Consider the following 42,762-nt stretch of genomic DNA (forward strand, 5'->3'; position numbering starts at 1 on the left):
CTCCCTAACCCGGCGGTAGACACCTACACTTTCGCCATGTCGTACCCACGCCAGAAGCTGCCCCAGCGGGCCGGTATCTACTGTCGCCTGTCCTACGCCCCGGACGGGTCTCTCGAGAAGGTCGAGCGCCAGGAGGCGGACTGCCGCGCCCTCGCCGAGCGCCTCGGCTGGACCATCTCCGAAGCGCACATCTTCCCCGACAACTCTCGCAGCGCCTGGCAGAGAAACCGCCGGCGGCCGCAGTGGGACCGGATGCTGCAGTGCGTCGACAACCGGGAGATCGACGGGCTGCTGGTCTACCACGGCGACCGGCTCATTCGGCAGCCGTACGACCTCGAGAAGCTGATCAGCATCTCGGACCAGCAGGGCATGCGCGTGGCCAGCCCGTCCGGAACGCGCGACCTGGACAGCCCGGACGACCGCTTCATCCTCCGCATCGAGGCCGCACAGGCCTGCCGCGAGTCCGACAACACGAGCAGGCGAGTCCGCCGCGCCCTGACGGCCCGGCGCGAACGTGGCCTCACCCAGTCCGGCGGCCGCCGCCCGTTCGGATACGGCGTCCAGGTGGGCACGCGCTCCCGCCCGGGGCCGGACGGCGAGTGGCTCGAGGTGCCGCGGTACGACACCACACAGCAAGTTCGCGAGGAGGCCGAGCTGGCGGCCGACGCCGCGGACCGGCTTCTGGCCGGCCAAGGGCAGTCCGGCGTGGTCCGGTGGCTCAACACCCGGTGCACCACGACCGAGGGCAACCCATGGACGGAGAAGGCTCTGCGGAACGTGCTGACGGCACCCCGCGCGGCCGGGCTCATCGACCACGAGGGTGACTTGTACGAGGCGGCATGGGACGGCTTCCTCTCCCGGGAAACGTGGGAGAGCGTGCGCGCCCTGTACGAGGCGAGCGCCGAGCAGTCGCCTTATCCCGGCCGGGAGCGGCGCTACCTGCTCTCGGGGGTGGGCGGTGCTCAGTGCTACAACTGTGGCGGCTACGTACGGGCCAAGCCGGTCGGCGGGAAGAACCGAAAGACCTCCCGGGTGTACTACTGCCACACCTGCCGCAAGGTGGGCCGCAACGTTGAGCACCTCGACGCGTACGTGAGTGGCCAGGCGGTGGCGCTGCTCAACGACTCCCGCTTCCTCGCCGAGCTCACGGCCACCGCCGAGAACCCCGCTCTGGCCGACGAGGTCGCCACGCTGGAGCGGCGCCGCTCCGAGGTGCGCCGGCAACTGGAGACGCTGGCCGATCACCCAGAGGTCGACGCCGGCATGGCCCTACTGGCCCTGGCCTCGTTCGACGAGAAAATCAGGTCGACGCGTGACCGGCTCGCCGCGTCAGCCTCGCAGCGCCTCATCGGACGCATGGCTGGGATCACCCCGACGCAGTGGCTCGCCACATCCATAGACGTGCGCTCAGCGACCGTACGGGCCCTCTACGGCGTCGTCCTGCTCCCGACGACACTCAGAGGCCCGGGGTTCGATACGAACGCTGTACGCGTCGTACGGAGCCGCACTGACCGCGCGTCGGAAGCAGGTACACCGAAGGGCGGCTGACTCAGGCAACAGGCCAGTGCTGCCGCCAGAGCCCGTCACCTGCGATGCGGCGGGCGTAGGCGGATATCTCAGCGCAGAGCTGTTCGGATGCGTGGTCCTCATGAAGCAGCCAGACGAGAACGCCGTCTCTCTCCACGGGGGCAGCCAGCGTCCCCTTGGGCAGGGTCTCACCGGTGACTCGCTCCCAGGAGACGTAAGCCAACCCGAGGCCCTCACTGGGCTGGTCGAGACGAGCGGGATTCGAACAGGGTGACGTCTGCTCCCATCGGCCCTGCTCCATGAGGACCCGGTGCATGTACGCGAGGTCCTCGCACAGCTCGGCCGTGCCGTGCGCCAGCCCTATGCGCGCCACGATCCGGCCGTCCTCCTCGTCCAGGTCGCAAGCCCGGCCGACGGGCAACTGCCCCATCGGCACGATGTGAAATTCGATCTGTGCGGTCCCCGCACTGTTGCCGCTCATGCGTTGCCTACCTCCCCGTACCCGACCCCGGTCACCCACTGCACAATACGCACGTTAGTTCGAATAGCAGGTCTGATCCGGAGCCATCTGTTCCGCCCCCAGGCAGGTGACCCATCATGCATCGCCGATCACATTCGGACCAGCAGTTACATCAAACTAACTCAAAGTTACGATAATCCGCTCACCTGGGCTTACCCCAGGCCTCCGCGATGGAGCGCAAGCGCTCGCGGTCCTCGGGGCTCAGTGACTGATAGTGCCGAACCATCAGGCGGGTATCAGCGTCCTCCGCCCAGACGGTGTCGAGGTCGAAGAACTGGCCGGCGGCGGCATCCTGCACGAGTCGCAGAGGGAGCTGCAGCGCAACCGCCAGGGCGCGCAATTCGCCAGCACCTGGCGCCTTGATCACCTTGCGCTTGGCCAGGTTCTCAAGCGTGCCCCGCGTCCAAAGCGATCCAAGCTCCGGCTGCTCCGGATCGATGGCGAGCTCAGCCACCCTGCGATAGGAGAGCCCGAGCTCGTCCATCCGCATCCGTACCAAGTCAGCCAGGTCGGTTCTGGGGGCCGTCTCGTCAGCCATGACCATCCTCTTCGTCCGGGGGTGCGTGGGGCGTCCGGGGTGCCCAAGTGATCAACGATGCACGGCAGCATCTTTGCAGCTCATGACGCAGGAGCCCGCAGCCCCCTGGTCACAGTGTCCAGGTTTCTGGGCGCCCTGCGCCACTGGTCCAACGAATCCTGGCCGAATACGGATGCGGCGCATGCCCAAGAAACTGGACACATTGCCCAAGGCGTGCAACTGTGGGGCTGCCCAAGTTTTTAGGCACACCGCCCAAGAGGTTGCACATGGATCCTGCAAAACAGCGATACAAGCTGGTCAGCCCCGAACTGCTGGGTCAGCTCATGCAGCGCACAGGGGCAGGGACCAGCATCAGCAGGCGCGCACTGGCGGCAGCCGCTGGCATCCCGCACGGCACGATCGACCACCTGCTGAACAGCGTCGTCCGGACACAACCCGATCACGTCGCCTACTCCATCGCCCGGACCATCGGCGTAGACCTCCTGGTCCTCTGGGCACCGACCGGCCGCACGGTCCCCGTCGACGGCCCTCCGGCCGAGCACATGGCGAGCGCGCCGTGATCTGCCGGAGCCCCGCCGAGGCGTTCCAGGCCGGTCTGGACGAGCACTGCGTCCATGACCAGACCCCGTCACTGTGCCCCGCCTGCCAGCTCACGCATGCCGAGATCAGCGTCCTGGCCGTCCTGCACCGCACCAGTTCCCCCGCGATCACGGGCAAACACTCGGCACCGCAGGCCGCCTGATCGCAAATCAGGGGCCACCCGGACCGGGCCTGGTCCGTGGCAGCCCCTCAACCGGCACACCTCAACCCTTCAGAAATCGAGGTCACCGTGACCACCGAGACTACCCAGTCCGTCCCGCAGACCACCACCGAGCTCCCCCCGAAGTGGCGGGCACACCTGCAGCAGGCCTACAACGCGACCTGGCAGGCCGCGGGCCGCGTCGACACCGGCCCCTTCTGCGTCACCCAGAACCAGATCCAGGCCGCTGCCGGCGCGTACAGCGGGAACCTGCACTACCTCGACGTCGCCGCCGTCACCGAGTTCGCGGCCGCGTACGACGTCGAGGTGACGGCCACGTCCGGGCCGGGCGGCACGCACTACCAGGCCACCGCCGTCGTCAAGGGCGTTCCGGTCACGGCCTGGGCCGTCGACAGCAGCGAGTCCGGTGACCTCGCATGACGAACCCTCTCGCCGCTGTCAGCGCCCGCCTCCTGGCCGTCGCCGAGGAGCGGGACCTGGCCATCACCACAGCCGACGTTCACGCTCTGGCCGTGGCGGCCGCCGACGCCGCCACCGCTGCGGTCGTCCTGCCGGCGCCCAGCGTCGGCCGGGTGCGGCTGACGAACCAGCAGACCTGTGTGCTGATCGGCATGGCCGTCGGTGACTCGCTCGACGAGATCGCGCGCCGGATGTGCCTGAGCTCGGACACCGCGCGCAGCCACCGCCAGACCCTGTACCGCAGGCTCGGCGTCCACTCCGGCCCCCACGCCGTGGCCGTCGGCATGTCGCTGGGCCTGCTCCGGCCCGCCACCCTGCTCCCCTTGCCCGGCGCTCAGGACCGGAGCGCGGTATGAGCGACACACAATTCACCGCGATCGGCGAGGCCCTCATGGCGCTGATCCCCGGCGCCAGGCCCGAAACCACCCGCGTCACCGTCGAGTACGCCTACGCCCAGCTCGGCCACACGGGCCGAGACACGTGGAGTGGCTCGCTCGACGGCCTGGCGAACCGGATCGCTGACGCCCTGGAGAAGACCACCCCCGCGGGGGCTGCGGTCACTCCGTCGCACGAGGCCCGGTCCACCGTCCTGGTCGCCCTGGCCCGGGCGCTGCGTGAACAGCCGACGGGCGCCCAGATCCTCGGCGGCCTGGACGAGCTCGGCGAGGCCTCGGTCTGCGACGAGGAACCGTCCGTCATCGCCTCTTGGGTCGATGCGCTCTGCCACCTCGCCCGCCTCGATGCCGCGGCGGCCGTTGCTCCGGTGGTGTACCGGGCCGGGCACGACTCGATCAGCTGCGGGCTGTACACCACGCCCGAGGCCGCACAGCAGCACTGCGAGGCGCTCGTCTCCCGCGAGTACCCGGCCGACGTCACGGTGATTTTCGAGTGGTGCGTCGAGGACGAGGACGAGGCGCTGCCCGGCCTCGAGCTCGACGTGCAGGTGGACGGCAAGCACGTCTCCACCGGCTACACCGTCACCCCGCTCGAGGTCGCGACCGCGTACGACCCGGACGCCGACGAGTGACCAGCGAGGAGGCATTACTCCTCGCGGTCCTCGCCCTCGGCCTCCTGGACGTGGCCGCCATCGTCATCGGCTGGCTCGCCGACCGCCACATCACCCGCACCGCTCACCACCGCAAGGAGGGCTGACATGGCCCCCGGTTTCAACTCCCCGCCGTCGCTCAAGACCAGGTCCCCGCGCAAGAAGGCCGACCCCAACGCCGACCCGATGGAGAACCTGCCCCGTCTCGGCAGGCCCCCGGTGGCCCCCGGCACGTGCACCACCCCGCTCTGCGGCGACGTCGCCGACCTCACCAACGAGGCCGACCTGCAGGACGGATGGGTGCGCGCCGGTGTCTACGGCTCCACCGACCCCGACCGCGTCTGGTGCTCCGGCCTCTGCGCCACGTACGGAATCGCGCTCGCCGAGCTCCGCGTGACGTCGCCGAAGCGGGAGACCGCCAGTGCCTGACGCGATCGCCGCCTGGGCGCTCGTCCTCGCCGTCGGCGTGGCCCTGGTCCTGGTGAGCACTTACACCCGCGGTCACCGGGCCCCGACTGCCGGCCCCGACGGCGACCCGACCGGCGCGCCGCCGGAGAGCGGCCTGTACCAGGCCTGCCACTCCCTGACGTGCGCTCACAACTCGAGGCTGCACGACTTCACCGCGGCCGGTCTGGTCTGCAGGCGCTGCGGCCGGATCTACACCGACCGGTGAGCGGGTCCGTACGCCCCTGCGCCGACGCCGACCCCCGCCACGGCCTCGTCTACGCCCGCCGGTACGTCACCGGCTGGCGCTGCGACCGCCACACCCCATCCGCCTGGGCGGGCCGACCGGAGTCCCCGCCCGGACCCGGCTGGCCCGCCGGGTCCTACCTCAACCAGAACACCGAACCGCCGGCAGAACAGGAACCGTCATGACGACCGCTGCAGCGCCGCACCGCCCGAGCCCCGCCGACCTCGCCGTGAAATCGCCCGCGCACCAGCGCGCCGAGGAGCGCCAGGCCGCGCTCCTCGCCCCCGTTCACCTCCCGCACAGCTCGCGGTTCCGGGTCGAGTTCGGAAGGGCGATCTTCGCCTCCGGCATGACGCCCCACTCCCGCCTCGTCGCCCTCGCCCTGGCCGCGCGCGGCAACTACCGCACCGGCCACATCCCGGACCACCGCCAGCCCCGCCTCCACGGCCTGGCCCAAGCGACCGGCCTGTCTGCCGGTCAGGTCGTCGTCGCGCTGCGAGTCCTCGAGTCCCGCGGCTGGATCGCCTGCACCGGGTCGCGCAACTACGACCAGGGCACGCTGCGCGCCCACATCCCGCAGCACGCCGCCGCCTCGCTCATCCAGCACGACTGACCCATCCCGCCCCTATCCCTGGAGTTCCGTTGACCGCCGCCGTCGCGTACGCAGCAGCCCCCGCTGCTGCTGCGCCGTGCCTGCAGCCGCCCCGCGCGGCTGCAGCGGCACGGCCGCGCACCGGCGGTGGTTTCCGGGTCCGTACACCCCTGCGCCTGGTCGTAGGTGCTCAGTACGCCGATGCGGCCCTGAGCACCTACGTCAAGATCGCAGCACTCGCGATGCGTCCCGAGAACTGCCGGGCCGAGGTCGCGACGATCGCCACCTACCTCGGCCTGTCCAAATCCGCAGTTGAGCGCGCGCTGACGCAGCTCAACACCGCCGGCACGGACGGCATCGCCGAGGTCATCACCGTCCGGCACACCTCCCGCGACGGAGAGGGCGAGTCCGCGGAACGCTGGGTGCGCACCATGGACGAGGACGAACTGTTCGTGTGGCTGCCCGCCCGGGCCGCCACCTCGCTCCCGCCGCGCCAGCTGCGCCTGTACGCCGTCATCGCCTACGCCCAGGTACGCCGCATGCCGCTGACCCTGGCCGAGCTGCGCGACGTCGTCCGCCACCAGTACGGCGACAGCGCCGGTACGCCGCTCGGCGAGCGACAGGTGATGCGCCTCCTGGACGAGCTCGAGGACTCCGGCTGGATCACCATCCACCGCCGCCAGGGCCCGCGCGGCCGGCACATCTACGAGGCGCACCACCGCCCGCTCCACCCCGTCCTCGACGACGTCGACGAGGAGCCGGACGCGCCCGCGGCCGCCGCCGCTTCGGCCACCGCGACCCCTGACATACATGACGGATCGGCTCCCCGCACAGCTGACGGTTCCCCGTCTAGGGAAGACCACAGGACTGACCGACTCGGACGAAAGAGCGAGCTGGGTGGTGGGATCCGCCGCAGGCGAGACACCGGTAGTAAGGGCGCCCGCCCTGTGGAAAACCCGGCTGGGCCGACGTTCCGCGCCGCAGGTCACGACGAAAAGCGCAGCAACACCAGCGGGGCCACGAACTCGGCTTACACCGGCCCCGGGCTGCAGCTCTCGCCCCGCCTCTGGTCCGTCCTCGAGCCCGTCCGTCTCGAACTCCCCGGCATCCGGCCGTACGTGCTGCGCCGCATCGGTCACGAGATCGGCCGCCAGCTGGCCGCCGGGGCCGGTGCCGAGCGCCTCACGGCCCGGCTGGCCCGCCGCTGGGTAACCACCGACGCCCCGCGCCGCGGCGACGTCGGGCGCTGGATTCTCGGCTCTGGGCTGGTCCGCCGCGGCTGCGGCCTCGAGTCCTGCGAGGACGGCATCACCTGGCACACCGGCGACCTCTGCCCCGTCTGCCACGACAACGCCATGCACGCACTGCAGGCCGCCGGGGCGCAGCAGCAGGGCGTGGTCCAGGAGCAGCCGCCCGAACCACCGCCGCCGCCCCGGGCCCCGGTGGCGTGGGTGGCGGTGCCCGCCCCGGCGGTGAGCAGCGGTCCGCCCGTCCTGGACCGGGCCGAGCGGGCCGCCCTGCGCGCGGCCGCGACCCCGGCCGTAGTCCGCCAGGCCATCGCCGAACACGGACGGGCCGCTGCCACCTACCTCTACGGCCACTCCCTGGTCCTGCCCCACCTCGCCGAGATCGACCCCGGAAGGAACCCAGCATGAAACCGAGCACCTCCCACATCACCATCTGCCGCCGCTGCAACGCCCGGATCTGCTGGGCGCTCACCACCGCGAACGGGAAGCGCCAGCCCGTTGACGCCGAGCCCACCGCCGAGGGCAACTTGGCCGTGATGCAGGGCGCCGACGGCGTGCTGTACGTCCGGTCCGTCACCGTGGCCCGGCCGGAGATCCGCCCGGGCGAGTGGCAGGCCATGCCCCATCACGCCACCTGCAGCAGCCCGCCCCCGAGGCGCAGCAGCGGGACCGGGCAGCGGCAGCGGACCGGTGTCCGGCCGGTGCCGTGGCAGGGACGGCAGTCGTGATCAGCGAGGACAGCGACACGCTCGCCCGGGCGGTCGCCGCCCGCGAGGAGTTTCCGGACGGCAGCTACGGCGGCCGCCGCAGGACGAACCCGGACCCGCAGGCAGCCGAGCACGTTCAGGAGCTCCTCGAAGGCCTGGACGGATGGCGCCTCGGTGACCGGGCCAAGCACCCGTGGCCGCCGCCGGCATGACGATCGCCGCGCTGCAGCAGCTGCTGGCCGAGGAGCAGCCCGACGTCCCCCGTCACCCGGCACCCCGCATCCCGCAGATCATCGCCAGAAAGAGGAAGTCCATGAGCGCTCAGCCGCCCGTCCCCGGGCCGCGCACCCCGCAGGCGGCACCGTCTGCCGGCCTGACCGTCGCCACGACCGGCGCACTCATCACCTGGGCCGAGAAACACCCCACCAAGTCCATCGCCCGCAAGGGGCAGCAGGCCCGCGAACTCCTGCAGGAGCTGCGGGAGCTGCAGGCCGCCGACGAGCAGCTGGCACAGGCCGAGGCCGACGAGCAGCGCCTGCTGAGGGAGCTCGAGGCCGTACGCGCCCGCCGGGAGCAGCTGCGCCCGAAGCGCAAGGCCGTCAGGCGGGACTACGACCAGGGCGAGGTGCGGGCCTGGGCGACGTCTCAGGGCCTCGCCGTGCCAAGCCGGGGCCAGATCCCCAAGGCCGTCCTGCAGGCCTGGCGTGAGCAGAACGGTGGTGCGCGATGACGCCTGAACACGTGGACCGGGTCCGCGAGATGGCTGCGGCCGGCCAGTCGGACCGTGCGATCGCCGAGGAGCTCGGGATGTCGTGGCGCACCGTGCTGCGGGCCCGGAACCGCCACGGCATCCCGAGCACCTGGGCGCCGGCGCTGAGGGGGTGCGGGACGTGGGGCGCGTACAGGCGCGGCTGCCGATGCGAGAAGTGCCGTACGCATCACGCCGCGGGCCTGGCTGCCAGCAAGGCCGACCGGTACGCCCGACGGGCCGCCGGCACCGCCGTCTTCACCCACGGCGCCAACGCGTACAAGAACTGGGGCTGTAGGTGCGACGTCTGCAGCAAGGACGCCAGCGCGGTCAACAAAGCCCAGCACAAGGCCAGGCGCGCCCAGTGATCCCCGTCATCGCGGCCGCTGCGGTCGTCTTCGTCGCGGCCGCGCTCGCCCTCGGCCACATTGCCCACCCCCGCCGCGTCAACGCGACCACGCCCGGCACCCCCGAGCAGGACCGGGCCGCCATCGAGGAGTTCTGTATGCCCGACACCACACCCGCCGCGAAAGCCATTCCGGCGCCCGCCCTGGACCTCCCGGCTATCGCCGTGCCGTGCCCCTCCTGCAAGTCCCGTGCCCGGGAGCTCTGCAGCAGCCACGGCGGCACCCGCTCCCGCCGCAACGACGTACACCAGGCCCGTACCGCCCAGGCCCGTGCCGCTGGGCTGCTGCAGTGAGCGCGTCCGTCGTCATCCTCTGCGAGAGGTCCGGGCGGTACGGGACCTGCGCCGCACAGCACCACGCCGGCACGGCCGACGAGGACCAGGCCCGCAAGTCCGCCGAGGCAGCCGGCTGGAGCACCCGCGGACCCGATCTCTGCCCTGCCCACGCCCCACGCCGCCGGGGCGGACCGCCGTGCGGCAACAACCCGAACACGCGGCTCACCCCCGGGGACCAGGCCGCCGTCGCCGAATTCCTGGCCTACCTCAAGCGGCGTGCCGAACGCACGCCCTGACCCACCGCACGACCAGGAGCACGCCATGGACAACACCTGCGAGATCTGCCACCAGCACGCCCCCGCCGACTGCTACCTGTGCGACGGCTGCACCTACCGGATCCACACCTGGCTGCGGGAGATCCCCCGCCACCTGCCACTCCTGCAGGACAGCCTGCAGCCCGACACCGGACCGGCGCAGCGCGGCGGCAGCGGCCGCGCGCACTCCCCGCTGCCCGTCCGCCTCGAGGTCCTCGACCTCCTCGGCCCCGGGCACGTCGTCCCCCTCGCCGACCCGCACGGCGACCAGGCCGCCGGCATCCCCATCACGGCCCTGCTCGTCGGCTGGGCCCGCTACCTCGCCGCCGACGTCCCGTACGTTCGGCGCGACGAGCACGGCACCATCCACATCGAGCGCGGCGCCGCCCCGGTCGCCCGGGCCGGGAACAGCATCACCGCCTGGTGCTCCTGGCTGGACGCCTACCTGCCGTACGCCGCGACCCGGCCGTGGGCAGCCGACATGTACGAGCAGCTCGAGGCGCTCCTGCAGCGGATCCGCCGCATCACCCACACCACGCCGCGCCGCCGCCCCATGGACGCGCCCTGCCCCGGCTGCCAGGGATGGGCGCTGGTCGCCGTCGACGACGAGTGGCACATCTCCTGCCAGTCGTGCACCGTACGGCTCACCCCCGACGAGTACGCCGCCCACCGCGCCCAGGTCATGCCCGTCCTGGCCGCCATCGCGCTGCGCCTCGGTGCGCACCAGGCCACGGCGGCCTGACGCTCAGTACGCTCCGGACACGACTGCGCCCCGCCCGACTGTCACGGGCGGGGCGCAGCTGCTACTGCTCGGGCGGGGCCTTGAGGTCTGTTCGCTCCCCGGGCCGCAGCTCACGAGCCTTGTAGTAGGCCCGGGCCTCGGCGAGGTCCCAGAGTTCCCGGGTGCTGCCCGGGCGCCGGCGCGAGGCCGGGAAGCTCGGGTCCTTGGTGCGCAGCGCGTGCAGCCACTGACGTGTGACGCCGAGCTCCGCAGCCAGTTGCGACAGGTTCACCAGCTCCCCCTCGTCCGACGTTTCCGGCTCCCTTTTCTCCGGCATAGGCGTCATCCTGCCCTAACCTTGTTGACACTGTAAAGCAGGTTCCCTACGGTGGGGCCTGCAACGGAACGGCCCCGGTCGGCGCTCGCAACGCCATATGACCGGGGCCAGTCATCCACCTGCATCACCAGGAGGACAACCATGCGCGATCGTATCCGCGCCACCGTGGCCTGCGCCTCGGCCCCCGACATGAACCTGGCACTGGCCCAGGCCCGCACCACCCCCGACCAGGCCACCCGCGCGCTCATGGCCGACATCGGCACGGCGCTCTGCGGCGTGGAACCGACGCTGATCATGCGGGAGGTCACCCGCCTCGCGTACGCCGGACGGGCCGCCGCCGACGTCCACGGCCTCGGCACCCCGCACGCCGTCGCCGCCACCGGCCGTCTGCTCCGCCACATGCCCCGCGTCGACTGGCCGGCCACCGAGGCCCCCATCACCCGCGCCGAGTACGGCATGCGCCTGCTCAAGAAGGCCGGCGCCTGATGGCCGCCGCCGAGCAGCCCTCGGTGAGCGCCACCGAGGCCGCGGCCGCGTACCAGCGCGGCCAGGACCTGATGCGCGCCGAGGCCGAGCGCCGCCGCGCCGCTGCGGACGCCCGCGCGGCCGCCGTCAACGCCGCCCGCTGAGACCACCCCTTCCTGCCGGGCCGCACCCCCATTGCGGCCCGGCCACCCCTCGCCCCGGAGGACCAGGCGTGACCACCGAACCGCCGACCGAGCAGCAGCTGCTCCCCGGCATCCGCTACCGCACCGAGACCCGCCAGCGCCTCGTCACCCACACAGTGAACGGCGACCCGGAGCAGGTCGAGGAGGACTACGACGTCCTCGTGCCCGTTCCGCCCCGCGACTGGGACCACATCGTCATGACCGCGGTCACCGTCGTGGCCGCCGGCCTTCTCGCCATCGCGATCATCTGGTCCGTGGCCAGCATCGGCGACCTCCTCGCCCGCGCAGTCCTCGCCCCGATCGCCTACCTGGCCGCCTCGGCATTCGCCCTGGTCTGGATCAGCTGCATGGCACTGGAATGGCTCGCCCGCTACAACGCCGACCGCGCCAAGGGCCCCCGTACCGCCGGAACCGTCGCCCTGATCGCTGACATGGCCGCCGTGGCCGCGCACGGGCACCTCGAGGACTCCCTGTACGTCGGGATCGCCGGGGCTGCCGTATCCGCGATCGCGAAGTACATGTGGTCCACGGTGATGCGCCACCAGGCGCGGCCGCTTCCCGAGCTGACCCGCCGCTGGCTCGCCAAACGGGAAGCCGACATCACCGCCCGCCTCGCCCTCGCGGGACAGCTGCGCACCCTCGCCCGGGTCGAGGGCCAGGCCGCGGTCTACGCCGCCCCGCCCGCCGCACGGGCCCTGCAGGACAACGGCCAGGACACGCCAGGACAGCTGTCCCCCACTGTCCTGTCCGCTGTCCGGGCCATCCGGACAACCGTCCCCGACCTGTCCCACGATGACGTCCTGGCACACCTCGACACCCTCGGCCTGGACTACGACACCGACACCGTCCTGACCGTCCTGGACAACGAGGACAGCAGGTCACCGGGCCCACGGCCCGTCATCACCCCAACCGGGCAGACCGTGACGGACAGCATCAGGACAGCGATGTCCTCCGGCGTCCAGGACAAGGACAAGGTCGTGTCCTACGTCCACCAGATCCACGGGACAGGTGTCCCGCGCTCCACCATCGTCCGCGTCTTCAACCGCGAGCTGGGCCGTACGGCATGAACGACAATCACGGCACCCGCGACGCAGCCGAACGGCAGATCCGGGCACTGCTGCGCCGCGCCATCGACGGCCCGCCGGCCGACGAGCAGCCGAAGCCCGTCCCGCTCGTCGAGGTCCACGTCATCCCTGAACCCGACACCGCGGACCAGGACGACAAGGACGACGACGACCAGGAGCAGCCCGAGCCGCCCCGGCCCTGGTGGCACGTACGGCCCACCCCGTTCGGCACCCGGCAGCGCGCCCCCGAACCCCAGCCCACGCCGCAGGAGATCACCGCGGCCGCGCCCGGCATCCACGTCACCGTCAACCAGCCCACCCCCGAGCCCCAGGCCGCGCTGTCGGTCGAGGACGAGTGGGCCCGCGAGCGCCGCCACCGCCGCCGCCTGTGGCTCGTCTACCACGGCAGCGCCGCCGCCGTCGGCTGGTGGCTCGGCCTCGCCGGACAGATGGCCGACCTGCTCGCATCCGCCGGCAACGGCGCACCCGCCGCAGGCATCGCCATGGCCGCAGTGACGTACATCGTCGCGTCCTACCTCCCCGGCCTGCCGTACATGCCCCCCGCGCTGCGCCCGGTCACCGTCTGGGCCGCCCGAATCCCCGTGTGCACCGCCGTCCTCGCCCTGGCGCTCTACGCGCCCGGCACGTTCTAGGAGACGCCCCGTCATGTACCTCGCAGCCCCCAACAGCGGGAGCTCCGTTCTCGGATTCATGGGGTCGGGCGGCCTGGCGCTCTGCCTCACCGTCCTGCTCGTCTTCGGCGTCATCGGCAAGGGATCACGCAAGCTCGACATCGTCTGGGCCGGTGTCGTCGCGTTCGCTGCCGGCTCCGCCTACATCGCCGCCGGGAAGATCTGGGCAAGCCCTCAGCAGGTCGTTGAGCAGGGCTGGACCGGCCTCGGCGTCGGAGGTGCCGGCGGGCCGTTCGGAGAGTTCGGCATCGGCGCGGCCTGCACCCTGCTCGTGATCCTGATGGTGGTCGCCCCGCTGAACCCGACCCGGGCCGCAGTCCTCTGCCTGATCGCTGCGTTCACCTGGCCCGCAGCAGGGGACGGATCCATCTGGGCCGTCCCCGGGCAGTTCGTCGCAGCCGCATTCATGATGTTCGGCGGTGGCGCCTGATGGAGCACTGGATCGCGTTCTGGACCGCCCTCTGGGTCGGCTCCGAAAAGGTCACCCGCTGGACCGTGGACTGGCTCTGCAACGCCCACCCCAAGCCCGCCGAGCCCCCGGCCAAGCCCGCCGCCGACAACACGGAGGCGACCGACCAGGCAGAGGAGGCCGGCCCGGGGGAGGAGCAGGCGAAGCCCTCGAAGAAGGCGCCCAAGAAGACTGCCCCGGACACCGAAGGGTCGGCGCTGCTGCGCTGGTTCGGCGTCCTGGCCGTCGCCTTCCTCACCAAGACCCTGCCGTACACCACGATCATCACGGCCACCCTCGCGGGCGCCTGGGTGCTCACCGCGCTCTTCCTCGGCTACGCCGCCGCTCTCCCCGAGGAGCCCACCGAGGCCCTGGACGAGGAACCGGCTGAGAAGCCCGCCGCCGACGACCGCCACCCCCGCGACATCCTGACCCGCGAGCACGTCGCGCTGCTCCTTACCGACGTCTACACCGAGGGCTCCGGCGTCCACCTCGCAGCCCTCGCCAAGCACCTCTCCCGGGCCCCGCTTGTGGGCCTCCCCGCGACCCCATGGGCCACCGCAGATGTGCGCGCCCTCCTGGCCCGCCACGAGGTGCGTATCCGCCCCGGGGTGAGGGTGCCCCCGACGGGCGGCCGCGAGGGGGTCCATAAAGAGGACTTCCCCCCACTCCCCCCACCTCCTTCTGACCCCCCTGTTGTTGGCGTTGTTGTCCCAGGTCAGAGCAACAACAACAACGCGGGCAACGACTACCCGTTCACCGTCACCGACGACCCGAAGAACCCAGCTGCAGCACGCGTACAGCACCACACCCGCTGACGGCTGCCCGATCCGCCCGTCACGTACGGGCGGCGAGGGGAGCCGTACAGACCGGCTCAACCCCCGAGACCGGCCGCCATCCGCCAAGACGTTCGGCCGGCCCCGGGCCCATCCCCATCACAGAGACAGGACACGATCATGGCATTCGGTCGACGCAAGAACGAGACCCCCGCGACCGCACCGGCGCCCGCCAAGCGGCTGCCCGCGAGCATGCCGACCCGCCTCCCCAAGGACCCGCGTGGCAAGGGCTATGAGACGGACTACCAGGCCTCCCGCGGCGGCTGGCTCAAGAAGGGATGATGGAGCACATGGACGACCTGGTGCAGTTCCTCCGCGACCGCCTCGACGAAGACGAGCAGATCGCGCGGGCCGTCGGCGCCCAGCGCATCGAGACGGGCGAGTACCTCTGGGGATCGAAGTACCTGCTGCTGCAGGACGGCCCGAACGGCGAGTCCAGGGCGACAAACGAACTCGACGGCGATCTGGCCGACCACGTCGCCCGCCGCGTACCGTCCAGACCCATCATTGGCGCTCCATGGCTGCGGCGCTGATGCTCGAACGAGGCCCCGCCCTGCTCCCTGCAGGACGGGGCCTCGGCGCGTCCGGACCGATCGCGCTGGACATGATCACCATTTGGCGTCACACTGCTGCCAGCACCACACGTGTGCCCAGCAAGCCCCTGACCGGCGGTCAGGGGCTTTCGTACGCCCGGACGGAGGCCCATGAGCACGACATGGCTCACCACCGCCGAGGCTGCCACCCACGCCGACCGCGCCCGCCAGGCCCTCACCGCTGGCACCGCCCACATCCGGCCCGCCACCATCCGCCAGTGGGCACGCCGCGGCCACCTGCAGCCGACCGGCCTCACCGACCGCGGCCACCCCATGTACACGCTCGCCGACGTCACCAGAGCCGAAGTCGCAACCCGGGGCCGCGCGCTGAGACTCCTCGGCATCCCCGAGGCCCTCACCGCTCCCACGCATCCGTGACACGATTCCCCTTCACCGCGATCCCTGGGGGGGACCATGTTCGGCTCCAAGAAGACAACCGAGGAGAAGGCCGCATCCAAGGCACTCCTTGAGCTACGCCTCGCATCCGGAGCAGTCGGCCAGATGATGGTCCGAAAGGACCCGCTGCGCTTCACGACACCCGGCCAGATGGATGTCCTCGTGGCCGGCGCCACCATCACCATCGACCGCGGCGAGGCCGCGAAGCGCATCACAGCCACCCGCGTCCTCGCCACCGGCATCTTCGCCCTGGCGCTCAAGAAGGACGCCACCAAGCTGTTCGTCACCATCGAAGGCGCAGACGGCAAGTCCGCCATGCTCCTTGAGTGCGCAGCGAAACGTGAGGCAGACGCCCGCAAGTTCGCCATCCTCGTGCACACCAAGCACGCCGCCGAGCCCACCGACGAAGGTTGAAAGACTGATGGCTGGCCGCCCAGGCGACGGGTGTGACGACCCGCGCCCGACTCACCCGCACTGGTGCGGTTCCTGTGGTGCGAATCGCCTATTCAGCGCCGAGGAATGCAGGCTGCTGATGGTCGTACCGCCGTGCCTCCGCTGCCAGGGCACGGACTGGAAGAGCGAAGTCGACGAGCTCACCGCACGGGACTACCGGGACGAGTGGCGCCAGTAGTACCCCTGCCCCACCGAGGCCCCGTCCCCACGGATGGGGCCTCGGTGGGGCACCCCCCGACCCCCCGGGAGCCCCCCCATGCCCACCCGACCCCCTACCCGGTGCGCTGAGCCCGGCTGCTCCACCCTCGTGCCCAAGGGGCGCTGTGAAGACCACCAGCGCATCCCGTGGGCAGGCAGGGATGACAAGGCAGCACGCTACGGCGTGAGCTCTGGCAGATGGCGCACGCTGAAGCGCCGAACCACCGACCGCGACAACGGATGCTGCTACCGATGCGGCATCGAGCAGCCCGACCGAGACGACGATCCGGACGCCGAGCATCAGCACCAGCTCGACCACATCACGCCGATCGCCGAGGGCGGAGCAGCCGAGGACCTCGACAACCTCGGGCTCATCTGCGAGCCATGCCACCTCATCAAGTCCAAGGCCGAGGCCGCGCGTGCCAACAGGGCCCGTCGCAAAACCCGCTGACCGAACGGAGGCACACCCCATGGCCGCTGAGATCACCGGCTCCGTCCACATGGATGTTGAGATCGGTACCGAACACGTCTGCACCGACATCGGAGAGATCACCGTCCCCGTCCACAACGGCTCGGTTGAGATGCCCGAGGTCCGCCTGCAGCTGGCTGCGCTGTTCACCGAGCTGGGCGCCTGGCTGCGGGACGATCCCACTGCGTTCGGCCTCGCCGCCCCTCCCGTCTCCCCGGGGGTAGGGGAGTCCAGATCTCCAGGATGATCGCCAGGGGGCCCGGCGCCGTCAGCTCGGCACATACACGCTCAGAATTGTGAACTCAAAACTGGGGAAATGACGCAGCGTCACCAGTGATTGCGCAGGTCAGGAGGTAGGCATGGGGCGCACCGCACAGCCCGCAGCGCTTAAGTTGCTGACCGGTAGAGGGGACGGCCGCGACTCCGGCGGCCGCACGGTCAAGCCTCCGCCGGCCTTCCGACGGCTCCCCCCGAAGCCCCCGACGTGGCTGTCCAGGGAGGCGGCCGCCGAGTGGCGCCGTGTCGTCCCCGGCCTGCAGCGCCTGGACCTCCTGAAGGAGGAGGACCGAGCGATGCTCGCCGCCTACTGCGAGACCTGGTCCGTGTTCGTCACCGCGACGCGCGACGTGACCCTGACCGGCCTGACCGTCCAACAGATCACCAACCGGCCGGACGGATCGTCCACCGAGAAGACCGTGCCCAACCCGTCCGTGGCCATCGCGCGGAACGCCGGCCGCGAGCTCCGCGGGTTCGCCGCCCAGTTCGGCCTGTCCCCCTCGTCAGAGCAGGCCCTGGCGAGAGGGGCCGACGATGGCAGCGAGGACGACAACCCGTTCGCGTAGGAAGGCCGCCGAGCCTGAGCAGGCCGCCCCGGTCCCCGGCGCGTTCCTGGATGATGCCGAGCTCGAGCGGCTCAAGCTGTCACCCGAGGTTGGCTGGTACCTCGTCTCCCGGGGTATCGCTCTCCCGGACTGCCCGCCCCTGATCAAGACGCCCGAGCCCCGGGACGTCCCTGGCGCCCGGTTCGACCCCGAGCGCGTCGACAAGGTCATCAAGTCGTTCTCTCTGCTGCGCCACACCCAAGGGCAGTGGGCAGGCCGCCCGCTGATCCCGGACCCGTGGCAGGTCGCATGGATCCTGGCCCCGGTGTTCGGGTGGGTCCACTGGGACGACGACGCCGACATGTACGTGCGGATCATTTCCGAGCTGTACGTAGACGTGCCCCGCAAGAACGGCAAGAGCACCCTGTCCGGCGGTATCGCCGTCTACATGACGTGCGCGGACGGCGAGCCCGGCGCGCAGGTCGTCGCCGCGGCGACGACCAAGGCGCAGGCCGGGTTCGTGTTCACGCCGATCAAGCAGCTCGCCGAGCGCGCCCCGGCGCTTAAGGGCCACGTCAAGGCGTACCAGGGCAAGATCGTCCACCCGAAGAGCGGCAGCTACTTCGAGGTGATCGCGAACGCGGCAGACGCCCAGCACGGGGCGAACCTGCACGCCGGCATCATCGACGAACTGCACGTCTACAAGAGCCCGGACCTGGTGGAGGTCATCGAGTCCGGTACCGGCTCGAGGCGGCAGCCCCTGATCGTCATGATCACCACGGCGGACTCCGGCAAGCCCGAGACGATCTACGCCCGCAAGCGCACGCGCATCGAGCAGCTGGCGCGCGGCGTTCTCGAGGACCCGTCGGTGTACGGCGTGATCTTCGCTGTACCGAAGGACGCAGACCCGTTCGTCGAGGAGACGTGGCGGGCGGCCAACCCCGGTTTCGGGATCAGTCCGACCCGGGCGTACCTCGCTCGCAAGGCGCGCGGCGCCCAGCAGTCGCCGGCAGACCTGGCCGCGTTCCAGCGCCTGCACCTGGGGATCCGAACCAAGCAGGTCACCAAGTTCCTGGACCTGGACGCCTGGCGCGCCAATCAGGCCCTGGTCGACGAGGTCAAGTTGCGCGGCCGCGAGGCGTACGGCGGCCTGGACCTCGGGAGCGTCTCCGACCTGAACGCGCTTGCGTGGCTGTTCCCCGACGACACCGACGGCGGCCTGGACCTGCTGCTGCGGTTCTGGACACCGGAGGACAACCTGCCGTCCCTGGACAAGCGCACGGCGGACGCGGCCTCCCGGTGGGTCAAGGAGGGTTGGCTGCGCACCACGCCAGGCAACGTCACCGACTACCACGCGATCGGCGCGCAGATCCGCAAGGACCTCGACTCGTTCGACGTGAAGGCGCTCGGGTTCGACCGGTGGGGCAGTACGTCGCTCACCAACGACCTCGAGGGCGAGCGCGCCCCGATGGTCGGCGTAGGCCAGGGCTTCAAGACCATGTCGCCCGCCCTGAAAGCCGTTAAGCGGCTGCTGCTCCTCGGAGCGAAAGGCCGGCCGATGCTGCGCCACGGCGGCAACCCGGTCATGACGTGGATGGTCGACAACCTCGCCGTGGCCATGGACACCGCAGGCAACGTCAAGCCGGACAAGGCCAACTCCGGCGACAAGATCGACGGCATATCAGCGCTGTGCGACGCGATCTCCGAGATCCTCGTCCGGCCGCCCCGGCGCGTGTCCGCCTACGAGGACAGCGACTTCGAAGCGATCTGAGAGGGGGCGTCCTATGGCGTTCTGGCACCGCTGGACCAAGCACCACCCGCCGGCCCGGGTCATCGACCAGGACGGCGTGCCCGTCCTCGCCAAGGCCGCCGAGCAGTTCGGCGACCTGGCCGACCTCGGCCGGTACGTCACCCAGCACGGGATCAGGGTCGTTGACCCCGGCGTCCCGCTGTCCAACTACGCCGGCACCGCGGCCGCGCTGAACGTCTGGGAGACCCAGCCGTCGGTCCGCAAAGTGGTCGACTACATCGCCCGGGCCCTGTCGACGATCCCCTGGAACGTCTACGAGCGGGTCTCCGACACCGACCGGCGCAGGGTCACAGATCACCCGCTGGCGCAGCTGCTCGCGCACCCGGCCCCGGCGGTCCCACCATCGCGGCTGTGGCACTCGGTCATCGTCGACTGGCTCATCCACGACCGGTGGTGCATGCAGGTCCTCCCCAACGCCGACACACCGTCTGGGTGGGAGCTGCGCCGGAAGCCGGCCCGCAGGATGCACGTCCTGGCGGACGACGACGACCAGCCCGCCGCCCTGTACCTGATCAGCTCGCGCGGCCCCGCCGAGGTGGTGCCGCTGCCCGCCCCGTACCTGTTCGACCACGGGTATGCCACGGTCGGCGCGGACGGCACCTCGCCCATGGAGACCATGCAGCAGATCCTCGCCGAGCAGGCCGAGGCGGTGGAGTGGCGCCGATCGGTGTGGAAGAACGGCGCGCGAGTGCCGGTCGTCCTTGAACGGCCGGCGGATGCACCGAGCTGGTCGAAGACGGCACGGGACCGTTTCCTGGCCGGTTTCAACGCGTTCATCGGACGCGGCCCGACCGTGGGCGGGACGCCGCTCCTCGAGGACGGCATGAAGCTGGTCACCGTCAACGCGTTCAACCCGCGCGAGACCCAGGACATCGAGGGCCGACGGCTCACGGACGCCGAGGTGGCGTCCTTCTACCACATCCCGCCCGAGCTGGTGGGTGCGCGCGAGGGGACGTTCTCCAACCTGGACGCGTTCCGGCAGATGCTCTACACCCACTCGGTAGGCCCGGACATCACGATGCTGCAGGACGTCATCAACACCATGCTCGTCCCGCTCATCGCCCCCGGGTCGAACCTCTACGTAGAGGCGAACGTAGAGGCGAAGCTGCGCGGCTCGTTCACAGAGCAGGCGAGCATCCTGCAGACCGCGACCGGCGCCCCGTACATGCTGAGGTCCGAGGCGCGCAGCAAGCTGAACCTGCCGCACGTGGACGGCACCGACGAACTGGTCACCCCGCTCAACGTCCTGGTCGGCGGCCTCGCCTCGCCGACGGACACGGCCTCGCCGCCCGCCCTCCCAAAAGGTCAGGGCCGCCCGGCTTGAAAGCCGCGCGGCCTGAGGACCTGGGGACGTTCGCCGCCGAGCGGGACGCCTACACCGCGGCGCTCACCGGATGGGCGCAGCAGCAGGCCGACATCCTGCTGTCCGCGGCCGACGCGAAGGCGGACGGCCCGCCCGACTTCTACGACCTGTGGGCCGCGCAGTCCCCGGAGCGCCAGGCGCAGCTCGCCGCCCTCATGCAGGGGTACGGGTTCCGCCTCGCGCAGATCGGCGCGTGGGACGTCCTCGGGGTGTGGAACCCGGAGGCGGACGGCTGGGACGCGGCCGTCATGGAGGCCTGGTTGGCGAAGGCCGCCGAGTCTCACGCCACGGAGTACGAGCAGGCGGCGTACACCGCGGCGACGTCGGCCGTGGCGGACGAGGGCGACTGGCGCGCCAACCTCCGTGCAGGCCTCGGCTCCTGGGTGACGGCGGCCGGCGTGCGCGCGGTCACCGCGTCCACCGAGGCCCGGTCCTTCGGAGGCCACGACGCTGCCGGGGCGTCCGGCCTGACCCACAAGGTGTGGCGCACCGGGGGCAAGAACCCGCGCGCCTCGCACGTGCGCATGGGCGGCGACTCCGTCCCGCTCGGGACGACGTTCGACAACGGGCTGCGCTGGCCCGGGGACGCGAACGGTGACGCGGCCGAGACCGCGAACTGCAACTGCCGACTCGACTACACCCGAGAGGGGTCCTGACCATGGCCAAGCCCAGCGTCGGCCGCATCGTCCACTACGTCAGCTACGGCACCCCCGGCGGCGAGTACACCTCGCAGTGCCGGGCCGCCATCGTGACCGGCGTGCCCGAAGGAGCGCTGCCGGTCGCGGACGCCGAGCACGCCGAGGAATGGGACAGCGACGCCGTTGTGCTGGACCTGGCCGTGTTCAACCCGGGCGGCATCTTCTTCAACCGCTGCCCGCAGTCCGAGCCGATCCAGCGTGGCGGCACGTGGCATTGGCCCGAGCGCGAGGGGGTCTGACGTGCCCCGTACGAAGGAATGCACGGCGAAGATCAAGGCCGTCGGGCCCGCCGACGGGCTGCAGGAGGGCCAGTTCCGTGCGCTCGTCTCAGTGTTCGGGAACGAGGACAGCATGGGCGACGTCATCGCCCCGGGCGCGTTCGCTCAGGTCCTCGCCGAGTGGAAGGCGTCCGGCGACCCCATCCCGGTGGTCTGGGCCCACAAATGGAGCGACCCGTTCGCGCACATCGGCGTGGTCCTGGAAGCCACGGAAACGGCTGCCGGCCTCGAGGTCCTCGCCCAGATCGAGGACATGGACACCAACGCCACCGCGAAGCACGTGCACGGCCTACTCAAGGGCCGGCGCATCAAGCAGTTCAGCTTCGCGTACGACGTCGGCGAGGGCGGCTGGGTGGAGACCGATGACCTGGCCGCGCACCCGTGGGGCGAGTTCTACGAAATCAAGCGTTTCAGCTCGCTGTTCGAGGTCGGCCCGTGCCTGGTCGGCGCGAACCAGCAGACCGACCTGATCGCGGCCAAGGCCGCCGACCTCGCCCACACCGCGAAGGCCGGCCGCGTCCTGTCCCAGTCGAACTACGACGCGTTGGCGAGCGCGCACGCCTCGATCGGTGACGTCCTCGCCGCCGCGACCCCGGAGAAGAACCGGGCCCAGAAGACTTCCCCGCCCGCGCCCGCGGACGGGGCCACACCCGAGCAGGAGACCGGCCAGCAACCGCCCGAGGAGACCGCCGCCGCCGATGAGGCCGCCGCGAAGGCTCCCGCGCTCACGCCCGCCCAGGTATCCGCATGGGTCACCACGCAGGAACTGATGACCATGAGGAGCACAGGATGACGCTGCGCGAGAAGCTGCAGGCGCTGCTGAAGGAAGCGGCGGACATCGTCGCCAAGGCGGCGGCCGAGGACGGCCGGGACTTCACCGAGGACGAGGTGGCCCGGATCAACACGATCAAGGCTGAGTCCGAGGATCTTCAGGTGAAGGTCAAGGCGGCCGACGACGCGCAGGCCGCGGCCGCCGAGATGGCGGGCAAGGCCGCCGACCGGCCAGCCCCGAAGCTGTCCGGGGTGAAGGACCGGGAGGAGGACGGCGACGCTGCCACGCTCGGCGGCCGGTTCACCAAGAGCGCCCTGTACGCGGAGTTCCGCAAGGACAACCCGACTGGGCTCGGCGAGGGGTCGGCGGTCAGCATCGGCCGGACTCGCGTCGGGTCGCTCAAGGAGTGGATGGCCAACCGCAAGGCGACGTCCGCGCCGCTGCAGGTCGCCCTCGGCCACATCGCCCCGACGCGTATGCCGATGGTGGACCAGGTCGACCGCGACAGCCTGACCATCCTGGACCTGATCAGCCGCGGTGAGTCGGACGGACCGTTCGAGTACCTGCAGGTGACCGGGGTGACCCGCAACGCCGCCGTCGTTCAGGACGAGATCCTGCCCGGCGACCCGGACACCGCGCTCAAGCCCACGTCGACCATTCAAACGGAGCTCGCCGACGCCAAGCCCTACACGTACGCGGACGGCTACGACGTCACCAACTCCCTGCTGTCCAACGCGCCGGCGCTCGCCTCGTACATGGACCAGGAGCTGGAGTACTCGCTGGACTCCGTCGTCGAGGACATGCTGCTGAACGGCCCCGGCACGAGCGGGAAGCCGAAGGGCATCCTGCACACCACCGGTGTGCAGGAGCTGACTTACACCCCGGGCACCGACGCCATGGAGCAGGTCAAGGCGATCCGCAAGGCGATCACGAAGATCACCACCCTGCCCGGCGGGAACGTCACCGCGGCCCTGATGTCGCCCGAGGACGACGAGGCGTGGGACCTCATGCAGGACGCCAACGACCGGTTCTTCGGGCAGGGCCCGTTCGGCCAGGGCCCGAACACCAGCTGGGGCCGCGCCCGGGCGCTGTCGCAGCGCCTGGCCCCGGGCACGGTCATCCTCGGCGACTGGCGGCAGGTCGCCCTCCTGGACGTCGAGGGCCTGTCCGTCCTGGCGTTCAACCAGCACAAGGACTACGCCCAGCGAAACCTCGTCTACGTCCGTGCAGAGCTGCGCGCGATGCAGGTCATCTGGAAGCCCAACCGGCTCATCGTCATCAAGCCGACCCCGTAAGGAGACAGCATGCCCGAGCACAAGATGATCGTGATCGACGGGATCCGGGTGCGCGCGGACGAGGCGGCCCGCTACCGGGCGCGCACGGCACCGCCCGCGGGCGGGCAGGCGCCCCCGCTCACGCAGGCGCAGGCGGACCCGCGCACGCAGGAGACGGACCAGGAGCCCGGGGCCGGCGGGTTCGACCCGGCGGAGCACACCGTGCTGCAGGTCATCGCGCACCTGGCCGAGGCCGACGAGCAGGAGACCGCCCGGGTCCTGGACGCCGAGAGCAAGGGCGAGCAGCGCAAGGGCCTCATGGAGCGCCAGGACGAGTTCCTGGCCGAGGCCCGGCAGCGTGCGGCAGGCGGTCCCGGTGGCGGGGCCTGAGCCCTACCTCGCCGACCCGGCCGAGCTCGCCGTGTTCCTGGGTATCCCTGCTGACGATCTGCGGTTGCTGGCCGCACTGCGGGCCGCCACAAGGCGCTTCCGCGGTGCGGTCCGCCACCCCGTCAGTCTGGTCACCGAGGACACCGTGAGCCTGGACGGCACGGGGCGGGCGGCGCTGCAGCTGCCGGCCGCCCCGGTCGTCCGCCTCGGCGACGTCCTGGTGGACGAGCAGCTGCTCACCGGGGTACGGGTCAAGCGCCGGGCGGGGGTGCTGCTGCATCCGTCCGGGTGCTGGCCGGACTGGTCCGAGGTCACAGTGACGTACGACCACGGCCACACCGTCACGCCGGAGGAGGTCACGGAGGCGGTCATCGACCAGGCCCGGGCGATCTACCGGCTGGACCCGGCGATCCAGCAGATCACCACCGGCACCGAGTCCGTCAGTTTCGCGGCGACGGCGGCGGTGGGGATCACCTCGCAGTGGCAGGCCGCTGTCGAGGCGCACCGCCTGAACCGGGGGGATGACGCATGACAGTGATCGACAACCCGCTGCGGCGCGACACCGTCACCGTCATCACCCGGGTCCTGGTCGGTGAGGACGAGCGCGGGCAGGACGTCTACGAGGACCAGGAGCGCGACGTCGACCGCTGCAACATGCAGCCCGTCAGTTCCACGGAGGCGACCGACGACCGGGTCCAGGTCGTCACCCGGTGGCGGCTGGCCGGGCCCCCGCACATGGGCCTGACCAACACGTCCCGGGTCCGACACCGGGGGGTGCTGTACGAGGTCGACGGCGAGCCCGGCGAGCACGGCTCCTTCGGCGGACTGCTCGACCACACCGAGGCATTCCTAAAGGTGGTGACTGGCTGATGTCCGGTATCCGTTTCGAGTTCGATGCGAACTGCCTGCCCGAGGTCATGCGCTCCCAGCCCGTCCGCGCCGCGCTCAAGGCCGAGGCCGACCGCATCGCACCAGTGGCCCGGGCCATCGCCCGGTCCGAGGTCAGCGAAGAGTTCGCCGCCTCGATCGAGGTGGTCGAGGAGATCCGCCCCCGGGGCCGGCCGACGGCCGCAGTTGTCGCCGACAGCGCGGACGCCGCCGACCATGAACACGGCACGTCCTCGACACCGCGGCGGCGGGTGCTGGGCCGGGCCGCGCACACCCGCATCGACGGGGTGACGTGATGTGGGCGGACATCGAGCTGGCCGTGATGACCGGCCTGCGCCCACACCTGCCTGGCGTACGCGTCGCGGACGAGCTCCCCGACCAGCTGGAAACCCGGCTCCCGCTGGACTGGGTGCAGGTCGCGGGCGGCGCCGACGACCAGGTCACCGACACCGCCACCGTCGACGTGCATAGCTTCGCGGCGACCAGGGCCGCGGCATGGGACCTGGCGGAGCGGACCCGCACGGCGATGCACGCCCTGGCCGCCACTCACAACCCCGGACAGAAGGTCGTCATCGACGACGTGACGACCGAACAGCGCCCCGCCCTCGTCCCGTACGGCAACCCCGCTCTACGGCGCGCAGTGGCCACCTACACGGTCTCTACCCGCGAGCGCGCGCCGTCCTGAGCTCACCTCCACTCCTGGCCCCTGGCACTCGCCCGGGGCCATCGTCATGAAAGGGGCCCATTGTGGCTGCCGGCGATTTCACCACCATGGCGGATCTGCGCACGTCGCTGATCCGCAAGGCACTCCGTTACGCGATCTTCGCGGCGGACACCACGGCGGACGCCGTGGCGGACCCGTTCGACACGGCCGGGATCCTGCAGGTCCTCCCCGCCGGTTACGTCCCGGTCGGATACACCACCACCGACGGTGTGACGTTCTCCGGCGACCTGTCGATGAACGACGTCGAGTCCGGGCAGTCGGCGTCCCCGACCCGCTCCGACGTGGAAACGGACATTCAGACGGCGCAGTGGGTACCGCAGGAGACGAACGCCGCGGCCCTTGCCCTGTACGAGAACCTGCCGCTGTCCGGGGCCGATGCACTCCCGGCGATCGGCACGGAGGCATGGACCTGGACCAGGCCGCTGGTCCCGCCCACCCTCTACCGGCGACTCGTGTTCATCGCCGAGGACCTCAACAAGGAAACCGGCAAGCCGCTGTACATCGTCCGCCACTTCCCCAGCGCCCTGCGCTCGGGCCGTGAGGACGAGCAGTGGACCCGCACCGCCGAGATCTCCCGCGGCGTCACCTACCAGGCCTACGTCGACGAGACGGTCCAGACCGACTCGATCACGTGGATCGACGGCCCGGGCTGGCGCGACTTCGCAACGCCGGTAGGCCCCTGATGGCCGATCCGGCCCGCACACCGGCACCGAGGCGGCGGCCCAGGGTGAGCCCTGCCGCCTCGGTGCCTCCACCGGCTCACCCACCGGCCACCCAGAACAGAGAGATCACCACCATGAGCAAGCCCAACCGCAAGCGCTACAAGCTGTCCGAAGTCAAGGCCCAGTACACCGAGGCAGTCGGCGGCAACACCGTGGAGTTCGAGACCGACAAGGGCGACGTCCTGACGTTCCCGCACCCGCTGTTCGCCGAGGACGACTGGACCGAGGCAGTCGACGCCGCCGAGACCTCGAGGGACAAGGCCCTCGCGATCCTCGGCCCGGAGCAGTACGAGACGTACGCGGCCGCCGGCCACAGTGACGGCGACATCGGGCTGCTGTTCCTCGCCGTGCAGCAGGACATGCAGGGCCAGATCAAGCGCCGCCCTACACGGTCCTAGACGTCCTCGGGCACCATCCCGAGGCCGTCGAGGCGGACCTGATGCACCACTACGCGCCGCGTGATCCGGTCGCCGAGTTCTGGCAGGGCCGCATCACGCTGCGCAAACTCCGCGTGATGGTCGAGGGTCTGCCCCCAGGCGGGGCGCTGGCCCGGGCCATCACGGACTCCCCGTGGGGCACCGCCGAGTACCAGCTGGCCGACCTCCTGGACGGGATCGCCCGGATGGAGACAGATTTCCGCAACGCCAACCGGGGCGAGAAGTCGCAGGCGGAGCCCTACCCGGACCGCACCTGGCGGCCCGGCGACCCGTCCCCGAAGCAGAAGGCCAAGGCCGAGGCCAAGGCCGCCCGCAAGGGGCGACAGGGATATCAGCGGATCGTCGCGATGGCGACCCCGCAATACGCAGAGAAGGGGTGATCCGATGCCCCGCGCTGGTGCTGTGTGGGTGGACGTGCTGCCGAACATGTCCCGGTTCGGCCAGCAGCTGGACCGGGAGATCGGCGAGCCCGTGGCCCGGGCCTCCAACAGCGCGGGGCAGGCCGGCGGCGAATCCCTCATGTCCGGGATGAAGGCCAAGCTCCTGGTGGGCGCGGCCGCCGTGGGTGCGGCCGCTGGGGCCCTGCTCGCCAAGGGCCTCGAGGAGTCACTGGCGAAGCAGAAGGCCACCGGCAAACTCAAGGCACAGCTGGGCCTGAGCGCCCAGGACGCGAAGCGCGCTGGCGCGGCCGCCGGCAAGCTGTACGGGGACACGGTCACCGAGTCCGTGGACGAGGCGGCGGCCGCCGTGCGCGCCACGATGTCCGCCGGCCTCGCCCCGCCGAAGGCGACGACGAAACAGCTCGCGCAGATCAGCACCAAGGTCCAGGACTTGTCGACGCTGTTCGAGGTGGACCTGGGCCAGGCCGCAAACGCCGCCGGGCAGGCCGTGAAGAACGGCCTGGCGAAGAACGGCACCGAGGCCCTGGACGTCATGTACCGGGGTTTCCAGGTCATGGGCCCGCGCGCCGATGACCTGGCCGACACGTTCAACGAGTACTCCACGATCTTCCGCAGCCTCGGCCTGGACATGAAGACGGCCACCGGCCTGTTCTCCCAGGGCATGAAGGCAGGCGCTCGCGACACCGACGTCGTCGCGGACGCTCTCAAGGAATTCCAGATCCGCACCACCGACGGATCCAAGGCTTCCGCGGCGGGCTTCAAGCTCCTCGGGATGAACGCCGAGTCCGCCACGGCAATGTTCGCCAAGGGCGGGGCCGGCGCGGCCGCTGGACTGCAGACCGTGCTGGACAAGCTGCGGGCCATGAAGAACCCCGTCGACCGGAACGCGGCGAGCGTGGCCCTGTTCGGAACCAAGAGCGAGGACCTCGGCAAGGCCTTGTACAGCTTGGATCCGTCCAAGGCGGTGGCCGACCTTGGTGCGGTGGGCGGCGCGGCGAAGAAGGCCGGCGACGACCTGCGCAACAACGCCGGCGTGCCGTTCGAGCAGTTCAAGCGCCGGGCCCTGATGGCGATCGGGGACGCCACCTCGAAGTACGTACTGCCCCGCCTGATGCAGTTCGGCCGCTACCTGGGCTCCGACGTCCTGCCGGTCGTCCAGCGGTTCGGCGGATTCATCGACACCCGTGTCGTGCCGACCATGACGGCACTCGGCAATGCGTTCATGTCCGGCGCCCGGTGGGTGCGGGAGTACGGCATCTGGTTCACTCCGCTCGCCATCGTGATCGGCGGCGTGACCCTGGCAATGTCGGCGAACGCCATCGCAACCGGCATCAGCCTCGGCGTGCTCGGCGCGTACTCCATCGCGGTGCGCGGCGTCATGATGGTCACCCGGGCGTGGGCGGCCGCACAGGCGATCTTCAACGCCGTGATGGCACTCAACCCCATCACCTTGATCATCATCGGAGTGGTGGCGCTCGGCGCCGCGCTCGTCATCGCGTACAAGAAGAGCGAGACGTTCCGGGCGATCGTGCAGGGCGCCTGGGCGGGCATCAAGGCCGGATGGACCGCACTCTGGGAGCAGGGCCTGAAGCCCGGGTTCGGCTACCTGATGACCGGGCTGACCGCCATCGGCACGGCCGCATCGTGGCTGTGGCACACCGTGCTGCAGCCCGTGTTCGGATGGATCGCGACCGGTGCGAAGATCCTGGCCACCGTCATGTACATCACCCTGGTGATGCCGATCATGTACGGGGTCAAGCAGCTCGGCGACGGTTTCAGCTGGCTGTGGACGGCAGCGATCCAGCCCGCATTCAAGTGGATCGTGGCCGGCGCGAAATGGCTGTGGGGCGGGGTGAAAGCCCAGTTCAACCTGGTCATGGGCGGGGTGCGCCTGGTCGCCTCCGTCGTGATGTGGCTCTACCGCAACGCCGTGCAGCCGGTCGTCGGCTGGACGGTCGCAGGGTTCAAGCTCATGTGGTCCGGGGTGAAGTGGTCGGCGACCCAGATCATCGCTGGGCTGCGCCTGCTGGGCGCGGCTGCCACGTGGCTGTGGAAGACCGCGTTCAGCCCCGCGCTGCACGGGGTCGCAGAGCTTGCGCTCTGGCTCTACAACAAGGGGCTCAAGCCTCCGATCGACCGAGCGCGAGCCCTGGCGAAGACGATGGGCGACGCGTTCAAGTCCGGTGCGGACACCGTGGGGAAGGCCTTCAAGTCGCTGCAGGACAAGGCGAAGAAGCCGATCGAGTACGTGATCAATACGGTGTACAACAAGGGCATCCGTGGTGTCTGGAACCAGGTGGCCAGCAAGTTCGGTGCCCCCTCCTTGCCGGAGTTCAAGGGCTTCGCACGCGGCGGTGTGCTGCCTGGTCAGTCTTCTTTCCGTGACGGTGACGACCAGTTGGTGCCGATGCGGCGCGGTGAGGGTGTCTACGTCTCCGAGGCGATGCGGGATCCGTACGAGCGGGCGCGCCTGCACGCGGTCAACCGGGCTGCGATGCAGGGTCGTTCCCTCTCCCCGTTCCGGGGTCAGGGGTTCAGCGAGGGCGGCATCTTCGGCTGGGTCAAGAACTCCGCGTCCAAGGGTGTTGACCTCGCCAAGAGCGGCGTCAGCTGGCTGAAGGACGGCGTGAAGGCCTCGGCCGAGGCCGGGCTGAACGCGGTAGTGAGGCCCCTGCTGAACAAGATCAGCGGCTCCGCGTCGGCGTACCGGGACATGATCACCGGCATCCCCAAACGGATGATCAAGGAAATCATCGGCTACTCCGGGAAGGCGGACGGCGAGCTCGAGAAGGCTGGCATCGGCGGGAAGGGGTTCAAGGGCGCCCTGGCCTGGGCGCGTACGCAGGCGGGCAAGGCCTACCAGTGGGGCGGCAACGGCGATCCGTCGTGGGACTGCTCAGGTCTCGTGTCCGCGATCGAGTCCGTGATCCGTGGGCAGAAGCCCCACCGCCGTTGGGCCACCGGCGCGTTCAGCGGTGAGCAGGCCCCGCCCGGCTGGGTGCGGGGCGCCAGGTCCCCGTACATGATCGGCGTCACCAACAGCGGCGTCGGCCACACCGCGGGCACGCTGAACGGTGTCAACGTGGAGAGCAGGGGCGGCGATGGGGTCGTCATCGGTTCCCGGGCCCGCAGCTACATGGACCCGCTGTTCACCGACCGGTACGGGTTCAAGGGGTACGCCGACGGTGGGTCACCGCGCCGCGGTGAGATCGCCTGGGTCGGAGAGAACGGCCCCGAGCTGATGGAGTTCCGGGGCGGGGAGGTCGTCTACTCCAACGCCGACTCCATGCGCATGGCGGCCGGGCTCGGCCCGGTTCGCGGATTCGCCAAGGGCACCAAGGCCGCCAAGCGCCCGGCGCGGCGCATGGCCTCGTCTGGGGCGAGCCCCGCGCTCACGTTGATCCGCGGCGACCTGACGGCGTTTCGCAAGAGCCTGACCGGCACGGCCGCCGACATCGCCAAGGCCGCGCAGAAGCTCGCGAAGGACCTGGCGGCGGCCGGCAAGTCGAGCAGTCTCGTGGCGTCCACGCTCAAGGTCGCGGCGAAGCTCCAGGCACTCGCCGCGAAACGGGACAGTCTCCGTGCCACGATCGCCGCGGCGAAGTCGTTCGCCGCCGATCAGACCAAGTCGACCCGCGATTACCTCGGCATCTCCAACCTGGCCGACGCCGGGTCCGTCAGGGATCTGATCACTGGTCTGGAGGGGCGGCAGAACAACGTCCGCTCGTTCCAGGCCCGGATCGATACGGCGCTCAAGCACGGGGCGTCCAAGGACGTGATCAGTCAGCTGATCGCGATGGGGACTGACGCAGGGTCCGGCCTCGCCGGGCTGGTGTCCGGTGCCAGCAAGGCCGAGATCGCACGGCTGAACAAGGTCGTTGCGGCGGGCGGGAAACTGGCCACCCTCTACGGCAACGGCATGGCGGACATCCTGTACGACGCCGGAGTGGGGGCCTCGAGGGGATTCCTGACCGGGCTGCTCGACCAGGAGCAGGCCATCGTCGACTCGATGGCACGGATCGCCAACGGGGCGATCAAGGCGATCCGCCCCGACATGGCGGTCAACTCCGGCGTCATCCGCAAGGTGGCCGCCACACCCGTACCCACCCGGCGGATGTCATCCGCGGCCGCAACCACAGTTGTGCCGGTCACCTCGGCCAAGGCGCCCGCGCAGGATGCCGCCCTGCAGGACGGGGCCACGCTCGTCCTGCGCATCGGCGAAGACGAGTTCACGGCGGTCGTCGACCGACGGGTGGACGAGGGTCTGTCCACGGTGCGCCGGGCCATCCGTTCCGGCACAAGGTAGAGAGAGGAGCCGTGCCCGCATGGTCATGATCGTTGACCCGGCCGCACCGCACGTGACGGAACCGGATCGGATCACCAGCGCCGACGGCATGTTCGCGGCGACGGTGGACGAGGGATGGGCGGGGGTGGTGTTGTCCGTGGACTACGGGCCGCCCCCGGCCTCCGGCGGCCGCAATCTGGCCTACAACCCGTCGCTGCGCGGGGGCCTGGACCAGACGCTGACGTACAACACCGGGACGCGGGTGTGGGTGACCTCCCAGTCCAAGTACGGGCGGGGAGCAGCCCAGCACACCCAGCTGTCCACCGGGACGTTCTGCGGGACAGGGTGGCTGATCACCCCGCAGTCGACCGCGGGCACCGTGATCCGGGCCAGCGCCTGGATCAAGATCCCCGCAGCGGTCACCACCTGCTTCTTCGCTTGGCGCAACGCGTCCGGGACGGTGGGCACCGTCTCGGTCGGGTCCGCACCGCGGGACCAGTGGGTGCGGATCACCGCCGCCCGGACGCTGGCCGCCGGCGAAACCGTCGACCGCGTCGCGGTCGCCTGCAACGCCCCTACGGGCACGGTGTGGTGGGCCGACGGAGGGATGGTCGAAACCGGGGTGAGCGCTCCCAGTGACTACGTGGACGGCGACCAGGCCGGATGCGTGTGGGAGGGCCTGCCCGGGGCGTCCCCGTCGCGGCGTCTGACATCAGCGGACATCCGCCAGGTCCGCATCACCCGCACCGACCCGGCGGCCGCCGAGGCCGTACCGGTGCGCTCGGGTGATCCGGCCTGGGCGATCGGTGGCGTGGGAACCGCCTACGACCACGAGGCCCCGCTGGGCGTGCCGGTCTCCTACACCGCCACCCCCATCTACATGAACGGGGACACCGGCGGCACGTCCACGCTGTCCCTGCTCGTGCCGGCCCCGCCGCCCGGTGAACTCCGAGACCTGTGGATCAAGTCCCTTGACCAGCCGGGCCTGTCGACCCGCGTCATGATCAGCCAGTGGTCCGGGGCCTCGGCGGCCGGCCGTCAGGAAACCGCGGACGTCCAGGGCAGCCCGTACCGGGCGCTGGCCTACGACACCCACGCCGCCGAGTCCGTCCAGGTCTCCATCGACGTACCGCCCGACCGGGTCGACCTGGTGCGTACGCTCCTGCGCTCCGGTGTGCTCCTGGCCCAGGTCCGGCCCGGCTACCTGACCCCGGACGCCTACTTCGTCCCGGGGGACATCGCCGGACCGACACCGACAGGCAAGCTCGGCGCATCCGGCGGCTACGGGTTCACCTTCACCATCGAGCCGTGCGCCCGCCCCGACGCGGCAGACCAGCCGATGCGGATGCCGGCCTGGTCGTGGGACATCCTCGCCGACCGGTACGCGTCCTGGGACGCGGCGGGCGCCGCCTACACCTCCTGGGCCGCGCTCTCCACCGACGGAGTCACCTGATGCTCCGCATCCCCGCGGCCGCGCTGGCCGCCATCACCGGTCCGGCCGCACGCCCTGTGCGTGCGGAGTGGTCCAACGACGGCGGACGGACCTGGACACCCGTACCCAAGGTCAGCGACGGCGAGATTCGCCCGGACCGCGGCGCGGAATGCCGCTACTCCGGCTCCGTCACCGCGCTCGGGGTACCGCTGGGCCGGTCCGGACTCAACGCTGCAACCACCCGGATACGGCTCTGGCAGGGCCTGCAGCCGCCGCGTACTGCCGTGGTCTGGGTACCGGCCGGAACGTACGTGATCGACCGGCTGTCCCGTACCCGGCTCGGCGCGAAACTGGAGCTGCTCGGCCTCGAGGACGTGTTGCGCACCGCACGTTTGCCGGTGGCCCGGTCGGTCGGTCCCGACTCGGCGCGCGCCCTGGTGGCCCAGCTGGCCGCCGAGGCGTTGCCGGGGACGGCGGTGTCGTGGCGGCCGGGCATTGACCCGGACACCGTGATTCCGCAGACCACGATCCCCGAGGACCGGTGGGCGGCACTGTCGGGGACGTCCGGCGGAACGGACGCCGGGATCGCGTCCGCACTGGCCGGCCAGATCTGGGTGGACGCCCGCGGCGTGCTGACCCTTGGGCCGACCCCGACCCTGGCCGACGAGGTGGTCTGGCGGATCCCGTACGGAACGGCTGTGATCGAGCCCGCCGAGGAGCAGAGCGCGGACGGGCTCGTGAACCTGTGGACCGTGACCGGAGACGCGGGAGAGGGCGCCCCCACCGTGGGGCCCGTGCACATCTGGGACGACGACCCCACATCCATCACCTATGCCGGGCCCGACCCGGTCAACGACCCGGGCGCCCCCGCGCGCCTGGGCATGACCGAGGTCCGTGTCCGTGCCCAGCGGCATACCTCCGCCCTGATCACCGATGACGCCCAGGCGCACGCGCTCGGCCAGGCCCTGCTCGCCGACTCGCTCGGCGTGCAGAACAGCCTGTCGTTCACCGCCGCATGTCACCCCGGCCTCGAGCCCGGGGACGTCGTCGAGGTCGAGATCCGCCCGGGCGAGTGGCAGCGCCACATCATCGACTCCTGCCCCTACCAGCTGGGCCGCATCACCCAGACGTGCACGACCCGCACCACCTCGAGGAGGCTGCAGTGAGCGAGAGCGCCCACGAACTGGCCCGGCACCTCACCGGGCCCGGGCCTGCGGCCGCCGGACCCGGATTCGTCTCCGCCCAGGTCGACGACGTCACCGCTGCCGGCGGCGTCAACCTCATCCTGGACGGCGTCCTGCACCTGAACGTGGCCTGCGCCGACTCCTACCGCGAGCGCAGGGCAGGGGACTGGGTGGCCGTACGGCCCGGCCCCCGGCCCGTAGTTGTGTGGCGGCTCGGCGACGACCCGGGCGAGGAGACCGAAGCGGAGATCCGCGAAATCGCCGCCGACGTCGCCAGCGACATGATCACCGTGTCCGCCTACACCTGGGGCACCGCCGCACCAGGCACCGGCTGGCAGCAGGTCAGTGCCCTGTGGACCCGCAAGGACGCCAACGGCACCGGGCAGCTCTACGCCCAGCTCGCCACAGCCGACGTCCCCTCACCGGTCCCGCCACCGACCCGCCCCCCGAAACCGGCAGTCATCACCGCCAGCGCCTCCGGCTCCTGGCGCAAAGGCCGGCCCGACGACTACGCATCAACCCCCATGCAGGGCTCATGGACCTCCGGCGGTGACCGCCGCGGCGGCTGGTTCTACGGCAGCAAAATCGCCACCGCCTGCTCAGGAAAAACGGTGTCGACCATGCGGGTGCAGTTCACCCGCCGCACCGGATCCGGCGTCAACGCCAAACGGCCCCTGCACCTGTACCTCCACAACTACGCCTCACCGCCCTCCGGCCAACTGAACCTAGGCCAGGGCCCCGAGGACCTCCTGCGCCTGTCCGTCGGGGCGAAGGGCACTGCGACACTGCCCGCCTCCTGGCGGTCCGCTCTCGCCTCCGGCAGCGCCAAGGGGCTCGCGATCTACGCCCAGGGCCGCGACGACTACATGGGCGTCACGGGCGGCACTCTCACCATCTCGTTCTCAGCCTAGGAGGCCACACCACATGGCAACGTTCGGATACGCCGGCATCCGGGTCCCCGAGGGCGCGGACGCCCCAGTCGGCCCCGGCGCCCTGGCCGAACTGGCCCTGGACGTCGACCCCCACCTCGTCCAGCACGTCACCGATGCAGCCGACCGGGACGCCCAGTACGCGGCCGCCCCGCTGCACACCCTCGTCTCCGCAGAAGACGGATCACTGTGGATCAAGACATCCGCGGAGACGAACACCTGGGCGACGATCAGCGAACCCCTCTCCGCCTGGCGCCCGATCAGCCTCAAAAGCGGGTTCGAAACCCTCGGCACGGTAGGAGTCCGGCGGACCGAAGGCGTGCGCGTCCACCTCAAGGGGCGGCTGCAGCACACCGACGGCACGTTCATCAACGACCCGAACTGTTCCAACGTCGGCAGCGTTCCCCCGGACTGCATCCCCGTCGACCTCGGCACATGGGTCGGCGGCTGCTCCCTGGGCGGCGACACCATCAACGCCGCCGGACGCTTCGAGGTCCTCGGCAGCAACACCTCATCGGCGTACGGCGTGGCCGGCGACATCCTGTGGTGGTACCAGGGCCCCGGGGGCACCGCCTGGGTCGACCTCGCAGGCTCCTACTGGATGGACTGACATGACCCTGTACACCTTCGGCGGAACCGCCGCCGACGTCCTGCAGACCCGCAGCGGCACCGTCGTGCCCGATTACCCGATCCGGATCCGGCGCGCAGGCACCAGCGAGATCATCACCGCCCTCCTCGAGAAGGACGGCCTCACCCCGATCTCACAGTTCCGCTCCAACAGCCTCGCCTCCGGATCCCCCGGCGCGATCCGGACGTTCATGATCCAGGACGTCCCCGCGATCGTGTACGAGTACCTGGACTCCGCCGGCCAGCCCGTCACCTGGTACCAGGCCGCGCGCGAGCTCCCCGAGACCGCCCTGCAGGCAGCCCAGAGCGCAGCTGAGACAGTCGGCGCGAAGCTGGACCGGACCGACGGCGGCACCGTCACCGGCCCCGTTGTTTTCACCCAGCCGATCACCGCACCGAACATGGCCGACCTGCAGGCCGCCCGCGTCTTCCCCGTCACCGCGGCCGCCGGCACCGGGCTGGTCGATGACGGGCCCCGTATCCAGGCCGCCCTGGACCTGGCCGGGCTGGCGGGCGGCGGAACCGTCATCATCCCCAGCGGCGGCACCTACGCCGTCGGCACCTACCTGGTCGCCAGGGCGGGCACCCGGATCCAGGCCCATGGCGCGACGATGCGCGCGATCAGCAACAGCGGCCTGCTGCGCAACTACGCACCCGGCCAGGAATTCGCCGCCTACACCGGGCCCGGGAACATCACGATCGAGGGCGGCATCTGGGACGCGAACGCCGCCGGCCCCGAGGGCACCGGCGGAACCGTGACGAGCGTCATCAACGCGTTCACGATCAGCCACTCCAGCAACGTCACCCTGCGAGACCTCACCATCCGCAACGTGTCCGGCGCGCACGGCGTCGAGATCAACGCCTCCCGCAACGTGCAGGTCGTCGGCTGCACGTTCGAGGGCTTCCGGGACAACACCCCCGACGCCTCCCGGGGTTTCTCCGAGGCGGTGCAGCTGGACTACGCCATCCCCGGATCCGGCGCCGCCGGGCCCAACGACGGGACCGCCTGCCGCAACATCCTCGTGCAGGCCTGTACGTTCCGGGCCTCGGCCCGGCTGCCGGGCTTCGGCCGCGCCGTCGGCTCGCACACCTCGGCCGCCGCGACCTGGCACGAGAGCGTGCGCGTCCTGGACAACCACATCGAGGCGACCGGGCAGGAGGGGATCCGGGCCTACGCGTGGAAGAACTCCGTGATCGCGAACAACGTGATCTCCGGGACCGGGGCGGCGTGCGTCATGGTCACCGGGCCCGACCCGGCCGTCAACGGCTACAGCGTCGCCTGCCAGAACGTCTCGGTGCAGAACAACACCGTCACCGGCGCCCCCGGCTCCTCTCCCCTGCGCGTCATTGGCTTCGCTACCGCCCGCCCCACCGGCGTAGACATCAGCGGGAACACGGTCACCGGTGCGGCCGCGACCGGCATCTACGTCTCCCAGGCCACCGCCCCCCGCATCACCGACAACCTGGTGGCCGGCAGCGGATCCCTGGCCGTCTCCGCACTGAACTGCAGCACTCCACACATCGCCGTCAACACGTGCCTGTCCAGCGGCAGTACGGCAATCAGCGTCGACACGTGCACCGGCGGACACGTCGGAGGCAACACCGTCGACACCACCGCGGCAGGGCACGGCGTGCTCGTCAACGGCGGCAGCGACGTCAGCGTGAACGGCAACCGCGTCAACGCCGCCAAGGGAAGCGGCATCCGCGTCACGGCCTCGGCCGCCCGCGCCCGGGTCATCGGCAACCACATCCTGCGCGGCGGACAGACCGCCATCGGCGTGGACCTCACCGCGTCCGCCACCGACTGCGCCGTCATCGGCAACGACCTGTCCGGCTCCGGCTGGGCCGCGGCCGGAGCAACCGCGCTCAACCTCTCAGGCACCCGGCAGATCGTCGACTGGGCGGGCGGATCCGCCTCGCCCGGCCTCAACCTGGTCAGCTGACCACCCCACACCCCGCACGCCCCGCGCCGATCCGGCCCGGGGCATCGTCATGTCTGGAGACACGATGGCCCCACCACTCACACCCGACCAGTGGCTGACGATCCTGCGCGCCGAGGGCGTGAAGGTCGAGGAGTACCCGGGATGGCGCACGCGGGGACGCGACGCTGCTACCGGCCTGGCGTTCGGCCCCGTCCGCATGTTCCTCAACCACCACACCGCCGGCCGCAACGCCAAGGACACCGTCGCGAAGAACGGCGTGGCCGGACTGCCCGGCCCCCTCGCCCACATCTACCTCGCCCGGTCGGGTGTGGCCACGATGTGCAGCGCTCACCGCGCGAACCACGCCGGGCGGATGGCACTCAACGCCTACGCCAGCTTCCGCGACGAGAAGACCACGCACCCGGCGCCCGACAAGGGCACGGGGACGGTCGACGGCAACGACGTCTCGTACGGCATCGAGACGGAGAACCTGGGCGACGGCCAGGACGTCTACCCGCGAGTCCAGTACGACGCCTGGGTGCGGATCAACAGCGCCGTGTGCCGGCACCACGGCTGGTCCGCCGAGTCGACCGGCTGCCACAAGGAAACCTCGGTGGAGGGCAAGGTCGACCCCCGCGGCCCCGTCGAGGGCTACGGCAGCCGGGGCCAGTTCGTCTTTACACCGGCCCAGTTCCGGCGCGACGTCGCCGAGCGCCTCACCCACCCCGCGAGCTGGGACCCCGGCTCCACCCCGAGCAAGGAAGAAGACCCCATGGCCGGATTCAGTAAGCAGGAAGTCAACGACGCGGTGTGGAAGCTCGAGATCCCCGCCCCGTCCCGAAGCGCCACGATCAAGAAGAACCCCAAGTGGGCCCCGATGTCGTTCCTCCGCGAGATCTACGACCTGGTGGCCACCGTCAACGACAACGTCAAGAAGCTCTCCACACGTCTTGACGCCCTCGAGAAGAAGGACTGACTCATGGCCGCACCCGTAGAGACCAAGGTCAAGGCGAGCAGCGCGGTATCGCTCCTCGTCGGCCTGGTCGTCGCCGTCCTCAACGACGTCCAGGCGGACGCCAGTCTGCTCGGCCCGCTGCCGGCGTGGCTGCAGGGCCTGGTGCTCGCGCTCGCTCCGGGCGCCCTGGTGTTCCTCGCCGGGTACCGGGCGAGGCACACCCCGCGCGACCTCGCCGACCCGCTCGCCAAGAACGGCTGACCAACCCTCGCACCAGGAGGCATGCACGTGGACGCTGCGACGCTCGGCGCGGTCGGAGTCATCGTCGTCGGGCTCGCAACGGCCGCGGGCGCCTGGATCGGGAAGCGGGGCGAGAACAGGGCGGCGCAGTCCGCCGGGGTCCTCGGTGGGTACTCCTCGCTCGTCGACAACCTGCAGGAAGAACGAGACAAGGTGCGGGCGCAGCTCGTCGAGAACGAGGTGCGGCTAGCCGCGGCGTACGCCGAGCTCGCCGGTGAACGCGCAGGGACGGCCGACTTGCTGAGGCAGATCACCGAGCTCACTACCGAGAATGCCCGGCTGCATGGCCGTATCGCCGAACTTGGAGGGACGCCGTTGTGACGCACCGCAGTCCGAAGTTTCTCGCGCGCCGGTGGCGGCAGTTCGCCCTGGCCGCTGTGCTGCTGGTGCTGTCCGGCGCTGTGCTCCTGGTGTGGCTGCGCATCGACGCGGAGGCTCAACGGACGCAGCAGGTAGCGGCCGAGGCGGACCGCCGGGGCGACGCGGTCAGCACCCTGGCCGGAGACGTGCGCACCCTGCGCGCACAGATCAAGGCCGCGGGAGGTACCCCGGCAGTGCCCGATCCGTCGCGTGCTGTCGAGGACCTGCCCGACCGGCTCGAGGTACCCGTACAGATCCCCGGGCCGCCGGGGCCGAAGGGCGACCAGGGCGAGCGCGGCGCCACGGGCGCGGCGGGCACCCCGTCACCGGGCCCATCCGGCGCGGCCGGCAAGGACGGCGCTGCTGGTGCCGATGGAGTGACCGGGCCCGCTGGTCCTGCCGGTCCGGCCGGGCCTGCCGGTCCGGCCGGCGAGCAGGGACCGGCCGGTGCGCCCGGGCCCGCAGGGAAGGACGGCACGAACGGCCGCGACGGCACGAATGGCCAGACCTGCCCCACCGGGTACAGCCTGCAGCCCCCGCCCGGCGACCCTGATGCGCTGATGTGCCGGCGCGACGTCCCCACCACACCCGACCCGGCAGCAACCCCGACTGTCCTCGGCCTGCCAGCAGACCGCCGCCGCGCCCTATGAGCAACGCCCCCGCACCGGCCTCGGCCGGGACGGGGGCGTTCTTCTGCGTTCCGGGGTACGCGGCTCAACTGGTATCGCTATTCTGGCCGTAGCGCCCTCCTCGGACCCGACTCCGCGGAGGGCGCTCACGTGTCTGTGCTCCCCGCTACGATCGGGCGCCATGAGCGAGTACATGATCAGGTACAGCATCATTCCGCCCGGCGTCGGCCCCGACGACTACGAGCCGGCCGACCTCGAGCAGCGCGAGCACCTCGTCGATGTCCCCGGCGAGCAGCCCTCTGTAGCCGTCATCCACTCCACCGTGCAGGCCCTGCTGCCGCCCGGGTCCGGCGTGGCGATCCTGTCCGTGCGGTCGCCGGGCGAGGCCTAGGTCCGGCGGGCCGCGTCCTCGAGCCGGGCCTGGTAGTAGGCGTGGTCCCGGGGGTAGCCGACGAGCTCGGGGAGCGCGGCCCGGATCCCGTCGACCGCGACCTGCCAGTCCTGGCAGCTGTACGCGGTGTCGGCGAGCTGGAGCATGGCGCGGGTCGGGGTGAGCCAGTACAGCCAGCCGGGCCGCTCCTCCTCGTCGGTGTTCTGCAGCGCCAGGTCGACCGCCTCGTGTGCGAGGCGCCGGGCCCGGTCCCTCTCTCCGAGCGCGGCGGCCGCGGTAGCCACCTGGTGCGTGGCAACGGACGCGGCGGCCGGTGACAGGCCGACGGCCAGGCGCCCGGCCTCGGCGGTACGGAGCGCACGCACGGGGTCGCCGTGGCGCAGGCTGTAGTACGAGCGGATGCGGTGGACCCATGACGCCATGTCTGTGTGCCCGCCGTCGACCGCCCACCCGTGCGCAAGATCAATCCAGGCGAGGGCAATACCGCGCCGGTTCTGCTGGGCGGCCACCCATGACAGCCAGTGCGCGTGTTCGGCCGCCAGGAGCAGCAGCCGGTCCGCGGCCGGGCCCGTGGTCCCAGGAAGTAGCAGGGTCACGGAATCGAGCTGGGCGCGGACGACGGGCCACAGTTCGAGGCCGCGCGCCTGGTCCTCGTCGCGTCGGTGTTGGGCGAGGACCTCGCCGATCCATTCCGCGGTGCGGAGGTCGGTGCGGCCGGTGGCGTGCCCGTGCGCGATGCGGTCGCGCAGTTCGGTGGGTGGCGCCCAGTCGTCGAGGTCCGGCCGGGCCGGAATCAGGGTGAGCTCTGGGGGCACGCGGAGTCCTTCGGTGATGCGGGCGCGTACCTCGGCTGTCGTCACCTGCCGGCGGCCCGACTCGATCGCGGAAATGTGCGGCTGCGGCATTCCCACGAGCGGCTCCAGACCACGCTGCGATAAACCCGCAGCGCGCCGGTACTCGCGAAGGATCGCGGCCCAGTCCTGACGCGCCCAGGCGGCGCGCAGAGCGACGTCTGCCCAGAGTCCCCGACTACTCATGCGGGGACGATACGCCCGGCTGATACAGCCTGTGTATCGGATCGCGGGACTGTCCCCCGGACGATGTCGCTCATAACCGAGTCGGGTCGGAGAAGGGCAGCAGCATGGCCGTGAGAGCACTACCCAACGTCAGCAGCCTCACCGAACAGCAGCAGCGCGGTAGGCGCTGTACCTGGTGCGGGTATCCACTCGCCCCGGGCACGGACGTCGACCTCGGCGAGCAGCGCGCCACGGCGAAGAACGGGGCCGCGTACAGCTGGTTCCCGAGGGCGTGCGCGGACACCGGCGAGTGCGCACAGCAGGAAGCGCGGACGCGCCGATGACTCGGTCCGTGATCCGCCGAGCGCCCTGGACGATCGGCGTAGACACCACGCCCGGAGCGTCGGGCCCTGTGCACGAGATCGAGTGCACCAGCTGCCTCGACCGGTCCGACGCGGCCGCGGAGCGCACGCCGCCCGAGGACTGGGCGCTGAACCACACCGGCCGGCACACCGGCCGGCACACCGGCCACCGTAGCTACCGGGCGATCGTCACCTCGTTCATCCACGTCACACCCGCCCCTGGAAACCCGCTGTACGAGGAGGCCCCGTGACGCGGAAGCGCTGCGTCACCTGCGGAAGCCAGCGCGACATTGAGAGCGTCGGCGGGTACGAGGGCACCGAAGTCTGGGCGTGCCCTACACACCGTCAGGGCCTAAGTGGTGAGCCCACTGACGAACTGGATGACCTGACCTGGCTGCAGGAGACGCGCCCGCAGCGCATCCTCGACCGGCAGCTCTGAACTCCTGCCCGCGGCTGCGGCTCGCGCAGCTGCTGCGGGTGGGCCTCCCGCCCCTGCACCTGGCCGTCGGCGGCCGGGGTTCGGGCGGGGCGCTGCGTCCCGGTCGGCCAGCCCCCGTTGGCTGGCCGGGGCCCGGCTACTCCCTCACGAGGTCGGCGAGGGGAACGCCGATGGCGTCCGCGATGCGAATGAGGGAGTCGAGAAGGGGACTGCTGTGTCCCTGCTCGATGCGGTTGTACGAGGCGAGGCCGATGCCGGAGCGCAGGCTGACCGCCTCCTGAGTGAGGTTCGCGTAGAGGCGGGCGGCGCGGATGTGCTCGCCGATGGCCCGGCGTCTGGCGTGGACGCGCTCGGGTGGCATGGGCTGGTGGTGCACCTGTCCACGCTCGCGGGGTCATGATCATCTGTCTTTAGGGTTGACCCTAAAACGAATGATCACGCATCCTTCGGTGACTGGTACACCTAAACGTCGTTGATCCATATGGTGGACCCCCGAGACCGGCCCTCCCAACTACCTCCCCCAGGCAGTGGGAGCGGCCGCCTGAACCCCAGCGCTGCAGCGCTGGGGTTCAGTCATGTTCCAGTTCACGCCCTTGAGCTGGGCATATCACCGTGAGTTTCTATAGGTGTTTGCCGGTGGGATAGCTC

Annotated in this window: 65 protein-coding genes; 60 read left to right on the forward strand and 5 right to left on the reverse strand. The window is 70.9% G+C overall.

Going from position 1 to position 42,762, the window contains the following annotated elements; genetic code table 11:
- The first annotated feature begins 36 nt into the window (after positions 1–36).
- On the forward strand, positions 37–1,548 hold the full coding sequence (locus ACIQMX_RS40385; protein ID WP_402486127.1) for a recombinase family protein: 1,512 nt from the start codon (positions 37–39) through the stop codon (positions 1,546–1,548).
- A gap of 1 nt (position 1,549) precedes the next feature.
- Here ACIQMX_RS40385 and ACIQMX_RS40390 read toward each other — a convergent pair whose 3' ends face one another.
- Together ACIQMX_RS40390 and ACIQMX_RS40395 are read right to left on the reverse strand one after the other, a co-directional pair.
- Positions 1,550–2,008 (reverse strand): hypothetical protein, encoded by a 459-nt coding sequence (locus ACIQMX_RS40390; RefSeq protein WP_402486129.1) that lies wholly within the window; start codon positions 2,006–2,008, stop codon positions 1,550–1,552.
- 181 nt (positions 2,009–2,189) lie between these two features.
- The gene (locus tag ACIQMX_RS40395) at positions 2,190–2,585 is read right to left on the reverse strand and encodes an XRE family transcriptional regulator (protein ID WP_402486131.1); all 396 of its coding nucleotides are present in this window, start codon (positions 2,583–2,585) and stop codon (positions 2,190–2,192) included.
- Between the two features lie 266 nt (positions 2,586–2,851).
- Here ACIQMX_RS40395 and ACIQMX_RS40400 point away from each other — a divergent pair, with 266 nt between their 5' ends.
- The 18 genes from ACIQMX_RS40400 to ACIQMX_RS40485 all read left to right on the forward strand — a co-directional run bounded on the left by ACIQMX_RS40400 (position 2,852) and on the right by ACIQMX_RS40485 (position 10,572).
- Positions 2,852–3,145, forward strand: coding sequence for an XRE family transcriptional regulator (locus ACIQMX_RS40400; protein WP_402486134.1), 294 nt, complete (start codon positions 2,852–2,854; stop codon positions 3,143–3,145).
- Positions 3,142–3,327, forward strand: coding sequence for a hypothetical protein (locus ACIQMX_RS40405; protein ID WP_402486136.1), 186 nt, complete (start codon positions 3,142–3,144; stop codon positions 3,325–3,327). The genes ACIQMX_RS40400 and ACIQMX_RS40405 overlap by 4 nt, the downstream gene beginning before the upstream one ends.
- Before the next feature lie 87 nt (positions 3,328–3,414).
- Complete coding sequence (locus ACIQMX_RS40410) at positions 3,415–3,765, forward strand: hypothetical protein (protein WP_402486139.1); 351 nt, start codon at positions 3,415–3,417, stop codon at positions 3,763–3,765.
- Positions 3,762–4,160, forward strand: coding sequence for a response regulator transcription factor (locus ACIQMX_RS40415; RefSeq protein ID WP_402486142.1), 399 nt, complete (start codon positions 3,762–3,764; stop codon positions 4,158–4,160). The genes ACIQMX_RS40410 and ACIQMX_RS40415 overlap by 4 nt, the downstream gene beginning before the upstream one ends.
- Positions 4,157–4,831, forward strand: a complete 675-nt coding sequence (locus tag ACIQMX_RS40420) for a hypothetical protein (RefSeq protein ID WP_402486145.1) — start codon at positions 4,157–4,159, stop codon at positions 4,829–4,831. Before ACIQMX_RS40415 ends, ACIQMX_RS40420 begins: the two co-directional genes overlap by 4 nt.
- Positions 4,828–4,956: a hypothetical protein gene (locus ACIQMX_RS40425; protein WP_402486148.1), complete on the forward strand. Its 129-nt coding sequence runs from the start codon at positions 4,828–4,830 to the stop codon at positions 4,954–4,956. Before ACIQMX_RS40420 ends, ACIQMX_RS40425 begins: the two co-directional genes overlap by 4 nt.
- Before the next feature lies 1 nt (position 4,957).
- Positions 4,958–5,278 carry a hypothetical protein gene (locus ACIQMX_RS40430; RefSeq protein WP_402486151.1) on the forward strand — a complete coding sequence of 107 codons (321 nt, stop codon included), beginning with the start codon at positions 4,958–4,960 and terminating at the stop codon, positions 5,276–5,278.
- A complete protein-coding gene (locus tag ACIQMX_RS40435; RefSeq protein WP_402486154.1) occupies positions 5,271–5,522 on the forward strand; it encodes a hypothetical protein in 252 nt (83 codons plus the stop codon). Before ACIQMX_RS40430 ends, ACIQMX_RS40435 begins: the two co-directional genes overlap by 8 nt.
- Positions 5,519–5,725 (forward strand): hypothetical protein, encoded by a 207-nt coding sequence (locus ACIQMX_RS40440; RefSeq protein WP_402486157.1) that lies wholly within the window; start codon positions 5,519–5,521, stop codon positions 5,723–5,725. The genes ACIQMX_RS40435 and ACIQMX_RS40440 overlap by 4 nt, the downstream gene beginning before the upstream one ends.
- Positions 5,722–6,153 carry a hypothetical protein gene (locus ACIQMX_RS40445; RefSeq protein ID WP_402486160.1) on the forward strand — a complete coding sequence of 144 codons (432 nt, stop codon included), beginning with the start codon at positions 5,722–5,724 and terminating at the stop codon, positions 6,151–6,153. Before ACIQMX_RS40440 ends, ACIQMX_RS40445 begins: the two co-directional genes overlap by 4 nt.
- Positions 6,154–6,182: 29 nt before the next feature.
- The gene (locus ACIQMX_RS40450) at positions 6,183–7,787 is read left to right on the forward strand and encodes a hypothetical protein (protein WP_402486163.1); all 1,605 of its coding nucleotides are present in this window, start codon (positions 6,183–6,185) and stop codon (positions 7,785–7,787) included.
- Complete coding sequence (locus ACIQMX_RS40455) at positions 7,784–8,107, forward strand: hypothetical protein (protein WP_402486166.1); 324 nt, start codon at positions 7,784–7,786, stop codon at positions 8,105–8,107. Before ACIQMX_RS40450 ends, ACIQMX_RS40455 begins: the two co-directional genes overlap by 4 nt.
- A complete protein-coding gene (locus ACIQMX_RS40460) occupies positions 8,104–8,298 on the forward strand; it encodes a hypothetical protein (RefSeq protein ID WP_402486169.1) in 195 nt (64 codons plus the stop codon). The genes ACIQMX_RS40455 and ACIQMX_RS40460 overlap by 4 nt, the downstream gene beginning before the upstream one ends.
- The gene (locus tag ACIQMX_RS40465) at positions 8,280–8,816 is read left to right on the forward strand and encodes a histone-like nucleoid-structuring protein Lsr2 (protein WP_402486172.1); all 537 of its coding nucleotides are present in this window, start codon (positions 8,280–8,282) and stop codon (positions 8,814–8,816) included. The genes ACIQMX_RS40460 and ACIQMX_RS40465 overlap by 19 nt, the downstream gene beginning before the upstream one ends.
- Positions 8,813–9,202: a hypothetical protein gene (locus tag ACIQMX_RS40470; protein ID WP_402486175.1), complete on the forward strand. Its 390-nt coding sequence runs from the start codon at positions 8,813–8,815 to the stop codon at positions 9,200–9,202. Before ACIQMX_RS40465 ends, ACIQMX_RS40470 begins: the two co-directional genes overlap by 4 nt.
- Positions 9,199–9,534: a hypothetical protein gene (locus tag ACIQMX_RS40475; protein ID WP_402486178.1), complete on the forward strand. Its 336-nt coding sequence runs from the start codon at positions 9,199–9,201 to the stop codon at positions 9,532–9,534. The genes ACIQMX_RS40470 and ACIQMX_RS40475 overlap by 4 nt, the downstream gene beginning before the upstream one ends.
- The gene (locus ACIQMX_RS40480) at positions 9,531–9,812 is read left to right on the forward strand and encodes a hypothetical protein (protein WP_402486181.1); all 282 of its coding nucleotides are present in this window, start codon (positions 9,531–9,533) and stop codon (positions 9,810–9,812) included. The genes ACIQMX_RS40475 and ACIQMX_RS40480 overlap by 4 nt, the downstream gene beginning before the upstream one ends.
- Positions 9,813–9,837: 25 nt before the next feature.
- The gene (locus ACIQMX_RS40485; protein WP_402486184.1) at positions 9,838–10,572 is read left to right on the forward strand and encodes a hypothetical protein; all 735 of its coding nucleotides are present in this window, start codon (positions 9,838–9,840) and stop codon (positions 10,570–10,572) included.
- A gap of 61 nt (positions 10,573–10,633) precedes the next feature.
- Here ACIQMX_RS40485 and ACIQMX_RS40490 read toward each other — a convergent pair whose 3' ends face one another.
- Positions 10,634–10,888, reverse strand: coding sequence for a hypothetical protein (locus ACIQMX_RS40490; protein ID WP_402486186.1), 255 nt, complete (start codon positions 10,886–10,888; stop codon positions 10,634–10,636).
- A 141-nt stretch (positions 10,889–11,029) separates the two neighbouring features.
- Between ACIQMX_RS40490 and ACIQMX_RS40495 the strand changes: the two genes are divergently transcribed.
- The 38 genes from ACIQMX_RS40495 (at position 11,030) to ACIQMX_RS40680 (ending at position 40,297) form a co-directional block, all read left to right on the forward strand.
- Positions 11,030–11,374 carry a hypothetical protein gene (locus ACIQMX_RS40495; protein ID WP_402486189.1) on the forward strand — a complete coding sequence of 115 codons (345 nt, stop codon included), beginning with the start codon at positions 11,030–11,032 and terminating at the stop codon, positions 11,372–11,374.
- Complete coding sequence (locus tag ACIQMX_RS40500; protein WP_402486192.1) at positions 11,374–11,517, forward strand: hypothetical protein; 144 nt, start codon at positions 11,374–11,376, stop codon at positions 11,515–11,517. Before ACIQMX_RS40495 ends, ACIQMX_RS40500 begins: the two co-directional genes overlap by 1 nt.
- 68 nt (positions 11,518–11,585) lie before the next feature.
- Positions 11,586–12,623 (forward strand): protein transporter Sec31, encoded by a 1,038-nt coding sequence (locus ACIQMX_RS40505; RefSeq protein WP_402486194.1) that lies wholly within the window; start codon positions 11,586–11,588, stop codon positions 12,621–12,623.
- Entirely contained in the window at positions 12,620–13,273 is a 654-nt protein-coding gene (locus tag ACIQMX_RS40510; RefSeq protein WP_402486197.1) for a hypothetical protein, read from the forward strand. The genes ACIQMX_RS40505 and ACIQMX_RS40510 overlap by 4 nt, the downstream gene beginning before the upstream one ends.
- 13 nt (positions 13,274–13,286) lie before the next feature.
- Positions 13,287–13,742: a hypothetical protein gene (locus ACIQMX_RS40515; protein WP_402486200.1), complete on the forward strand. Its 456-nt coding sequence runs from the start codon at positions 13,287–13,289 to the stop codon at positions 13,740–13,742.
- Positions 13,742–14,578: a hypothetical protein gene (locus tag ACIQMX_RS40520; protein ID WP_402486203.1), complete on the forward strand. Its 837-nt coding sequence runs from the start codon at positions 13,742–13,744 to the stop codon at positions 14,576–14,578. The genes ACIQMX_RS40515 and ACIQMX_RS40520 overlap by 1 nt, the downstream gene beginning before the upstream one ends.
- Before the next feature lie 138 nt (positions 14,579–14,716).
- Complete coding sequence (locus ACIQMX_RS40525; protein WP_402486206.1) at positions 14,717–14,878, forward strand: hypothetical protein; 162 nt, start codon at positions 14,717–14,719, stop codon at positions 14,876–14,878.
- Positions 14,875–15,129 (forward strand): DUF6221 family protein, encoded by a 255-nt coding sequence (locus ACIQMX_RS40530; protein ID WP_402486209.1) that lies wholly within the window; start codon positions 14,875–14,877, stop codon positions 15,127–15,129. Before ACIQMX_RS40525 ends, ACIQMX_RS40530 begins: the two co-directional genes overlap by 4 nt.
- Before the next feature lie 171 nt (positions 15,130–15,300).
- The gene (locus tag ACIQMX_RS40535) at positions 15,301–15,567 is read left to right on the forward strand and encodes a MerR family transcriptional regulator (protein ID WP_402486212.1); all 267 of its coding nucleotides are present in this window, start codon (positions 15,301–15,303) and stop codon (positions 15,565–15,567) included.
- A gap of 36 nt (positions 15,568–15,603) precedes the next feature.
- Positions 15,604–15,999, forward strand: coding sequence for a hypothetical protein (locus tag ACIQMX_RS40540; RefSeq protein ID WP_402486214.1), 396 nt, complete (start codon positions 15,604–15,606; stop codon positions 15,997–15,999).
- Positions 16,000–16,420: 421 nt separating this feature from the next.
- Entirely contained in the window at positions 16,421–16,687 is a 267-nt protein-coding gene (locus tag ACIQMX_RS40545; protein ID WP_402486217.1) for an HNH endonuclease, read from the forward strand.
- A 19-nt stretch (positions 16,688–16,706) separates the two neighbouring features.
- Positions 16,707–16,952, forward strand: a complete 246-nt coding sequence (locus tag ACIQMX_RS40550; protein ID WP_402486220.1) for a hypothetical protein — start codon at positions 16,707–16,709, stop codon at positions 16,950–16,952.
- 112 nt (positions 16,953–17,064) lie between these two features.
- Positions 17,065–17,547 carry a phage terminase small subunit P27 family gene (locus ACIQMX_RS40555; RefSeq protein WP_402486223.1) on the forward strand — a complete coding sequence of 161 codons (483 nt, stop codon included), beginning with the start codon at positions 17,065–17,067 and terminating at the stop codon, positions 17,545–17,547.
- Entirely contained in the window at positions 17,516–19,297 is a 1,782-nt protein-coding gene (locus tag ACIQMX_RS40560) for a terminase large subunit (RefSeq protein ID WP_402486226.1), read from the forward strand. The genes ACIQMX_RS40555 and ACIQMX_RS40560 overlap by 32 nt, the downstream gene beginning before the upstream one ends.
- A 13-nt stretch (positions 19,298–19,310) precedes the next feature.
- Positions 19,311–20,660 (forward strand): phage portal protein, encoded by a 1,350-nt coding sequence (locus ACIQMX_RS40565; protein WP_402486229.1) that lies wholly within the window; start codon positions 19,311–19,313, stop codon positions 20,658–20,660.
- The gene (locus tag ACIQMX_RS40570) at positions 20,657–21,355 is read left to right on the forward strand and encodes a hypothetical protein (RefSeq protein WP_402486231.1); all 699 of its coding nucleotides are present in this window, start codon (positions 20,657–20,659) and stop codon (positions 21,353–21,355) included. Before ACIQMX_RS40565 ends, ACIQMX_RS40570 begins: the two co-directional genes overlap by 4 nt.
- 2 nt (positions 21,356–21,357) lie before the next feature.
- A complete protein-coding gene (locus ACIQMX_RS40575; RefSeq protein WP_402486234.1) occupies positions 21,358–21,636 on the forward strand; it encodes a hypothetical protein in 279 nt (92 codons plus the stop codon).
- Position 21,637: 1 nt separating this feature from the next.
- Entirely contained in the window at positions 21,638–22,468 is an 831-nt protein-coding gene (locus ACIQMX_RS40580; RefSeq protein WP_402486237.1) for an HK97 family phage prohead protease, read from the forward strand.
- The gene (locus ACIQMX_RS40585; protein WP_402486240.1) at positions 22,465–23,742 is read left to right on the forward strand and encodes a phage major capsid protein; all 1,278 of its coding nucleotides are present in this window, start codon (positions 22,465–22,467) and stop codon (positions 23,740–23,742) included. The genes ACIQMX_RS40580 and ACIQMX_RS40585 overlap by 4 nt, the downstream gene beginning before the upstream one ends.
- 9 nt (positions 23,743–23,751) lie before the next feature.
- The gene (locus ACIQMX_RS40590; protein WP_402486243.1) at positions 23,752–24,111 is read left to right on the forward strand and encodes a hypothetical protein; all 360 of its coding nucleotides are present in this window, start codon (positions 23,752–23,754) and stop codon (positions 24,109–24,111) included.
- The gene (locus tag ACIQMX_RS40595; protein WP_402486246.1) at positions 24,098–24,643 is read left to right on the forward strand and encodes a mobile element protein; all 546 of its coding nucleotides are present in this window, start codon (positions 24,098–24,100) and stop codon (positions 24,641–24,643) included. The genes ACIQMX_RS40590 and ACIQMX_RS40595 overlap by 14 nt, the downstream gene beginning before the upstream one ends.
- Positions 24,640–24,981 (forward strand): hypothetical protein, encoded by a 342-nt coding sequence (locus tag ACIQMX_RS40600; RefSeq protein WP_402486248.1) that lies wholly within the window; start codon positions 24,640–24,642, stop codon positions 24,979–24,981. Before ACIQMX_RS40595 ends, ACIQMX_RS40600 begins: the two co-directional genes overlap by 4 nt.
- Positions 24,981–25,295 (forward strand): hypothetical protein, encoded by a 315-nt coding sequence (locus ACIQMX_RS40605; protein ID WP_402486251.1) that lies wholly within the window; start codon positions 24,981–24,983, stop codon positions 25,293–25,295. Before ACIQMX_RS40600 ends, ACIQMX_RS40605 begins: the two co-directional genes overlap by 1 nt.
- A complete protein-coding gene (locus ACIQMX_RS40610) occupies positions 25,295–25,684 on the forward strand; it encodes a hypothetical protein (protein ID WP_402486254.1) in 390 nt (129 codons plus the stop codon). Before ACIQMX_RS40605 ends, ACIQMX_RS40610 begins: the two co-directional genes overlap by 1 nt.
- A 62-nt stretch (positions 25,685–25,746) precedes the next feature.
- A complete protein-coding gene (locus ACIQMX_RS40615; protein ID WP_402486257.1) occupies positions 25,747–26,406 on the forward strand; it encodes a phage tail protein in 660 nt (219 codons plus the stop codon).
- Positions 26,407–26,519: 113 nt separating this feature from the next.
- A complete protein-coding gene (locus ACIQMX_RS40620; RefSeq protein WP_402486259.1) occupies positions 26,520–26,843 on the forward strand; it encodes a hypothetical protein in 324 nt (107 codons plus the stop codon).
- Between the two features lie 41 nt (positions 26,844–26,884).
- Positions 26,885–27,262 carry a hypothetical protein gene (locus ACIQMX_RS40625; RefSeq protein ID WP_363066327.1) on the forward strand — a complete coding sequence of 126 codons (378 nt, stop codon included), beginning with the start codon at positions 26,885–26,887 and terminating at the stop codon, positions 27,260–27,262.
- 4 nt (positions 27,263–27,266) lie between these two features.
- The gene (locus ACIQMX_RS40630; RefSeq protein WP_402486262.1) at positions 27,267–31,589 is read left to right on the forward strand and encodes a phage tail tape measure protein; all 4,323 of its coding nucleotides are present in this window, start codon (positions 27,267–27,269) and stop codon (positions 31,587–31,589) included.
- Between the two features lie 19 nt (positions 31,590–31,608).
- Positions 31,609–33,021 carry a hypothetical protein gene (locus tag ACIQMX_RS40635; protein WP_402486264.1) on the forward strand — a complete coding sequence of 471 codons (1,413 nt, stop codon included), beginning with the start codon at positions 31,609–31,611 and terminating at the stop codon, positions 33,019–33,021.
- Entirely contained in the window at positions 33,021–34,166 is a 1,146-nt protein-coding gene (locus tag ACIQMX_RS40640; RefSeq protein ID WP_363066333.1) for a phage tail protein, read from the forward strand. Before ACIQMX_RS40635 ends, ACIQMX_RS40640 begins: the two co-directional genes overlap by 1 nt.
- Positions 34,163–35,095: a hypothetical protein gene (locus tag ACIQMX_RS40645; protein WP_402486266.1), complete on the forward strand. Its 933-nt coding sequence runs from the start codon at positions 34,163–34,165 to the stop codon at positions 35,093–35,095. The genes ACIQMX_RS40640 and ACIQMX_RS40645 overlap by 4 nt, the downstream gene beginning before the upstream one ends.
- Before the next feature lie 13 nt (positions 35,096–35,108).
- Entirely contained in the window at positions 35,109–35,723 is a 615-nt protein-coding gene (locus tag ACIQMX_RS40650) for a hypothetical protein (RefSeq protein ID WP_402486269.1), read from the forward strand.
- Position 35,724: 1 nt separating this feature from the next.
- A complete protein-coding gene (locus ACIQMX_RS40655; protein ID WP_402486271.1) occupies positions 35,725–37,683 on the forward strand; it encodes a right-handed parallel beta-helix repeat-containing protein in 1,959 nt (652 codons plus the stop codon).
- 196 nt (positions 37,684–37,879) lie between these two features.
- Positions 37,880–38,638: an N-acetylmuramoyl-L-alanine amidase gene (locus tag ACIQMX_RS40660; RefSeq protein WP_402486274.1), complete on the forward strand. Its 759-nt coding sequence runs from the start codon at positions 37,880–37,882 to the stop codon at positions 38,636–38,638.
- Positions 38,639–38,641: 3 nt separating this feature from the next.
- Positions 38,642–38,878, forward strand: a complete 237-nt coding sequence (locus ACIQMX_RS40665; RefSeq protein WP_402486277.1) for a holin — start codon at positions 38,642–38,644, stop codon at positions 38,876–38,878.
- A gap of 27 nt (positions 38,879–38,905) precedes the next feature.
- Entirely contained in the window at positions 38,906–39,238 is a 333-nt protein-coding gene (locus ACIQMX_RS40670; protein ID WP_402486279.1) for a hypothetical protein, read from the forward strand.
- Positions 39,235–39,927 carry a collagen-like protein gene (locus tag ACIQMX_RS40675; RefSeq protein WP_402486281.1) on the forward strand — a complete coding sequence of 231 codons (693 nt, stop codon included), beginning with the start codon at positions 39,235–39,237 and terminating at the stop codon, positions 39,925–39,927. Before ACIQMX_RS40670 ends, ACIQMX_RS40675 begins: the two co-directional genes overlap by 4 nt.
- Positions 39,928–40,087: 160 nt before the next feature.
- Positions 40,088–40,297, forward strand: a complete 210-nt coding sequence (locus tag ACIQMX_RS40680; RefSeq protein WP_402486282.1) for a hypothetical protein — start codon at positions 40,088–40,090, stop codon at positions 40,295–40,297.
- Here the strand turns inward: ACIQMX_RS40680 and ACIQMX_RS40685 are convergent.
- Positions 40,294–41,334, reverse strand: a complete 1,041-nt coding sequence (locus ACIQMX_RS40685) for a helix-turn-helix domain-containing protein (RefSeq protein WP_402486285.1) — start codon at positions 41,332–41,334, stop codon at positions 40,294–40,296. The genes ACIQMX_RS40680 and ACIQMX_RS40685 overlap by 4 nt on opposite strands.
- A gap of 104 nt (positions 41,335–41,438) precedes the next feature.
- Here ACIQMX_RS40685 and ACIQMX_RS40690 point away from each other — a divergent pair, with 104 nt between their 5' ends.
- The 3 genes from ACIQMX_RS40690 to ACIQMX_RS40700 all read left to right on the forward strand — a co-directional run bounded on the left by ACIQMX_RS40690 (position 41,439) and on the right by ACIQMX_RS40700 (position 42,114).
- Positions 41,439–41,657 (forward strand): hypothetical protein, encoded by a 219-nt coding sequence (locus ACIQMX_RS40690; protein ID WP_402486288.1) that lies wholly within the window; start codon positions 41,439–41,441, stop codon positions 41,655–41,657.
- A 68-nt stretch (positions 41,658–41,725) separates the two neighbouring features.
- Entirely contained in the window at positions 41,726–41,926 is a 201-nt protein-coding gene (locus ACIQMX_RS40695; protein ID WP_402486291.1) for a hypothetical protein, read from the forward strand.
- Positions 41,923–42,114 carry a hypothetical protein gene (locus tag ACIQMX_RS40700; protein WP_402486294.1) on the forward strand — a complete coding sequence of 64 codons (192 nt, stop codon included), beginning with the start codon at positions 41,923–41,925 and terminating at the stop codon, positions 42,112–42,114. The genes ACIQMX_RS40695 and ACIQMX_RS40700 overlap by 4 nt, the downstream gene beginning before the upstream one ends.
- Positions 42,115–42,250: 136 nt before the next feature.
- Here the strand turns inward: ACIQMX_RS40700 and ACIQMX_RS40705 are convergent, their stop codons facing one another.
- Complete coding sequence (locus tag ACIQMX_RS40705) at positions 42,251–42,475, reverse strand: helix-turn-helix domain-containing protein (RefSeq protein ID WP_402486297.1); 225 nt, start codon at positions 42,473–42,475, stop codon at positions 42,251–42,253.
- Positions 42,476–42,762: the final 287 nt, after the last annotated feature.

Source organism: Streptomyces sp. NPDC091416 (genome assembly GCF_044756845.1).
Taxonomy (GTDB): Bacteria; Actinomycetota; Actinomycetes; order Streptomycetales; family Streptomycetaceae; genus Streptomyces.

What these genes read in the sequence shown, in the direction of transcription:
- ACIQMX_RS40385 (WP_402486127.1), top strand. Translation starts at nt 37, where the DNA reads ATGTCGTACCCACGCCAGAAGCTGCCCCAGCGGGCCGGTATCTACTGT.
- ACIQMX_RS40390 (WP_402486129.1), bottom strand. Translation starts at nt 2,008, where the DNA reads ATGAGCGGCAACAGTGCGGGGACCGCACAGATCGAATTTCACATCGTG.
- ACIQMX_RS40395 (WP_402486131.1), bottom strand. Translation starts at nt 2,585, where the DNA reads ATGGCTGACGAGACGGCCCCCAGAACCGACCTGGCTGACTTGGTACGG.
- ACIQMX_RS40400 (WP_402486134.1), top strand. Translation starts at nt 2,852, where the DNA reads ATGGATCCTGCAAAACAGCGATACAAGCTGGTCAGCCCCGAACTGCTG.
- ACIQMX_RS40415 (WP_402486142.1), top strand. Translation starts at nt 3,762, where the DNA reads ATGACGAACCCTCTCGCCGCTGTCAGCGCCCGCCTCCTGGCCGTCGCC.
- ACIQMX_RS40420 (WP_402486145.1), top strand. Translation starts at nt 4,157, where the DNA reads ATGAGCGACACACAATTCACCGCGATCGGCGAGGCCCTCATGGCGCTG.
- ACIQMX_RS40430 (WP_402486151.1), top strand. Translation starts at nt 4,958, where the DNA reads ATGGCCCCCGGTTTCAACTCCCCGCCGTCGCTCAAGACCAGGTCCCCG.
- ACIQMX_RS40445 (WP_402486160.1), top strand. Translation starts at nt 5,722, where the DNA reads ATGACGACCGCTGCAGCGCCGCACCGCCCGAGCCCCGCCGACCTCGCC.
- ACIQMX_RS40455 (WP_402486166.1), top strand. Translation starts at nt 7,784, where the DNA reads ATGAAACCGAGCACCTCCCACATCACCATCTGCCGCCGCTGCAACGCC.
- ACIQMX_RS40470 (WP_402486175.1), top strand. Translation starts at nt 8,813, where the DNA reads ATGACGCCTGAACACGTGGACCGGGTCCGCGAGATGGCTGCGGCCGGC.
- ACIQMX_RS40485 (WP_402486184.1), top strand. Translation starts at nt 9,838, where the DNA reads ATGGACAACACCTGCGAGATCTGCCACCAGCACGCCCCCGCCGACTGC.
- ACIQMX_RS40490 (WP_402486186.1), bottom strand. Translation starts at nt 10,888, where the DNA reads ATGCCGGAGAAAAGGGAGCCGGAAACGTCGGACGAGGGGGAGCTGGTG.
- ACIQMX_RS40495 (WP_402486189.1), top strand. Translation starts at nt 11,030, where the DNA reads ATGCGCGATCGTATCCGCGCCACCGTGGCCTGCGCCTCGGCCCCCGAC.
- ACIQMX_RS40500 (WP_402486192.1), top strand. Translation starts at nt 11,374, where the DNA reads ATGGCCGCCGCCGAGCAGCCCTCGGTGAGCGCCACCGAGGCCGCGGCC.
- ACIQMX_RS40510 (WP_402486197.1), top strand. Translation starts at nt 12,620, where the DNA reads ATGAACGACAATCACGGCACCCGCGACGCAGCCGAACGGCAGATCCGG.
- ACIQMX_RS40515 (WP_402486200.1), top strand. Translation starts at nt 13,287, where the DNA reads ATGTACCTCGCAGCCCCCAACAGCGGGAGCTCCGTTCTCGGATTCATG.
- ACIQMX_RS40520 (WP_402486203.1), top strand. Translation starts at nt 13,742, where the DNA reads ATGGAGCACTGGATCGCGTTCTGGACCGCCCTCTGGGTCGGCTCCGAA.
- ACIQMX_RS40525 (WP_402486206.1), top strand. Translation starts at nt 14,717, where the DNA reads ATGGCATTCGGTCGACGCAAGAACGAGACCCCCGCGACCGCACCGGCG.
- ACIQMX_RS40530 (WP_402486209.1), top strand. Translation starts at nt 14,875, where the DNA reads ATGATGGAGCACATGGACGACCTGGTGCAGTTCCTCCGCGACCGCCTC.
- ACIQMX_RS40535 (WP_402486212.1), top strand. Translation starts at nt 15,301, where the DNA reads ATGAGCACGACATGGCTCACCACCGCCGAGGCTGCCACCCACGCCGAC.
- ACIQMX_RS40540 (WP_402486214.1), top strand. Translation starts at nt 15,604, where the DNA reads ATGTTCGGCTCCAAGAAGACAACCGAGGAGAAGGCCGCATCCAAGGCA.
- ACIQMX_RS40550 (WP_402486220.1), top strand. Translation starts at nt 16,707, where the DNA reads ATGGCCGCTGAGATCACCGGCTCCGTCCACATGGATGTTGAGATCGGT.
- ACIQMX_RS40555 (WP_402486223.1), top strand. Translation starts at nt 17,065, where the DNA reads ATGGGGCGCACCGCACAGCCCGCAGCGCTTAAGTTGCTGACCGGTAGA.
- ACIQMX_RS40560 (WP_402486226.1), top strand. Translation starts at nt 17,516, where the DNA reads ATGGCAGCGAGGACGACAACCCGTTCGCGTAGGAAGGCCGCCGAGCCT.
- ACIQMX_RS40565 (WP_402486229.1), top strand. Translation starts at nt 19,311, where the DNA reads ATGGCGTTCTGGCACCGCTGGACCAAGCACCACCCGCCGGCCCGGGTC.
- ACIQMX_RS40575 (WP_402486234.1), top strand. Translation starts at nt 21,358, where the DNA reads ATGGCCAAGCCCAGCGTCGGCCGCATCGTCCACTACGTCAGCTACGGC.
- ACIQMX_RS40585 (WP_402486240.1), top strand. Translation starts at nt 22,465, where the DNA reads ATGACGCTGCGCGAGAAGCTGCAGGCGCTGCTGAAGGAAGCGGCGGAC.
- ACIQMX_RS40590 (WP_402486243.1), top strand. Translation starts at nt 23,752, where the DNA reads ATGCCCGAGCACAAGATGATCGTGATCGACGGGATCCGGGTGCGCGCG.
- ACIQMX_RS40600 (WP_402486248.1), top strand. Translation starts at nt 24,640, where the DNA reads ATGACAGTGATCGACAACCCGCTGCGGCGCGACACCGTCACCGTCATC.
- ACIQMX_RS40605 (WP_402486251.1), top strand. Translation starts at nt 24,981, where the DNA reads ATGTCCGGTATCCGTTTCGAGTTCGATGCGAACTGCCTGCCCGAGGTC.
- ACIQMX_RS40610 (WP_402486254.1), top strand. Translation starts at nt 25,295, where the DNA reads ATGTGGGCGGACATCGAGCTGGCCGTGATGACCGGCCTGCGCCCACAC.
- ACIQMX_RS40620 (WP_402486259.1), top strand. Translation starts at nt 26,520, where the DNA reads ATGAGCAAGCCCAACCGCAAGCGCTACAAGCTGTCCGAAGTCAAGGCC.
- ACIQMX_RS40625 (WP_363066327.1), top strand. Translation starts at nt 26,885, where the DNA reads ATGCACCACTACGCGCCGCGTGATCCGGTCGCCGAGTTCTGGCAGGGC.
- ACIQMX_RS40630 (WP_402486262.1), top strand. Translation starts at nt 27,267, where the DNA reads ATGCCCCGCGCTGGTGCTGTGTGGGTGGACGTGCTGCCGAACATGTCC.
- ACIQMX_RS40635 (WP_402486264.1), top strand. Translation starts at nt 31,609, where the DNA reads ATGGTCATGATCGTTGACCCGGCCGCACCGCACGTGACGGAACCGGAT.
- ACIQMX_RS40640 (WP_363066333.1), top strand. Translation starts at nt 33,021, where the DNA reads ATGCTCCGCATCCCCGCGGCCGCGCTGGCCGCCATCACCGGTCCGGCC.
- ACIQMX_RS40650 (WP_402486269.1), top strand. Translation starts at nt 35,109, where the DNA reads ATGGCAACGTTCGGATACGCCGGCATCCGGGTCCCCGAGGGCGCGGAC.
- ACIQMX_RS40655 (WP_402486271.1), top strand. Translation starts at nt 35,725, where the DNA reads ATGACCCTGTACACCTTCGGCGGAACCGCCGCCGACGTCCTGCAGACC.
- ACIQMX_RS40660 (WP_402486274.1), top strand. Translation starts at nt 37,880, where the DNA reads ATGTTCCTCAACCACCACACCGCCGGCCGCAACGCCAAGGACACCGTC.
- ACIQMX_RS40665 (WP_402486277.1), top strand. Translation starts at nt 38,642, where the DNA reads ATGGCCGCACCCGTAGAGACCAAGGTCAAGGCGAGCAGCGCGGTATCG.
- ACIQMX_RS40680 (WP_402486282.1), top strand. Translation starts at nt 40,088, where the DNA reads ATGAGCGAGTACATGATCAGGTACAGCATCATTCCGCCCGGCGTCGGC.
- ACIQMX_RS40685 (WP_402486285.1), bottom strand. Translation starts at nt 41,334, where the DNA reads ATGAGTAGTCGGGGACTCTGGGCAGACGTCGCTCTGCGCGCCGCCTGG.
- ACIQMX_RS40690 (WP_402486288.1), top strand. Translation starts at nt 41,439, where the DNA reads ATGGCCGTGAGAGCACTACCCAACGTCAGCAGCCTCACCGAACAGCAG.
- ACIQMX_RS40705 (WP_402486297.1), bottom strand. Translation starts at nt 42,475, where the DNA reads ATGCCACCCGAGCGCGTCCACGCCAGACGCCGGGCCATCGGCGAGCAC.